Genomic DNA, 57,671 nt, shown 5'->3' with positions numbered 1-57,671 from the left:
AGCTAATTGGGCAATTTCCTCAGGTTGACCAGCACGAGGATTAATCGATAAACCAAGTGATTGGCGTGCTGCACCTGTTTGACTCATATTTGTCATGGAAGAGGCGATATTCGTCATAACTGCCCCTGGTGCAATCCCATTACAGCGAATATTTTTATCCGCATACATAAAGGCTGTATTTTTAGTTAATCCAACAACGGCATGTTTAGACGCAGTGTAAGCAGCTCCTGCTCGTGCACCATATAAGCCACCAGCGGAAATATTATTGACAAAGACACCATGTCCTTGGGCGAGGAAAATGTCTGTTGCCATACGCATGGAGCGCATCACGGCTGTTGTATTAACCGCAAATACTTTATCCCAACGTTCATCAGAAATTTCCCCGACTGGCTCCATACCATCCATGATACCGGCGTTATTGACTAAAATATCTAATTGACCAAAGTACCTTTTTGTTTCATCAAATAAACGTTGTAAGTCTTCTGTTGATGCGACATTTGTTTGAATGGCAAAAGCTGTACCCCCAGCCGCTTGAATGCCTTCCACCACAGCTTGGGCACCTTCTATATTTAAATCTGAAACGACAACCTTAGCACCCTCTTTTGCATAACCCTCTGCTATAGCTTTCCCCATACCTGAAGCTGCACCTGTGACTATGGCTACTTTACCTTCTAATCTCATCTCAAAGACCTCCTCATACTATTTTTTATAGATATTGAACATCTGTTCATTAAAATCATATAATAAATATGAAAGCGATTTCAATATGCAAAATATCTGGATGTGTTGAGTAATCAACACTTTTGGAAAAACTGTTTACTTAGGAGCTGAAAAAATGTCTACAACAGATTTACGAGTTATTAAAACAAAGCAAGCCTTACACTCAGCTTTATTGACACTGCTTAGTCAAAAGCCATTGGAGCAGATTTCTATTGCGGAAATATGTAGAGAGGCCAAGGTGAATAGGGGGACATTCTATTTGCATTACGAGCAAAAAGAAGGACTCTTTGAAGAATACTTTCAAGAGATTATGGAGGATTTATACCAGTCCTACGAAGAACCTTACCGTGCCGTGACAACATTGGATACACACCAACTAGATCCAGACACAATTCGTATTTTTCACCATATTGAACGCTTTAAAATGTTTTATCGAATTGTGTTTTCCAAAAACGTTCCATTAACGTATTATTACATGCTGTTTGATGGAATTTACTCATTGCTAAAGAGAGATATCACCCTGCATCACGAACATCAAATGACAGCATCGATTTCAATTGATTATTATAGCGCCTACCAAGCAAACGCGATTATCGGACTCATTATCCAATGGTACCGTGGCGACTTTAGCGACAGCGTGACCGTCTTAAATCAGCAGCTAGCTGCCATACTGAAAAATGTTCGAAATGGTGGGTAGAGCAGAAAGAGGTGAATAAAACGCAGAAAGTGATGGATCGAGCATGAAAAGAGGTGGATAAAATGCTCAAAAGGGATAGCCCCCCACTCTGTCCATCAACGAAGGAACAGAGCCTAGGGGCTATAAAATACAACTAACTAGAACTCTTAGCAAGTGCGGGTTTTATTGCTACGGTCACTGTAGCGATTGTCAGAGTGACAAGTATGATGATACCTAAGGAGCTACTATTTTGTAGCAAATTATCGGCACTTCCTCCGAAAATAATGGTGTAATAGCCATCGGCACCGTAAGAAGCGGGTAGCATAGCAGCTATTTGCTTGTAACCTTCAGATAGCATGGTTTTCGGAACGAGCACTCCAGAGGTTACTAGTTGGAGGGATAGGGCACAAATATTGAAGACCATGCCGATATTTCCAAAAAGAATGACGAAAACCTGGGCTAGGCAAAGGAAAGCTAGGAACATCACAGATTGGAAGAGATAGATGGATAGAAAGCTTTCATTGCTCGAAATAGTAAATAGATGCATTAAACCGATTGTAAGGAATGGTAAAGTAAGAGCTACTCCAACATTGAGCAGCTGTCGTGCAAAGAACAATTGCCATTTTGAGAGAATACTTTGTACCTTTTGTGCGGCTTGCTGATGTTGCATAATCATCACCATTGCCCCTACAAAGGAGGATATAATGACCATAAGTGGGATAAAGTTTGCTGCAAACCCCTTCACATCATTCGTTTTAAGAATAGTAGCATCGACGGCGTGATCTTTAATTGACATCATGGTTGTATGGACAGATGCGTTTATTTGCTGGGAGGTATTTTGCTCAAAAGGAAGCTGTGCAAATTGTTGGGAAAAAACCTCGATTGCCTGATTTTGTTGTAATGGGTAGAGCATTCGGTTCATTTCTTCTGTTAATTGCTTAGCGACACTATCCATCATGTTTTTGGCCATACTAGCATTGGCCTGATTAATCGAATAGATGATTTCTGCTTTTTCTCCAGTCTGAAGTTGATTCGTAAAATTTGCGGGAATTTGCATAATCATATTAATTTGGCGTTCATTTAGGGCATGCTCTGCTTGCTTCAACGAGGAATATTTTTTTACCGTAAATGGAATGTTGTCCTCCATATCCTTTACAATTTGTTGTCCCATCCCCGTATCTTCCACAACGAAGCCTATCGATAATTCATCAGCTCGCTCATTGACACCGTCATAGGCTGTCATCCAAATTGTAAAGAAAATTAATTGGAAGGCAATCGCAGCAACAATGCCAATATATGTTTCACGAACGCTCAATAAAGTTTGTAAACCTTTCATTGTTAAACTACCCCTTTATAAAGTAAGTACTTACTTGCATTGGAAGGAAAAATTTTTTCTAGGAAACGAGTCCCCTAGAAAAAATAGCAACACTTGTCTGTAATAGTTCTTCGGTTGGTATGTCAGACACCATAGTACCAAGACGTGCACGTGACATAAAATGGCCAAAGTTAAGCGCAATAAGCGATAATGCGGCAGCTTCAAAATCAACCTCTCTTATCTTCCCTCGCTGTTGCATTTCTTGAAAGTACTGGCAGAGTTCCTTTTTGATCAAAAGAGGGATATTTGCAATTTCCTCACTGATTTCAGGAAACTGAATGGACTCCTTAAAGCCAATCATCACCAAATCTTTAATCGACATTAAGAATTCAAAATGCTTTAAAGAAAAGTTTAATAAATCCTTTTCTAATTCCCACGTAACATTTTGATGGATCTCCTGTTGTAAAAGAGGATAATACGAAAATTGTTCAACTATGGCTTTCAAGAGGCCACGCTTATTGCCAAAATGGCGGAAAAGTGTAACTTCATTGACGCCTGCTAATTCAGCAATCGTTTTCGTTGTTGCGGCAGTATAGCCCTTTTCGCTAATCAATTGTAGAGCAGCTTCGATGATTCGTTCTGCGGTTCCCTTTGTTGTCAAACATAAACTTCCTTTCATGCAAGTAATCACTTACATGTTAACACAGTGCATGCTTCTCTGCAACATAATAATCCATTTCAATGAAATAATCGTCAACAAGAATATTGACAACTATATCGACGACTGATATATTTTATTTGTATCGGCTGACGATATATTGGTGGACGATATAAAGGGGGATTGTATGACACAGGAGCATCCGCCGTTAACTGAAGGCGTATATTATATTTTATTAGCTTTATATGAGCCTAGACATGGTTATGGCATTATGCAATTAGTAGAGGAAATGAGCAGTGGGCGAGTACGCTTAGGCGCTGGTACCATTTATGGGGCCATTAAAACTTTGCTAGAACGAGGCTGGATTGAGGCGCTCGACGATGACGGTCGAAAGAAAGAATATGTAATTACAGAAACTGGAGAAAAGGTAGTTGAATACGAAATTTTAAGATTAAGGGAACTTTTTGACAATGGTATCCGTATAACGAGAGGAGCTGAATAATATGCATACATATCGATTAATGATTAATCCATATGCATTTGTCCTATTATTCTCATTCCCATTATATAGGCTTATACGTGTACGCAATCGATTGAAGAAAGAGCTAAATATATTTTCAGATTAGTGGACGTCCATTATTTTCTGGGAAATCAGAAAATAGTGAAAGAACTTCCTATAAGGGGTGAGAGGATGGAAAAAAGAATTTACCGTTTTTTTGTAGATTATGAAAAGGAAGAACGGTGGGTCAATGAAATGGCAGATCGGGGGTGGAATCTTAAAAAAGCAATTGTAGGTTTTTTTGTTTTTGAAAAAGGAACACCACAACAATATATTTATCGAAATGAATTTGTGAATAGGAAATCGAAGGATTATTTTGAGTTTCTAGAGATGATGAATATAGAATGTGTGTACAAATTCGGTGGTTGGGCATATTACCGAAAACCAAAGGCAGAGGGGCCATTTGAATTATTCTCAGATACTACCTCTAAAATTAGCTATATAAAATCGATGAATCGTATTTTTATCGTACTGTTGCTAGTCAATATAGTGGCTGGTCTTTATAATCTTTCGTTAGGAACGTGGGGGCCATCTTTAAAAGTAGTCAACACCAGTGTAGGGTGTTTAAATTTTATCGTATCCATAATGGTGTGTATCTCTATTTTAAAAAATGCAAACCGTAAAAAAAGATTGAAGGAAAATTTACATATATTCGAAGGGTAAGGAGGATGACAACATGACTTTACAGTTACAGCATGTCACGAAGAAGTATAAGGATTTTACGGCTGTAGATGGATTGGATTTTACGATTGAAAAAGGTGAAATCTTTGGTCTAATTGGCCAAAATGGTGCGGGGAAAACAACCACTTTCCGTATGATCTTAGATTTACAGGAGACAACAGCAGGTACAATTACATGGAATGGTCAGCCAGTTAATGCGATTAACCGAGATGTCCTAGGATATTTACCAGAGGAAAGAGGTATTTTCCCAACGATGAAAGTCGAGGAGCAGTTATACTTTTTTGGTGAGTTACGTGGGATGAAAAAGGCGGAGCTGAAAAAGGAAATTGATTTTTGGATTCAACGTTTTGAGCTGGAGGAAAAACGTAAAGATAAGGCTGAAACGCTATCAAAGGGAAACCAGCAAAAAGTACAGCTTATTGCCAGCTTTATCCATAAACCTGAATTTTTAATTTTAGATGAACCGTTTAGTGGATTGGACCCGGTTAATAAAGACTTATTAAAGGATGCCATTCTCCTTTTAAAGGAACAGGGTACAACCATTTTGTTCTCTAGTCACCAAATGGATAATGTTGAGGAACTTTGTGATCACTTATGCCTATTAAAAAGAGGTGTTTCGTTATTCTCTGGTAGTCTACTAGATTTAAAGAAGCAATATGGCAAAACAAAACTGGCCGTAAGAACAGATTGGTCAACCACACAGCTATTGGCGTTAGAAGGCGTCAAGGAAGTACGTGTAGAGAAGGAACAAACCGTTCTTACATTAGTGGATGAAAGCTATGCCCAAAGTATTTTTGAGCAGCTTTCCAATGGGAAGTATATCGAAAAATTCAGCTTGGATTATTTATCATTAGATGAAATCTTTAAAGATAAGGTAGGTGGCAATGTTGTCGAAGTTTAATTTATTAATGAAACAATTATATAAATCAAAAATAAAATCAAAATCCTTTATTTTAATGACATGTTTATATGTACTTGTAATGTCTGTAGCTGTTTTCTGGTCTGAAATTAAAGAGCTTTTTACAGGTGATGATGAAGCACAGCAAATTGCCATTATCAATGATACGTCCGCTGATTTAAGTGGTATCTTTGTTTCCAATGGGGACATGGCTTTTATCCTAGATGAAAAGGATATACCGGCACTTGAAAAAAAGGTAAAGGACGGCAAGCTAGATGCCATTGTGACAATTAAGGATCAAGGCGGTCAGCTACAAGCAGAAATTGCTACGTTTACACCATTGAAATTAAACGATCAATCGACATTGTCATCCTTATTGCAATATGCTGGTCAGCACTATGCGGTTCAGCAATTATCACTATCACCTGAGCAGGCAGCACAAATTATGGCGGCTCAAACGACGATTTCCACTAAAAACTTAAATGAGGAATCAACGGGTGGGAAAAGTGAAGAAGAAAAGCAATCAGGCTTAGTTGTTTCCTATGCAGTTGGGATTTTAATTTATTTCTTTATTTCTACATTCCTATCTATGATTACGACTGAAATTGCCTCTGAAAAAGGCTCACGAGCAATGGAAATGCTTTTAGTAAGTGTCAAGCCAACTACTCATTTTAAAGCAAAAATTGCAGGTGTATTATTACTCGCTTTAACACAGATGGGTATTCTTGCAGCAGTATTCCTCATCTATGCTAAACTCGTAAAAGGCGGAATTGTTTGGGATATGGCGGCTGACATTGTCAAAGAGCTGTCAGTTGGTTACGTTATCTATGCCATTGTATTCTTATTGCTAACGGTTATCCTATATCTTATCATTGGCGCATTATTCGGCTCATTAGTATCGAAAGTTGAAGAAGCAGGTCAAGTATTAATGCCGGCCATGATTATTACGATTATCGGCTTCTATGTCATGCTAACAGGGATGGGTAATCCAGATACAATCATCATTAAAATATTCTCTTATATCCCGTTAACATCAGGAATGATTATGCCAATGAGGATAGGTGCTACAGATATCGGGGGTATAGTGCCATTGCTATCTCTAGGTATTTTAATCGCAACGATTATAGTCGTGTACCTATTTAGTTTATCGTTCTATAAACGCAGTGTACTGACATATAGCTCAGGCGGTGTCATTCAAAAAATAAAAACAGTATTAAAGGTAACAACTTAAGTGTTAAGCAGCTACACGATGATGTAGCTGCTTTTGGTCGTTCCATACCAATGATAGAAAACAATGTAAAGGAATTTGCGTAATCAGTCGAATTTTGTTTAGAAAGAAGCTATAATTTAAAAAAGAGCATGAAATTGGTTTTGTCTTTCTATCGTAATGAAACCTTTTTCCAAGGTAATCGTAAGTAAATTGTAGAGATAAATTGCAGGGGGTAAAACGTATGTCTGAATTCAACAATGATCTTTTAAAATCCAAGGACCCATTCGCTTCTGAAAATCCTTTATTACAGCCTAATCCACTTATGCAACAAGAGCCTGAACAAAAGCCGGTACTTGTTTCTGAGCAAGAGCTATCACAAATTGCGCAAAACCAGCTTATGCTAAAGAAAGATCCAGAGGTTCATGCACTTGCTCAACGCATTGATGTTAAAGATCAAATCGCCATGCTAGAGCTTGGTAAGGAAACAGCAAGTGGCATTTCTACTTTTTCAGATAAAATGCTGGCTACTATGAAGTCCAGCAAACTAGAAGAATCGAGTGTCCTATTAAATAATTTGAATAAAATTATGGATAAATTTGATCCTCAAGATTTTTCAGAGGAGAAAAAGGGTGGCTTCATCTCCAAGCTCTTTAATAAAGGAAAAGAGCAATTGGAAAGATTCCTATCTAAATATGACAGCATGAATAAGGAAGTAGATGTGATTTACCGTGAAATTCAAAAATATGAAGGTGAAATGAAGCGTAATACAATTGATCTTGAAAATCTATATGATCAAAATTTAAATTACTTCCAATCTTTAAGTAAATTTGTTGCTGCAATTGAAGTAAAGATAGAAGATGTTCGTTCAACATTACCAGCCCTTGAGCAAAAGGCTCAAACTGGCGATCAATTAGCAGCAATGGAATATGAAACAATGCTACGTGCAGTGGAATTATTAGAGCAACGTCGCTATGATTTAGAAATGGCGCAGCAAGTATCATTCCAATCCGCACCTCAAATACGTTTAATGCAACAAGGTAATAACCATTTAATTGCGAAAATTAACTCAGCCTTTGTGACGACAATCCCTATTTTCAAACAAGGTTTAATTCATGCAGTTACTTTAAAGCGTCAAAAGCTTATTTCCGATTCAATGAGTGAGCTAGATCGTCGTACGAATGAAATGCTCGTGCGTAATGCTGAAAACATTAGTAAAAACAGCGTGAATATTGCACGTGCTGCAGGCAGCCCAAGCATAAAAATTGAAACAATTGAAACAACATGGCAAACGATTATGACTGGTATTCAAGAAACAAAGCAAATTCAAGCTGAAACAGCCAGAAGTCGTGAAGAGGGTCGTAAACGTATTGAACGTTTGCAATTAGAATATGAAAAATTGAAAAAAATGTAATAATCGAAGCTTCTTGTAGAAAACGTTGCAAGAAGCTTTTTTATTTGTATGTGTTATATGTTCTTTGACAAAAAGTAAAATACTGATTATGATAAAATTAAATGAGAATGATTATCAAATAAAAAAGGAAGCGAACAGATGTTATACAAAGCTTTACGATTACATGAAATAATTCGTGGAGGAGTGAAATGATGACCAATAAAATAAGTTCCTCTACATTGTCGTATGAGCCTTTTGAAGATGGAACGCTTGCTCTTAGCGCAGCTGAAACTTTAATGCTTATTCCACAAAGCCGTTATTTAGAGTTATTGCAAAAAGAAAAAGTGTACAGTGCTAGACATACCGATTTAGATAAAAAGCAAAATGGAATAGAACAAGAATGCAAAATATTAAAAAAACAAAATGCAGCACTTACAGAGGACTTGCAAAAATCAAAGCAGCAAAACATAGTCCTTCAAAAAAAAGTAACGGAATATAATTGCGTGGTAGAGGAAATGCAGGTGCTACGACAACAAAATACGGAGCTACTAATTGAATTAAGTAAATATACGTCTTTGTCGAGGGAGTCACTAACAGGACCACTTAAGTCAATGATAAAAAATATGCGAGAGCAGGGGGTTGGCATAAAGGAAATTCATATACGCATCAAACGCCAAATCAATCCAGATATTAGTTATAGTACAGTGCGCAAATATATCTCCGAGCTAGAATCAGAGCAGAAGGATGGACGGTGATAGAAGTAGTTAAGAAATTTGGCATTTACAGTTGCCACTCAAAGCCCTATAATGAGTCTATTCTTTAACTAGTTTAACATTATGTGAGGTCGCTATTGATTTCACTAAGAGTAGGAGCGTTAGTGGCAATGTCAAATGAGAAAAAAGGGGTTTTGGCGGCATTTTTTGCCTATGCCTTTTGGGGTGCCTTTCCTCTCTATTGGAAACTACTTGAACATGTACCAAGTATGGAGATTTTATTATCCCGAGTGATTTGGTCGTTTGTCTTTACTGTACTGGCTGTCATCGTATTTCGAATGCGTAAAGACCTTATAGCGGACTTAAAATATTTATGGTCACATCAAAAGCATTTCTGGCAGCTTGCGGGTGCTTCCTTCGTCATTTCAATGAACTGGTACTTGTATATTTGGGCAGTTACCCATAACCATTTAATTGAAACAAGCTTAGGCTATTATATAAATCCGCTCTTGTCTGTTATTTTTGGAGTGATTTTCTTTAAAGAATCGCTAAGTCGCGCACAATGGGTAGCGACAGGAATTGCCTTTCTGGCCGTTATTATTTTAACGATTAATTATGGCTCTGTGCCATGGGTAGCACTGTTAATTGCGCTATCTTTTGCTATATACGGCGTATTGAAGAAGAAAATTACACTGGATGCTACAAGAGGATTAGCTATTGAAACATTATTGATCCTACCATTTGCCTTAGGCTATTATGTTTATCTATTTTCAACCCATCAAGCTTCGTTTTTACATGTTGACGTAAAAACAGATATTTTGATGATTTTCAGTGGTTTAGTAACAGCTGTACCACTCATCCTATTTGCAAAAGGTGCACAAAATATTCCATTATATTTATTGGGCTTTATCCAATACGTTTCACCAACCATTGTTTTGATTTTGGGTATTGTACTGTACAAAGAGCCATTTAGTCAGACAGAGCTTTTAGCATTTAGCATCATTTGGGCAGCATTATTACTATTCTCAGGTTCCAAGATTATAGAAACGAGAAAAGCCCATCATAAATCAGTAGACTTGTAGAATTTTCTACAAGTCTTTTTTCTTATTTGCACAATATTGAGCCGCACCTTTACAATTTAGTCAGCATATAGTAAGATGATGTCAATAATTAGATAACAATGATATAAAATGAGAGGTGCTTTTTGTGAGTGCGGTAGGTTCTAACTAGGTAAAAAATAAATGAAATAAATGATATGGCGACAGGGGATATATGTCATGAACAGACCCCTTATTTGGTCATGGATTTATTTCAAAACCTATGTAGATACCTACAATACTTTATCAAGCGGTGCATATATGGATGAAACTTCAGAAAATGAGGTTTTATTTGTAGTGCTATGAACACTCGCCTTTTGAAGATAGAGCTGTGGGGATTCCTCACAGCTTTTTTTATTTTGTTTAACACTTCATTGCTATCTAATATTGGGTAGGTATCTTCATGAATGATAAAAATCAGAATGAGGAGCATAAATAAATGAATTTTACTACTCTTGAGAAGTTACAATACCAAGAATTAAAAGATATCGTTAAATCCTATTGTGTAAGTGGGTTGGGGAAACAGTTATTAGATAAATTAATGCCCAGCTCAAACTTAGCAATTGTAAAAACTCGCTTGAATGAAACAACTGAGGCCCGTGTAATCGTAGATGCGGAGGGTCATGTACCATTTTTAGGTGTATCCAATATTGAGCATATCATGACCAAACTGGCAAAAGGGATGATCTTGGACCCCAGTGAGCTCATCAGCATGTCGGACTTTTTACGAGGCTGTCGTAACATTAAAAAATTCATGTTAGATAAAGAATTTTTTGCGCCAGTTCTTTCATCTTACGCGAATTCAATGGCCGAATTTAAAAATGTGGAGGAAGAAATAAACTTTGCTATAAAAGCTAATCGTGTCGATTCAGCTGCTAGTCGAGAATTAAAGCGGATTCGTCATCATATCGAAACGACAGAGGAAAAAATAAAAGAACGCTTAACAAAATTCCTCAACAACAGTGCCAACAAAACGTATATACAGGAGTTCTTTATTAGTCAAAAGGATGATCGCTATACGATTCCAATTAAGGCTTCCTATAAAAATCATGTACAGGGGACGATAGTGGAAATCTCCTCAAAAGGGGCAACCGTTTTTATGGAGCCAAGTATTGTGGCTAAATTAAATGGAGAATTAGCTACTTTAAAGGCTGAAGAAGCGGTGGAGGAGTATCAGATATTAGCATCTTTATCAGGGCTTTTAATGGATCATCTTCACGCCCTCCATATAAATATGGAGTTGATTAGCCAATATGATATGGTCTTTGCTAAAGCAAAATTTAGTAAACAAATTGGTGGCATGGAGCCACGCTTAAATGATTATGGCTACATTCAAGTAATCAATGGTAGACATCCTTTATTACCAGGAAACGCTGTACCACTTCAATTTACGATAGGGAAAGATTACAGGAGCTTAATTATTACTGGACCAAATGCTGGTGGCAAGACGGTCGTGTTGAAAACAATTGGCTTATTAACATTGGCGACAATGTCAGGCTTTCATATTGTGGCAGATGAGGGTACTGAATTGGCTATATTCGATCATATCTTTGTTGATATAGGTGACAATCAAAGTATGGAAAATGCGTTAAGTACGTTTTCATCCCATATGAAAAATCTCTCCGACATTATGAGAGCATCCAATAATCATACACTATTAATATTGGATGAGATCGGCAGTGGTACTGAGCCGAATGAGGGTGCAGCACTGGCTATTGCGATTTTAGAAGAGTTCTATCAAATGGGCTGTATCACAGTAGCGACAACACATTACGGAGAAATTAAACGATTTTCAGAGATGCACCCAGACTTTATGAATGCGGCTATGCGATTTAATAGTGAAACATTAGAGCCTTTGTATCAGTTGATGATTGGCACGTCTGGAGAGAGTAATGCACTTTGGATTTCTAAAAAAATGAATGTCCGTGCAGAGGTTTTACAACGAGCGCAAGATTATATGAATCATAAGGATTATCAGCTGACTCGTGTGCAGGATAGTAAAATTCGAAAGCCGAAAGTAGAGAAAGCTGGCAGGGCAGCCATCATTGAATTTGCCAAGGGGGACCGAGTGAAATTATTGGATCATGATGATGTCGGGCTTGTTTATCAAGAAATGAATCAGTTCTATAATGTCACTGTGTACTATAAGGGTGAGATGCTAGAAGTTCATGTGAAACGACTTGCATTAGAGCTACCGGCAACCGAACTATACCCTGAAGGATATGATCTTGAGACTTTATTTGTCGACTATCAAGAACGTAAGCTTCAGCATGATATAGAGCGTGGTTCCAAAAAAGCATTGCGCAAAATTCATAAGCAAATAAAAGAAGATCATCAGCAGTAAGAACAAGGGATTGCACGAAGTAGTGCAATCCCTTTACTAGTAGGAATTAGAATCAATTTGTGCCCTAATTGTCATATAGACTTCTTCAATTTTGCGTTTATAAGGTAAATCAACTAAATCCAGTGAATCAGTGTAAGCCATTTTCGCAATGTCATAGGCGGTTGTAAGTTCCCCGAAATGTGCATAGCAAAGGGCCTTATAGGAAAAGCATTCATTTAAGCCTAAAATATCATATGGATGGCTGACAAAATTAGGTGCTTTTTGAAAATGCTCAAATACAGCTCTAGCCTCCTCATAACGACCGAGTAAATATAGGGACTTTCCTTTTTCCGCATAATAATAGTTTGAATCCAAAATATCTAAATCCTCATGCTTCAGCTTATTAAAGCTCTCAATTTCGATTAATGCCTGCTCATAATTAAACATGTAATTATTATTATAATGTGCTCGTAAAATAAAGATGAAAGCATCTACTAGTGCGCGCTCAGCAAAAGCCCGATATTGCTCCAGCTTCATAAACATATGCTCTGCTTGTTCAAAGTCATGGTCAATCATCGCGCAATACGCTCCTATACGATACATATCATCAATTTTATAAAACAGCTGATTTTTATGAGCATTCGTAATCGTCTCGTTTATTAATTTTTTCCCTTCTTCATGTTCTCCGATGGCAAGCTGTAAAATGCTTGTATAATACGCCATTAATAAAGCGTCACGAGAATCAAGCTGATAATCCTCTTGTTTGATAATTTCTTGTGCCTGTAAAATACAGGCATAGGCCAGGTCATATTGACGTTTTCCCGCTAATATGGACATTTGCAGGATGAATGTTTTGAACCAATGGCTAAGTAAATTAATTTCTTTAAAGATAGTGCGCGCTTGTAGGAGGGATGTTTCCCATGAAGTTAATCCTGCTTCATACTGTGTGACAGCGTATATATACAATAAACGGCCTGCTTCATAACTATGAGGAAGTCCCTCGACTGATGGCTTGATTAAATCAACAATTTCTTGATAGCGAACTATGTCTCCCCATTTTACCTCTGCAAATAAAATTTCCACCTGCTCTAAAAGTGAACGAATGGATGAGGGTGCTACTTCTTCGAGTAATTCACTAGCCTTGACACCTAACCGTTCAGCAATATAGTCCAGGCTTTCCATAGAAGGCTTGGCCTTTTCATTTTCTATTTGACTTAGCATTCCTTTTGTTAGACGATCACCGGCAAGCGCCTCTAATGTTAATTTTTTTTCTTTCCTTAATTTGCGAATTCGTGCGCCTAGAGAGTTCACTGCCTCGCCTCCTTTTGTTTAATTATATTAAACTTTTTCTTGCGTGAAAAGAGGAAGCTATGGTATATTTTGTTTAATAAAATTAAACTTTTTAATTCAACTAAAAAATGGAGGGGTTTATAAGATGAATGAAACGGAGAAATTAAGAAAGGCGACCTATCATTTATGGACTTTTACAGCGAGTAAAATGATTGCCATGTTAGGGGCAAATGTCATGGCGTTTGGTTTTAGCCTGTATATATTAGCCATGACAGGGTCAGCCATGAGCTTTGCGACCAATATGATTTGTTCTGTGTTACCTCGTGCTCTTGTAGCACCCTTGGCAGGTTATGTAGCGGATAATTTTTCAAAAAAACGAACGATTTTATTAGCACAGGCAGGAACCATTTTGACCGTAGGGGGATTACTGATTTATACAGAAACGGTAGGGATGTCGGTTTATGCTATTTACATAGCTACAGTCTTTAATACAATATGTTCCGCATTTTCTGGGGTCACGTTTTCATCTGCAATTGCTACACTTGTAAATCCAGAACGTTTACAGCGCGCGATGTCATTTAATCAATTATCAATCTCGGTGGCTGCCATTGGGGGACCAGTCATTGGCGGCATGATGTATGGATTTTTCAATATTGATATATTTTTAATGGTAAATATTGTAGCGTATATCATGGCGTTTTGCTTAGAGGCAACAATGGATTTTAAACTCTATAGTACTAGAGGGGAAGATGTGAAGAAGGAGAAGGTGTGGGAAGGGCTTAAAGGTGGCTTCCATTATATTAAACAACGAAAAGTTATAAAAACAATCATGTGGGTGGCATTATGGATTAATCTATTTTTTTCTGCGATTGCCGTTGGAGGAACATATATTATTATTGAATTGCTGAAAGTAAAATCAACGCATTTTGGTTTTATAGAGGCATCAGGAGCAGCAGGTATGCTGATAGCCTCTCTTTATTTTGCAACAAGACCAGAAGTCAAAGCGCCATTACGTTTCTCAAAAATAAGCTTATTACTGTTAGCAGGTAGTCTCGCCTTAGCAATCATTCCGTTAGTCACGAATTTTTCCTATATCGCGATTGTAATTTTCTACCTAATCATTTACTTTATTTTTGCCATTTTTGAAATGGGGATAAATATGCCAATAGGGGTGTATATGCAAAAAATCATCTCAGAAGAATTCCGCGGACGCGTTTTCGGTCTAATGGAAACAATGGCAATGTCTATGATGCCAATTGGTATGGTTGTTTATGGCGTATTATATGATGCAATACCGGCCACAATCATTTTACCTGTTACGAGTGTCATTATCATTACCATTTCACTTGTGATGCTACGCACTTCCATTTTAAAAGAAGCACATCCAGAGTATTATGAAAAAGAAGGCATAACAAAAAGTGTCCCTCATTCAACAACATAAATGCATGTCTGACTATAGACAAAAGGTATCGTGACGTAAATGCTCGATACCTTTTGTCATTTTTTACTATAGGAGAATTATTAAGTACCTGCCATAGTAGAGATCAAAGGCTTTACTTTATTAATGGGCTTAACGATCCTCAATGACGATATAGGTAGCTTGAATCGGGCCATGTACACCAACGATTAAAATCATTTCGATATCTGCTGAGTTACTAGGACCTGTAATGAAATTAATACAGGAAGGAATTTTCTCTCCGTTGTTGATTTTTTCACGAATCCACCGTGCTGCTTGTGTCATACGAGGCACCATTGTACTTTTTGGGATTAAAATGATCGATTTTTCTGGTAAGAAGCTAATACTTCTTCCTTGATCTCTACTGCTAAAAAGTACAGCCGTCCCAGATTCAGCAAGTGTCATCTCGCTAATAGTAATGCCTATATTGGCTTTTTCAGCATGTAGGATATTTTCCTGTGGTTGCTGTGAATTCCATTCATAGTACTGAATATTAGACTGTGGCCATTTTTCTGTCATTAATTCAGATAGTCCGAATTCTTGAAATCGCTCGTCCCTAGAACTAATGATGGATTGTCCGCCATATTGGTCCACAACAGATTGCAAATCTTGAGAAAGCTTGGCACAATTGGAAATCACGATATTCGTATGAATATTGGCGCATTGTTTCATGAAAATCTCTAGTAATTCGTCTCTCGTGGCATCTTTTAATGTACGGTTTTGTGGTTGATACTGCCACGTGGGGCGTGGAAGCGTTGTAATAGGTGAACGCCCTAACTGCTGTGCAATGTTTGCTAAAAAATTCTCTCGATGCTGAATGGTACCAGTCATGATTCCTCATCTCCTTTTGTGCGGTGCTTCATCCAATTTCGGAAACTGTTTTTATTCGGTGCAGGGAAATCCCGTGCTTCAGTCCATGCTTTTAAAGGACCTGGACCTTTAGTAATCGTATGGTCATTCGTGAAGGGAGCCATTGCAGGAGCGGCCATTTTTGTAGCCATCTTATACAAGGTAGGGGAGGATGCTCCTAAGCCAAATGCCTTCATTAGTAGCTTTTCGGAAACGGGTGCTTTGCCTTCATTTTCAACAATGACCTGACGATGTCTATGAATAAGCTGATGTAAAGGTATTTTTACAGGGCAAGCATCCGTACAGGCACCACATAGCGTTGAGGCATAGGGGAGCTCTTTAAAATTATCATAGCCTCCTAATAACGGAGAGAGTACTACACCAACCGGACCCGAGTAGATAGAGCCATACGTATGCCCACCGACATGACGATAAACAGGGCAAGCATTGACACAGGCGGCACAGCGAATGCATTGTAAGATAGGCTGAAATTCGCCACCAAGAATGGCTGAGCGACCATTATCCACTATGACTAAATGGAATTCCTCAGGCCCATCTGTCTCACCCTCTTCTTTAATTCCTGTAAGCGTAGTAATATAGCTTGTCAGCTTTTGCCCTACAGCACTACGTGTTAATAAGCTTACGAGAACCTCCATTTCTTCAAAGGTAGGAACAATTCTTTCCATTCCCATTACAGTGACTTGAGTTTTTGGCAGAGCCGTAACTAAATCAGCATTGCCTTCATTGGTGACTAGCGTAATCGATCCACTTTCAGCAATGGCAAAATTACAGCCTGTTATACCGATATCGGCAGTTAAATATTCATCGCGTAGTTTTTCACGCACATAAAGAGCAAGCTCCTCGGGCTTTTCCGATTGAGTGTAGCCCTGTTTTGCTTTAAACACATCTCGAATTTGCTCCTTATTTTTATGCAGAGCAGGAGCCACAATATGGGATGGGGGCTCGTGATCGGCAACTTGCAAAATGTATTCACCTAAGTCCGTTTCGATCACTTCACAGCCTAGTTCCTCTAATGCAGCATTAAGGTTTATTTCCTCGGTTACCATCGATTTAGACTTCACAATTTTAGCAGCATTTTTCTGTTTCGCAATATCTTGAATATAGGCTGTTGCTTCTTGTGCAGTTTGAGCAAAGAAAACATGTCCACCTCTTTTGGCAACATTGTCACTTAATTGGTATAGATAATAATCAAGATTTTCTAAAACATGTTTCCGTATTTCCTCTCCATGTGAACGCCATTCCTCCCAATCTCCAAGTTCCTGAGTTTGTTGTAGACGACGTGTTTGAAAGCGGTCCTGAGCTCTGGAAACAGCGCTACGCATAAATTGATTTTCAAGCTCTTTTGTGACACGGTCCTGAAAGCGATTATTACTAGTTTTCATGGCCATGAATGTTCCTCCTTTTATCGGCAATTTAAAACCTCTGCAATGTGCATTACTTTAATTGGCTTTCCTTGGCGATGAATACGACCACCCATATTGATTAAACAGCCAGCATCTGCTCCGATTAAATAATCCGCCCCTGTCTCCTCTACATGGTGGACCTTTTCTTGAACCATTTCGCCAGATATATTGCCCATTTTGACAGAGAATGTGCCACCAAATCCACAGCACCTATCTTTTCCTGGGAGCTCCACATACTGTAAACCATCGACATTTTGTAATAACTTTATAGGAGCCTCATTCACTCCAAGGAGGCGAGTCATATGGCAGGAAGTATGGTAAGTAGCTTTGCCCTCTAAATGGGCTCCAACATCCTCTATCTTTAATACATGGACAATAAATTCAGTAAACTCATACGTTTTGGCTGCCAATGCCTTTGCTTTTGATGCCCATAGAGGGTCTCCCTTAAAAATCTCTGGATATTCCTTAAACATATAAACACAAGAACCAGAGGGGGAGACGACGTAATCAGCATGCTCGAAGGCAGAAATCATTCTTTTCATCGCATTTTTGGATTCTTTCACATAGCCACTATTATAGGCGGGCTGTCCACAGCAAATTTGTTGCTCAGGAAAATCAATTTCACAGCCAAGTCTTTCTAACACTTCCACAACAGATTTCCCTATATCTCCCTGAAACATATCCACTAGGCAAGTAGCAAAGAGAGTTACTTTCATATGCATCGCTCCTTTTTATAAACAACAGGTCATCGGATGACTTTTGGTTATATGTATCATACTACAAACTTTTCAAAGAAAGAAGATGTTTTGATGGAATTTTCAGAAAAAATAAAACAACCTAGTCGAGAGCTAGGCTGTTTTAAAGCAGGTTGGATTCTGTTGTTTCAAAATATTGTAATAGAACCTTTTCAACATTGCTTAAATGAGAGGTCATCGCCTGTTTGGCCAATTCTTCATTTTGCTGTTGAATAGCAAGGAAGATTTTCATATGTTCCTCATATAGTTGCTCGCTTGTTGTTTTTTTAGAGTACAACCAAATGCGGCGTGTTTCTTTCATTGTATCAATCATCAGCCCAGAAATTTGATCTAGAATGGTAGCAAGTAGGGGGTTTTGGGAGGCAGTTGCAATTGCCACATGAAATTGATAATCCACTTTTTCACCAAGTTCACCATCCCCATGGGCTTGCTTCATATTATCTAAGATTTGAACCATTACTTGAATATCCTGTTCTGTACGGTTGTTTGCGGCACTCGCAGCTGCGCCCACCTCAATGATCTTGCGCACTTCTAATAAACGGGCAATATCAAGTTTATTCGATAACATGGCTGTAGATAATGGAAAATCGAGTCTGTTTGGAGGCACACTCTTTACAAAAGTCCCTGAGCCTTGTTTGATTTCAATCAATCCCATTGCCTTTAAGGCAGAAAGCGCCTCTCGCACAGCGGAACGGCTTACTTGCAATTGTTCAGCAAGCTGTTCAACCGAGTCCAGTCGATCACCCGGCTTTAAAACACCACCTCTTATTTTTTCATGCAAAATTTCGGACACTTCTTCATAGATTTTTTTAGGTTTTATTTTTTTTAATTCCAAGGAGCTACACCTCTTTTTTCAATCAAATGCGCGTTTGTTATGAATATTATACATGAAGATCAGATAATTACTCCTGAATAGTGTATAAAAAACGGTGCATTGGCTAAAAAAATGAGATAGGTAAGCTTATTTAAAAATGTAGAATAATGGCGAATTTTGTTGACAGAAAATCAACAGCGGCGCATAATGCAGAAGTAGCTTATTAAGCTTTTTATATGTTTGGGAGGACTTTTCAGAAATCTCATCATTTTGCCATGAAACGTTCACAATCAGGAAGGGCGCAATTTATCAGTTTTTTTGGTACGATGGTTGCAGTAACTGTAAGGAGCGATCGAAAAATATGGGAACAGATATTAACGTATTTTTAGCTTTTGGTGCAGGGTTTCTAAGTTTTATTTCACCATGTACCCTCCCATTGTATCCAGCATTTTTATCGTACATAACTGGTATGACATTAGATGAGCTAAAATCAGAAAAAGGGATGCTACAAAAGCGTGCCATTTTCCACACACTATTCTTTTTACTAGGATTTTCAATTATTTTTATTATTATCGGACTAAGTGCCTCCTATGCGGCAGAGTTTTTCCTGAATTATCAAACTTTACTACGTCAGGTTGGTGCCATTTTAATCGTAGTATTTGGTTTAATGATTGTTGGATTGCTACAAATTGATTTCCTTATGAAGGATCGGAAGTTTCAATTTAAAAATCGACCATCTGGCTATTTGGGATCTGTTTTAATTGGTATTGCCTTTGCGGCAGGATGGACACCATGTACAGGACCAATTTTAGCTTCTATTATAATGTTGGCTAGTACAAACCCAGGCGCGGGCTTTAGCTATATGTTCGCCTATTATTTAGGGTTCGCAATCCCATTCTTTGTGTTATCGTTCTTTATTTCACGAATGACTTGGATTCGCACACATAGCCAAAAAATCGTGAAAATCGGTGGTTATATCATGATTGCCGTGGGTATCTTGTTATTCTTTGATGGATTAACGTATATTACTCGTATATTACAGCCTATTTTCGGTGGATTTACAGGCTTTTAATTTGTTAAACTAAAGAGGCATACCGTACTTTAACGTGGAGGGAGATGAACATGTGCCTACAGTTTTAGTAGTGGATGATACGCTATTTATGCGTGTTGCAATCAGTAATATGTTTTCAGAATGGGGTTATGACGTAGTAGGTAAGGCAGCAAATGGTAAAGAAGCTGTGGCTATGTATCGAGAGTTACAACCAGATTTAGTAACAATGGATGTAACGATGCCCGTTATGACTGGTATTGCGGCGGTAAAAAAAATTATCCCAGAATTTCCAAATGCAAAAATAATTATGGTAACAGCATTAGGCCAACAAAAGTTAATTGTAGAAGCGATTGAAAGTGGGGCGAAAGATTTTATTACCAAGCCCTTTGAGCCAGAAAGATTAAGAGCCGTCGCTGACCAATTACTTGGTCAAAATTGCTAATTTGACATTAGAGGAGGATCTTTTATGTTGAGCAATATCCCTTCTCACTATTATGTTATTGGGTCGACCATTATGGCCATTCTAATGGGTAGCTTTGTCATGGTTATACGTATGAGAGCTTCCAAAATGCCAACAAATGAGAAGAAAATTATTATTCCGCCCATCGCGATGTCTTCTGGTGCACTCATGTTTTTATTTGAACAATTCCGAGTACCACCGATGCAAATATTAGAAGCAGCCGCTGTAGGAATGGTGTTCTCGACAATTTTAATTGCCACTTCCAAATTTGAAGTGAAAGGTCGAGATATTTATTTAAAACGTTCAAAAGCATTCGTTTTTATATTATTTGGTTTATTAATATTCCGAGTAGTGGCTAAAATGGTTCTAAGCAGCTCCATCGATGTTGGTGAATTAGCAGGCATGTTCTGGATCCTAGCCTTCGCCATGTTAGTACCTTGGCGAATTGCCATGTTAATCCAGTTTAAAAAAATCAAAAAAACGATTCCCCAGCTACACTAGTGCTCAAACTAGTGTAGTTTTTTTATGCTTTAGATTCGGGAGGTGGGGCGAATTTGTTATGCATCGTGGAGGGTGAAACGCTCGAATTGACGGATAGGATTGCAAAAGTGGCGGATAGAACGCCCAAAGTGACGGATAGGATTGCAAAAGTGGCGGATAGAACGCTCGAATTGACGGAGGTTGCAAAAGGGTGGATAGAACGCCCAAAGTGACGGATAGAACTGCAGAAGTGGTGGATAGAACGCTCGAATTGACGGATAGGTTGCAAAAGTGACGGATAGAACGCCAAATGAGGATGGTCCGCTCAAAGCAGTACCCCCAAAAAACGCAGCACAAGCTTGTGTGCTGCGTAGTTTTCTTTATTCAAATAAATGTTCGTAGGGGGCGATGTCAATTTGCATTTGCTCTAATTTTTTGCGTAAAAATTTGTGATCGCGTTTAGGTGTTGCTTGGATGTAGCCACGAATAATGAGGTCATTGTTAATGGCAGGTGCTTTTTCCTCTAAAGCAAGCTCGCCAATTTTCCCTGCAATCTTCTCCTTTGCTACTTGTCTAAAGAGCTCAGGGACAGGACTTACAAGCTCATAGAGTAACTCTTTTTCAGCTTGTCCCCATAAATGGATTGTTTTATCTAAATAAAATTCCTGCCAATCTAAATCAGACTTTCCATCCTGCTTTGGGAGTGCTTTTAAAAACTTGCGGAACATGAAAAAGCCGCCAATCGCCATCAATGAAATGAGGACAACCACCCAAAATAAAATAAACCATAAAAACCAACCTTGTAACAAATCGTTCACCTCTTTGCCTTCTCTGACTCTATTATAAAAGCTTCTGAAAAAAAATTCATCCTATAATGTCCCTTTTTTAGCAATTCGTCTTTATATAGTGTATGAAGGGAGGTGACGATGGATGGCGAACGTGAATTTTTTACAAGCTACACTGCGTCTGAAATATGTGGAAGGCTACAATGAGCAAAACGAGCCAACATACACTACTAAATCGTATCGTAATATCGCTAAGACACATAGCGTAGAAGATTTAGTAGCTGTCGCCCAAGCGATGGCCAGTCTCTCATCACAAGCATTAGCCGGTATTGAAAAGCAAGAGACAAGCGAATTATCTTAAGGGGGGATGACAAAATGACACAAGTTTTAGAGTTACAATTTGTTACAGCGGATGGTAAAACATCCATGCTTACGATTGATGCTCCAAAGCCAACAGTAACAGCAGCTGACATTCAACAGGTCATGAAAACTATTATGGCTAAAAATGTATTTTCTGGACAAGCTGGAGCATTGACAGCTATCAAAGGTGCACGCATTGTAGAACGAAAGGTAATAGAATTCGATGTAGCAACAGAATAATGAAAAAATGGTCTTTGCTAAGAGAACTGCAAAGGCCATTTTTACCTAGTGAGAGGGGGCATAGCAATGGAACAGTGGTTAAACATGATATCGGATATTGGTTTTCCGATTTTAGTGTCCTTTTATTTATTACACCGTGTCGAGGTAAAGCTAGATGCGATTCATGAGGCACTTGTTTCCTTAAAATGAAATTAATTTCACAAATATGTACGAAAGCTGTCACCTAGAGGTTCTTGTCAACGCTTACAGCCTAAGTTAGGATGAGGATAGTGTAGGTTAGGGAGAGTGTTAACATGAAACATAAACGAATGGGGCTAGTATTGCTTTTAGCCTGTGTGACTGTGCTAGGTGCCTGCGGGAATTCTAAATTTAAAGCAGATTATAGTTTAGAGATACCTGATTTTGAACATGTCAATCAGCGTGGAGAGACAGTTTCACTTGAGAGTTTAAAAGGCAAGCCATGGATCGGTATGTATATTTTCACGAATTGTGTATCGATTTGCCCACCAATGTCCTTGAATATGGCACAAGTCCAAGAAAAGCTTCAGAAAAAAGGGGTAGAGGATTATAATATCGTCGCCTTTTCTGTAGATCCAGATGTTGATACGCCAGAAGTATTAGCCAACTATATTAGTAAATATAATGTGCCAGATGATTCTAAGTGGAATCTTCTTACAGGGTATTCACAAAAGTATATTGAACAGTTTGCGGTTAAAAATACGAAAATTTTAGTGAAAAATGATCCTAATAGTGATCAAGTTATCCATGGTAATCAATTTTTCCTAGTTGATAAAGAGGGAACAATCGTTAAAATGTATAATGGCTTCGCTGAAAATATTGAAGATGTACCAATTGATACAATAGCTTCTGATATTGAAACATATATTGATGAAAATTTATAAATAGAAAACCGTCTCAAATTTTTGAGATGGTTTTTTTCTTTTATGACGACGAATCGGAAATTAGCTGGTGAATGATAAGATATTCCATTTATAATAATAAAAAAGAGGGGATGGGGATCGACTATGACGATTGCGGAAACGTATTTACAGGTTGTCCAAAAGAGATTTAAAAGTGTGAAAGAGTTAGGCGATAAGGCACTGGATCAATTGGAGGGGGCAGAACTGCACTGGGCGTATAATGAAGAATCCAATAGTATCGCGGTCATTGTTAAACATGTTAGTGGTAATATGATTTCGCGCTGGACTGATTTTTTAACGACAGATGGTGAGAAAACTACACGAAATCGGGATGATGAGTTTATCAATAGTCTTTATACAAAAGAAGCAATTCTCGCGGTCTGGGAAGAGGGCTGGCAAGTATTTTTAGATGCTTTGGCAAGTATTACAGAATCCGATTTGCAGGGACATGTCACAATCAGAGGGGAAAAGCTAGCGGTAATCGATGCGATAGAAAGACAAATGGCTCATTATTCACAGCATATTGGTCAAATTATATATATCGCGAAGCAAGTAAAGGGATCTGACTGGCAAACGTTAAGTATAGCGAGAGGACAGTCGCAAACGTTTAACAAGGCTATGCTTGAAAACATCCACGAAAAATAAGAGAGATCGTAGCAATCTTTTAGTTGCTACGATCTTTTTTTATGATACATAAAGCTTGTACATTGCCGTCTCCGAATCAATGGCTTGAGCTAGTTCATATGCTTCCTGCTGATTTTTATGATGAGAGATGATCTCATAGAAAAAGCGAATAAGAAACATAAGATTTGCGTTACCATCGATATAATCATCTGGTGCTAAATAGGAGTGACAGCCACTTTCTAAAAATGCTGTTGCGAGCTGTTTCCACCCTAATGTACAGCCTGCGGCAATAACCTTTACACCCTGTAGGCGGCTATAAGTTTGTATATCCAATGGACCAAAGTACAAACTCTTTGGTTCATCGTCTTCATACACATCCTCCCCTAACTCAGGCAGACAAAAGCGTCCTTCATCTCCGTGAAAATTCAAAATGAGATAATCCATTTTGCCATGAAGATCAATGCCCGATAAGACATCAATCAAATCATTTGGTCTACCAATCAAATGAAGCGTTACCCTTGCACCAAAGGATTCAAGTGCGGCTCGGATGGCCATTGATTCGAAATCACAATCAGGTCCTACTACTAAATTAACATATAATTCTGGCTTGCTCATTTCCCGTTCCACCTCCATCCTTTAGTATAGATGAAACTTATTGGATGGGTAAACCGTATATTACAATAATTACTATATATGTAAAGAGTAAAGGAGTATAAGCAATGAATCGGGTTGGACATTTACTTACACTAATTCTTGGCATTACGCTTAGCCTCATCACCCTCCTGCTGTTTTTGAACAATGAAAGGCAAAGAGACGAACTAGTAACCCTTCCGCATAGTCATTTTCAAACGATTGAGCAGGCATGGTATATGTCTGGAAATGATGGCAAGGAGCAATATTTATATCCATTAAAGCAAGTGTTCTACCTTAATCGTTATGAGGTGAAAGATACAGAACACCTGCAACAAGCTTTACAGACCAAAAAAGTCCCGATCAGTCGACCAACCGAACCTACCCCAACGAGTGATTTATATATTCGTTTCGATAATGGAAAGGAAATGGCTGTTAAGGTGATGGTGGACGACGAACAATTATTCTTCATGGATCAGAAAACGATGCAGTATTATAAACTACAAACTAAAGAAGTGGTAGATTATTTTCTTTTATTGAATGAAGAAAGCCGAACGCCATGGTTATTATTTATTATGTATACAATTTTATTTTTTAGTCTAGCATATATGCTGGCAAAGCAATTAATAGGAGGTACATCGAAAACTGATCAGCAAAACTTGATGAAAGAAAAGGAGAAGAGACTCGCTTCTGATTTTATTCTTCCTGTCCTCCTGCCATTAACGATCACATTTACGATGCAAATATATGGGGCTCAGCATAGCTTATTATTACTAAGTGTCCTGATGCTTACTTCAGGTATTCGTGAATATGTGGAAAAAAGGGGGCTTTTCGTGAAAATGGTATTACTTCTCCCACTTTTTTGGTTATATCTACATGGCTTTCAATGGATTAATTCCTATTTAAACTAGCGTAATAGTGGATATTATTGTCAATAGTTTTCAGGTGGAGTTTTCATTATTGTTAAATTTTAGCGATATTTTGTGAGAAAAGGTACATATTTTATAGGATAATAGATTTAGGTAGGATATACTCAATGGTGATTACAGTAGAATTGAGGGAATCATATGAGATTAACTGTGGAACGTAAACTACAAATTGCTTTTGGTATCGTGCTAGCCTTCTTATTAATGATTACAGCCATTGCGATGTATTTCTTAACTAATAATAATAGGACACTAGCTGAAATCGAAGACAATACGGAATTAATCCATCTATATCAAGATATCTCGTTCCAAACTGTGCGTGCAAACGCAGCTATTCGAGGATATATATTATATGGTAAGGAAGAAATGTTAAACAATCATCATGAAATTCGGAATACCTTACATACATCCATTAATCGCCTTCAAGAAATAGGCGCTCGCAATCAAGATTTTGAACAATTTTTACAACAGCTTGATGATTGGGAAAAGGCGATAGATGGACAGATTATTCCGCTTTATAAACGTGGCGAAATAGAACAGGCTCAGCAAGTAGCCTTGCCGATTTTAGGAGAGGGCTCTTTGAAACTTGTAGTCTTTGGAAAGACGATGGCCACTGCACAGCAGGAAGACATGCTAGCACATATAGAGGCGACCAAGCAAAAAGGGGAAAGAAGTGGTATTGAAATATTGATATTGGCGGCAATTTCTCTCCTCATTAGCATCATTATTGCCACTGTATTTGGTAGAAGGATTGCTAAAAACATCCAACAAACGGTCAGTGAAATGGATACATTCTCAGAGGGGAATTTAAACACCCATCTTCAATTCAAAACAAAGGATGAATTTGCTCACCTAGCCGAGTCATTCAATACAATGTCAGAAAAGCTTCGTCAGATGATGAAGCAAGTAGGAAATTCCTCTGAACAAGTGGCAGCGACCTCTGAGCAGCTAACGGCAAGTAGTATGGAGGTCACACAGGCAACGGAGGTTGTCACAGAGTCGATTCAAGATATTGCACATGGAATTGAAGAGCAGGATACTTTAACAGGTGATGTACGGAATTTATCGGCCCATATTTTGAAGAAAATGAATGATATTTCCACTAGCATTCAAAATGTTAATGATGCAACCGTCGAAACGAAAAATATGGCGAGTTTAGGTCGTTCTTCTGTCCACGATGCAACGGTACAAATGGATGAAATTTCAGCCAATACGAGTGAATTAAATACGCGTGTCCAGGATTTAGATGATAATTCAGCAGCTATTGTAGCAGCTGTAAATGTCATTAAAAGTATTGCGACGCAGACCAATTTACTTGCTATCAATGCCTCTATTGAAGCGGCACGAAGCGGTGAACATGGGAAAGGGTTTGCCGTTGTCGCTGAGGAAGTACGCAAGCTGGCAGATGAGTCTAATCTTGCAGCAGTGGAAATTGAAAAAGTAGTAGCTCAAATTACTGACAGTACAAGAATAATTGAAGAAGATATGGTCAATAGCAATGATTCGGTGCATGTAGGTCGGGATAAGGTTAATGTGGCAAGAGATAATTTTATACAAATTGATGATGCTATTAATGATGTTCAAGCACAGACGGAGTTAGTTACCGCAGCTATTCGTACCATCCATCAAGATATTGAACAGCTTGTCCAAGAAATTGACTACATAGGTGAGGTATCTATGAATTCAAGCCGTCATGTGCAAAGCGTTGCCGCTTCTTCCCAAGAGCAAAATGCGGCAATGGAGGAAGTAGCGGCGGCTTCCACACATTTAGCGAAAATGGCGATAGATTTACAGGAATCGATACAAACATTTAAATATTAAGCTCAGGATAAAAGAGGGGTCTACTGGTTAAATAAATCATTGGACAACCTCTTTTTATTACCTTTTTATCAGTTCAGCAGTTCCAATTTCTATAAAGTCTAGACCAATAGAAGCCATTTCAGCGTGTAGCTATTGATTAGTAAGTTGTGGGCTAATAGGAAGTTATTCCTGACAATTACAGGGATTTAGAGTATCTGTAAAGACTGAATAATAAAAAAATCATAATTATGTTTGAAAAATAATATTTCATCCGATAAAAGCTATGGGAGAGATGTAAAACAGATACAGAGTGGGAACGGTTGTAGCAAATATCAGGCTGACAAGTGATATTTTTCACTTCAAGAAACAAAAGGAGAATAATATATGAAGAAAATATTTAGCAGTTTTAAGGGCAAGCTTTATACGCTATTTGCGCTAGTATTACTAATTCCTGTTATATCTGTAGGTAGTTTATCTTATTTATCAGCTAAGGATTCCATTGAAGAGGAAATCTTATTTAGCGCCAATGAAAGTGTAGGAATTCTAAATAAGCTAATTGATCAAACGATTACTGATAAGATGAATGACATTCAAGTGTTTAGTAGTGAAATAGATGCACAGCAATTTAAGCAATCTCAAACGTCTATTGAATCAAAGTTTAAACAATATGGACAGCTTAATCCAGACGTTTTAAGTATTTATGTTGGAACAAATGATGGTTCGTTTTCTCAAGTACCCAGATTGAATGATGCGGATTATAATCCATTAGATCGAGATTGGTATAAACAAGCGACGGCTTTAAAAGGTGAAACTTTAATTACTAACCCGTATAAGGATGCGGGAACAGGTGATATGGTTGTCACGGTGGCTAAACAGATTAAGGACCAGTCAGGGGTTGTCGCTATTGATATTAAATTAACAAACCTTCAAAAAATTGCAGATTCCATTCGAATTGGGAAAAATGGTTATCCCTCTATTTTTGGGGAAGACAATCTGGTCATTTCCCATCCTACCCTCGAAGCGGGTGGCAAGATAAAAGAAAGTTTCCTCGATAAAATGTACGAAAGTCCCTCTGGCACCTATGAATACGTCTTTAACGGCGATGATCGTATTTTATTCTATACGACGAATGAAGTAACCAATTGGAAAATCACAGGTACCATCTTTTCCAAGGAAATTGATGAATCGGCTTCATCGATTTTAACTCACACCATTATAGTGCTACTTGCAGCTGTCGTTATTAGTTCTATAATCTTCTACTTCGTGATGAAGGCTGTCATTAAACCAATTAAAGCATTAAAAGATAGCGCCGTTACGATTAGTAAAGGTGATCTGACAGAAACTGTTACGATAACTTCGAATGATGAAATTGGGCAATTAGGAATGGCCTTTAATGATATGCAGGAAAGTTTACGGACGCTTATTCAAAAAATTGAACAAAATGCAGAGGAAGTGGCATCGTCTGCTGAAGAGCTAACAGCTAATGCGAATCAAACAAGTATAGCAACCGAAAAAGTCGCAATTTCGATTCAAGATGTTGCATCAAGTGCAGATGGTCAAACTGTTAGTGCCAATAAAAATGCAGAATCATTACATGAGCTTTCAACAGCTATTCTTCATATTGCTGAAATTTCATCTGCTGTGACGGACCTTTCACAGCATGCGACATTACAGGCAGATGAGGGCGGACAAGCTGTTCAAAATACAAAGGATCAAATGCAGTCTATTCATTTATCTGTTGCTGATTCTAATGCTAAAATTCAAACCTTACATGAACGTTCACAGCAAATTACATCCATTTTAGACGTCATTACAAGCATTGCGGATCAAACTAATTTACTGGCTTTAAATGCCGCTATTGAAGCAGCAAGAGCAGGCGAGCATGGAAAAGGATTTGCAGTTGTAGCAGATGAAGTCCGTAAGCTTGCCGAGCAATCACAGGATTCGGCTAAACAAATTTTTGAATTGATTCGCGGAATTCAACAAGAAACAGAGCAATCTGTAAGTATTATGGCTAAGGTAACGGAGGATGTTCAAAGTGGTTTACATATTTCTGATGAAGCCATTACGAAATTCCAAGTCATTATGACAAGTATGAATGAAATTACGCCAAAAATGGAAGAGGTTTCTTCTGCCTCAGAGCAAATGTCTGCTGGTGTGCAAGAGGTAGCAGCAGTGACGGAAGATTTAGCCTTCTCAGCCAAAGGGAATGCAGCCGCTTCTGAAGATGTTGCAGCCTCAACTGAGGAACAGTTAGCATCAATGGAAGAAATCAATGCCTCGGCACAAGCACTTGCGCATATGGCCGATGAATTAAAACAACTGATTAGTCAGTTCAAATATTAAAAAAACGCCCCTCCATTCATTGCAATGGAGGGGCATTCCTATTTTATCGATCTTCTTCCCAACAATCAGTATTTTTTAATGTCGGAATTGATTTGGCATAAAAGACAGGGTTTTTACCTGCTTTGCGTTGGCCTGTAAAATCATCTAATACAAGGAAGGCAATTTTACCAAGAATCATGATGATAGCAATATTGATGAAAGCCATGAGCCCCATAAATAAATCTGCTAAATTCCATACAAGTTGAACTTGTGCTACAGAGCCGAACATAACCATGACTAGTACTAGGACGCGATACATAACCATCCAACCCTTATGGGCATTTATAAATTCGATATTAGATTCACCATAGTAATAGTTACCGATAATCGAACTGAAAGCAAAGAAGATAATGGAAATGGCAATAAAATAAGGAGCCCAATCCCCAACGTGTACAGCTAGGGAATTTTGCGTCAAAATAATACCATTACTTTCACCTTTATCATATAAGCCAGCTAAAATAATGATAAAGGCTGTTGCTGTACAAATCATAATCGTATCGAAAAAGACACCTAAGCTTTGTACAAGTCCTTGCTTAGCAGGATGTGAGGTATTAGCAGTCGCCGCAGCATTTGGCACACTACCCATCCCAGCTTCATTTGAAAATAAACCACGACGTACCCCTTGCATAATAGCGACTCCAATTGCTCCACCAGCAGCTTCTTGTAGACCAAATGCATGTGTGAAAATTAATTTAAAGACATTCGGTATTTCTGATAAATTTGTCACCACAACAAAAAGCGCTACAAGTAAATAGAAGACGGCCATAACAGGTACAAGGACTTGCGTTACCTTTACAATTCTTTGTACACCACCAAAAATAATTAATGCTGTTAGTGCTACAAGTAAGCCTCCAATGAGCTTTGGACTTATATCAAATGCTTCCCCAACCGAAGTAGCAATTGTGTTAGACTGCACTGCATTAAATATAAATCCAAAACTTAGTGTTAATAGAATACTAAAAATGATACCTAGTTTTCTTTGACCTAACGCTTTTTCCATGTAATAGGCAGGTCCACCTCGGAAAGTATCGCCATCCTTTACTTTATAGACCTGTGCTAAAGTACTTTCAATGAAGGCTGTTGCCATTCCTAAAATAGCAATAATCCACATCCAAAATACTGCACCTGGTCCACCGACACCAATGGCTAAGGCAACACCTGTAATGTTCCCAGTGCCTACACGTGAAGCGGCACTAATCGTAAAGGCTTGGAATGGCGAAACCCCTGAATCTCCCTCCCTTTTTTCGACAATCAGACGAAACATTTCAGGAAAAAGACGAATTTGTACAAATTTTGTACCAAATGAAAAATATAGTCCAGCAGCTAATAATAAGATAATCAGGATATATGTCCATAAAATATTATTTCCACTATCAACAATATTTGAAATCCATTCCATAAGTTATTCCTCCTTTCACAGTACGCTTTAGTCTACACTGTTTTTTTATGAAAAATCAACCTTTCTAATATAATAAATTATAATAAAGTTTTGAGTTTTCCTATAAGAGTGGTAAATTCCGAAAATTCTCTCATTTTTATTCGGCTAATATGTATAATAAATAGAATAAAAGGAGGGAGTTTTGATGATGAAAACAATCGGCTTGATTGGCGGTATGAGCTGGGAATCCTCTGCTGAATATTATAGGTTAGTAAATGAACAGGTCAAACTACAGCTAGGGGGCCTTCATTCTGCTACATGTATTTTGTATAGTGTTGATTTCCAGCAAATTGAGCATTTTCAAGCGAGGGGACAATGGGACAAAGCTGGCATTGTGCTTGCGCAAGCCGCACTGTCACTTGAACGAGCAGGTGCAGATTTTATCGTTATATGTACCAATACGATGCATAAGGTCGTAGAGGTTATGGAGGAGGCCATCACTATCCCCATATTACATATTGCTGATGCCACGGCTCAACAAATAAAAAAGGCTGGACTACAAAAAGTAGCTCTCCTCGGCACTATGTACACAATGGAACAGGAATTTTATAGGTCGAGAGTAGAGGGCTATGGAATAGCGGTTATTGTGCCAGAACGTCATTCACGTATGGAAGTTAACCGGATCATTTATGAGGAATTATGTTTGGGGAGTATCATCCCAAATTCCAAGTCCTATTACATTCAAGTAATTAATGAGCTTGTGGAGGCAGGAGCGCAAGGAGTAATTCTTGGCTGTACCGAAATTGGCCTGCTCATTCAGCAGCAGGATATCCGTGTTCCAGTCTTTGATACAACGATGATTCATGCCCAGGCGGCGGTGTCAATGGCAATTCAGGAGGAAACGTAATATGCAGGGAAAGGTAAGGCAATTCGGCATTGAAGTGGGTGTGTTACCAGCTGGGCAGAAAAACTGTATTACTGATGTTGAAGGGGTACGAGTAGGACATGTCACATTGGATGAGTCGATAGATCATGAAGGAGCTTACGCCTGTACAGGTGTCACAGCTATTTTACCGCACGGGGGGAATTTATTTCAGCACAAAGTTACAGCAGCTAGCCATGTGTTAAATGGTTTTGGCAAAACAACTGGGCTTGTGCAGGTGAATGAGCTAGGTGTGATTGAATCACCAATTATGCTCACAAATACTTTTGGTGTACCAGCCGTTATGCAGGGAGCACTACGTTATATGCTCGACATGAATGAGGATATAGGTCAAACGACTGGCACCATCAATATTGTTGTAGGTGAATGCAATGATAGCTATTTAAATTCCATCCGAGCATGTCCCGTAACACCTGAGCATGCCGTAGAAGCCATTCGTAATGCCTCTCCGAATACAGCACAGGAAGGGGCAATTGGCGCTGGAAAAGGAATGATGTGTTTTGGCTATAAAGGGGGAATTGGCTCCTCTTCTCGAATTGTCAAAGTTGATAAAGAAGAAATTAGCTATACGGTGGGCTGCATGGTGCTCAGTAATTTTGGGCACAGCTCAGAATTTTTAGCTGAACGTTATGCTGCTTCCTCCATCCAATGTGCATCGACCCTAGCGCCAACAGATGGTTCGATTATTATAGTCCTTGCCACCGATGCTCCACTAAGTAGTCGTCAGTTGAAGAGAGTCATTAAACGCTGTGGGATAGGTTTAGGTCGAACAGGCAGTCATTACTCACATGGCAGTGGAGACATTGTGATAGGCTTTACAACTGCACACAACATCCCACATATTTCTGAACAGCTTGTAGAAACAAGAACTCAACTCCGTGAGGATCATCCCGTGATGAATCAGTTATTTGCGGCTGCGGCAGAGGTAACTGAGGAAGCCATTCTCAATTCACTAGCTCAGGCACAAACCACAATTGGTCGCAACGGACATCAAGTAGAAGCCTACTCATTTCAAAAAGCATAGCGAAAAGGTTATTGAGACATAGACAGTGTTTCAATAACCTTTTTTTGCGTAAGTACACTAGATTCAACATTTTTTTAGCATGTGAGGGCCATGAGATGAATAAAATCCTTAAATAGAGGATAAAAGATATTTTTCGACGACATTTTGCTGGATTAGGAATCTTTTTAAGAGAATACCCACTAATTTGTAATAATTGTATTTTTATCTAGTCAATGCTAGAGAGATATGATAACATTCATTTTAAAAAACTGAATAATCTAATAATTAAGGAGGTGTTCTAGTATTGTAAACCTCTTTCAACCAATTGGAACGACTTCAAATGAAAATTCACCTGAGAGGCCATCTGTTATCGAAAGCCAAGAGCCTCTTATCGAGATTACAGGTTTTCATAGAAGAATTTTTGTTGAACCTATTTACTATCAGCAAAAGATTCCTAATAGTTTACGAAGCATTTATGTACGTGAAGGTTTGTTTGAACGCTTGCAGCATGCTTTGACCCTATTACCGGAGGATTTTAGCCTGCTAATCTATGATGGCTATCGCCCATTCCAAGTTCAACAGTATTTATTTAGTTATTTTTTAAAGCAATTGGCCCACATTCTGCCACATGCTACAGAACAAGAATTACTGCAGGCAACTAAAAAGTATGTCGCCTTACCAAGCGCAGAGGCTGCTCATTTAGCACCCCATTTAACAGGAGGTGCTATTGATATAACGCTTGCTGATAGACAAGGGAAAGCTTTGAATCTCGGTACAGCCTTTGATGAAATGAATGAAAAATCAGCTACACGCTATTTTGAACATAACTCAAATGAAAATCCAGAGGCTTGTCAACATCGACGTTTATTATACAACTGTATGACACAAGTAGGCTTTAGTAATTATGCAGAGGAATGGTGGCATTACGATTTTCATAACGTGGCGTGGGCAAGACGAGTTCAAGCTAAAACGGCCTGTTACGGAGCCATTCAGGTAACGATTCAAAATCATGAAATAAAGGAGATTCGATTCAATGAAGGTTTATATTAGCGCCGATATAGAAGGCATTACGGGTACAACTACCTGGAGTGAAACAGAGTTAAATGCACCTGACTATCAATTTTTTCAAAAACAAATGACACAAGAAGTAGAGGCTGCCATTGAAGGGGCGATAGCGGGGGGAGCAACAGAAATACTATTGAAGGATGCACACGATTCAGCACGCAATCTCGATATTTCTAATTTACCTATCAACTGTAAGGTAATTCGTGGCTGGACTTACGATCCGATGTGTATGGTTGCGGGTCTCGATCAAAGCTTTGACCGTGCGATTTTTATTGGCTATCACAGTAAAGGGGGAAGTGCGCGTAATCCGCTTGCCCATACACTTTGCACGTATGCAGATGTCAAAATAAATGGTGAGTATGCGAGTGAATTTTTAATTAATACGTATGCAGCGGCACTACATGGTGTTCCGGTTTCGTTTGTCAGTGGGGATGTTGGCTTGACTGAAGAAATTCAGACCGTCAATGAAAACATTGTGACCTTCGCGACAAAAGAAGGAATAGGGAATGCAACTATTAGTGTCAGCCCGAAGCTAACGCTTATGGAAACCAAAAGACTGGTAGAGTCCTCGATGAAGGTGCCACGTGAGCATATTCAGGTACCATTGCCAGAGCGCTTTATGATAGAAATCATATATCGAGATCATACACGGGCTTATCGTAATTCCTTTTATCCAAATGCCACATTTAAACCACATAATTCTGTAGAATTCAACACTGATGATTTTTATGAAGTACTACGTATTTTGCAATTTTTAACTTGACTGTGAGGATGGGCTTTAACTAAGGAACGTGTGAGCCAATAGGACACGCTGTTGTCATGTTGAATAAGTAGTTTTGGTTGGCATCTATAGAGAGATGGTCAATAGAGACTGACCTAGCGAATGTTTGAAAAATCCTATTGAGGGTCATGTCATCAGTCCTTCCAATAGGATTTTCATTATAAAAAGAGGACTAGGGGGATGCATGTGAGAAAATATGGGTGGCTTTTCGTTTGTCTGGTCGTATTGTTTTGTGTAGCCTGTAATGATGAATCATCGAGTGAAAAAGCATCAGAATATCGCGTGGTGTATTCAGGGGAAATTAAAACATTAAATTATTTAAAAACGTCTGAAACGAATGAATTTGCGGTGGCGGCGAATATGGTGGATGGTCTCATTGAATATGATAAGTACGGGGTAGTCCAGCCAGGATTAGCGAAGGAATGGTCGGCAAATGAAGATGCCACTGTATGGACCTTTAAATTGCGTGATGACGCCAAATGGGTGACACATGAAGGGAAAGAATATGCGAATGTACTTGCACAGGATTTTGTGGACGGTTTACAATATGTTCTTGATGCCAAAAATGAATCCTCGACAGCCTGGATTGCGACAGTTGTAAAAAATGGAGAGGCATTCTATAACGGTGACATAACGGATTTCAAGCAGGTAGGCATAAAGGCGTTGGATGAACATACAGTAGAATATACTTTAGAAGCATCAACACCTTATTTTCTTTCTATGTTAAACTACGTTTGTTTCTTCCCAGTGAATGGTAAGTTCATTGCAGAAAAAGGGGTGGACTTTGGCACAACACGGGAAAATTTCCTTTATAATGGCGCTTATATTTTAGATAAATTTGAGCCACAAAATGAGCGTGTTCTAGTAAAAAATAATACGTATTGGGATAAAGACAAAGTACTGATTGACCGTATCCGCTACAAATATAATAAAGAAGCAGCAACGGTAGCACCTGAACTGTTTTTACGTGGAGAAATTGATTCCGCAAGTATTCCTACTTCCATTATTGATGAATGGTTTAAGGATGATAAGAAAAAATCTCAAGTTCGTCAAACACAAAATAACTTCTATACCTACTTCTACGCTCTCAACTTTAACCCACAATTTGACGCAGAATATGAACCAGATAACTGGAAGGTCGCCGTCAACAACAAAAATTTCCGAAAATCAATATTTCATGCCCTGGACCGTGTTTCCGCCATGCTAACGATGGAGCCTTATAATCCAGCCGATTTGCTGAGCAACACGATTACCCCAAAAAACTTTGTAGATGTTGAAGGGGTAGATTACACACAATTAACGCCGCTTGCAGCTATTTCCAATGAAGATTCCTTTCATAAAGAACTAGCACTTGAGTTCAAAGAAAAAGCCAAAGCGGCATTAGCGGGAAAAGCTACATTCCCTGTAAAAGTGTTATTGCCATATAATGCTGGTAGTCCAGACTGGGCTAATCGTTCCCAAGTAGTGGAGCAGCAAATTGAAAAATTACTCGGGACAGATTATGTCGACATTATTGTTGAGGCAGGTCCAGCGACAGGCTTTTTATCTGAGGTGCGTCGTCCTGGCAAATTTGCGCTTTTAGAAGCGAACTGGGGTCCAGATTATGCGGATCCATCCACGTATACGGATCCATTTACAGTGGATGGTACTTATAATAAACCTGAATTAGCTGAGGGGTATACAGAAGCCAATGGAAAAACGACGTATCAAAACCTTGTGGATGAAGCAAAAGTAACGATTGATGTGGCAAAACGTTATGAGCTATTTGCAAAGGCAGAGGCCTTTTTAATTGAAGAAGCTTTTGTAATTCCCTATTCCGTTGGTGGTAGTGGCTATGTTGCATCTAAATTAAATCCTTTTGAGGCACAGTATTCACCATTTGGTGTGACTGCTGAGAAATTTAAAGGCCAGCAAGTTTTGGAAAAACCAATGAGTAATGAAGACTTTAAGAAAGCGCTTGCTCAGTGGGAACAAGAGCGTGCTGACGCTTTGGCTAATGCTAAAAAGTAGTAGGGGATCGTAGATGAAAAAGGAGATACCGAAAGGAACAGTCGGCATCTCCTTTAGTCTTTTTGACATAGGAGGATGGCGCGATGTTGCACTATATAGGAAAACGACTCTTACAATCCGTGTTCACCCTTTTTATTATTATTACTATTGTTTTTTCGTTATTACGATTAATGCCAGAGGAAGGATATTTAGGTGCGGCAGCCGATAAAATGTCTCCTGCTCAGCAAGAAATCTATTTAACGAATCTAGGATTACGGGATCCATTGCTTATCCAGCTAGGAAACTTTTACACGAAATTATTACAAGGGGATCTCGGGAAATCGGTGACCTATCGAACGGATGTACCTGTTACAACGATTATTGGGGACAAAATTATATATTCACTACTTTTTGGTTTAGGAGCTGTTGCCCTTTCACTCTTAATTGGTGTGCCGCTAGGTATTATGATGGCTTATCGTAAGGGGCGTTGGCTCGATCGACTTGGGACAGGCTATATTGTTTTTGTCGTAGCTGTACCTGCAGCTGTTTATTATTTAGTGATACAAATGTATATTACAGATCTTTTTCAATTGCCGATGCTCTTTGATGAATATAGACCGATTACATGGATTCTTCCATTAACCTCCATGGCGTTGGCTCCTACAGCCTCCTATGCGATGTGGATGAGACGTTATATGGTGGATGAATTGAACAAGGACTATATTAAACTTGCGAGAGCTAAGGGAGTAAAGGAACGAACATTAATGTTCAAGCATGTTTTACGAAATGCCTTTATCCCAATGGCGCAATATTTACCTGCCACTATTTTGTTCACCATTACGGGCTCTATTTATATAGAATCTTTGTATTCCATCCCAGGGATGGGGGGCTTACTCGTTGATGCGATTCAACGACAGGATAATACGATTGTCCAAGGCTTAGTGCTGGTGTTCTCCTCCCTTGGTATCATCGGACTTATTTTAGGGGATATTGCCATGGCGCTTGTTGATCCTCGGATTAAACTAGGCAAGGGAGGCGGAGTACGCTAATGGGCATGTATACGAATGAAATTCATAATATTTCTAATAAATCACGGGAAACATTGTTTGAATTTGTGGAAGTCGATGCGCGACAAGCAGAAGAAACAGGTCATTCTAATTACTCATATTGGCGTTCCACATGGCAATCCTTTTTGAAAAATCGACTAGCTGTGTTTTTATTAGTTGGCGTGCTTATAATTGTTGGGTTTACGATCCTACAGCCGTATTTACCAGCACAAAAATCACCAACGGAAATTTACCTAGATGAGCAAACTGGGATGCAGGCACGTAATATTTCCCCTAATGCTGAGTTTTGGTTTGGTACAAACTCAATTGGGCAGGATTTATGGTCACGAATTTGGGCGGGGACAAGGACATCCTTATTTATCGGCTGTGTAGTCGCTTTAGTAGAAGCCGTGGTTGGGATTACAGTTGGAACACTATGGGGCTTTTCGCGAAAGCTAGAGGTGCCTATTACACAACTGTATAACGTTGTTGATAATATCCCAACAACCATTGTCCTGATTTTAATGTCTTATATTTTACGACCAAGTATATCAACGATTATTATCGCCATGTGTATAACGGGGTGGGTGGAAATGGCTAGATTTATTCGCAATCAAATTGTTATTTTACGCGACCGTGAATACAACTTAGCCTCTAAATGCTTAGGGACACCGGATTACCGTATCATTTTTAAAAATCTACTACCCTATTTAATTTCTGTCATTATGTTACGGTTGAGTCTAGCTATTCCCTTTGCCATAGGGGCAGAGGTATTTTTAACGTATATTGGCTTAGGGCTGCCAATTAGTGAACCGTCCTTAGGTAATTTAATCAATGAAGGGCGTGTGCTCATGATGTCGCCAGACTTACGATATCAGCTAATTTTTCCGAGTATTGTATTAAGTGTCATTACTATTGCGTTTTATATTATTGGTAATTCCTTTGCAGATGCAGCAGATCCGAAAAACCATGTATAAGGAGATGAAATTAGTGACATCTAAAAAATCACGCCTATTAGTTATCCAAAATTTAGTCATTCAATTCACATTACGTGGTCGTGTATTAACAGCAATTCGAGATATTTCTCTGGATATTTATAAAGGGGAAAGCTTAGCTATTGTTGGTGAATCTGGTTCTGGCAAATCCGTGCTCATGAAGTCCATTATGGGCTTGCTCGACAAAAACGGCAGCATTAAAAAGGGCAGAATCATTTATCGAGCACAGGATCTAGGCCAATTTACGACAGAGCAAGAATGGCTTCGGATACGAGGAAAGGAAATAGCGATGGTGACGCAGGACCCGATGACATCTTTAAATCCGTTAAAAACGATCGGGAAGCAAATTGAGGAATGTGTATTGTTACATCAAGGCTTGAAGGGGAAGGAGGCTTATGAAGAAACATTAAAATTACTCACAGATGTTGGAATCCATGATGTGAAAAAACGCTATAAGCAATATCCACATGAATTTTCTGGTGGGATGCGTCAACGTATTGTCATTGCGATTGCGATCGCCTGTAAGCCAAATATTTTACTATGTGATGAACCAACAACCGCTTTAGATGTAACCATTCAAGCACAAATTTTGCAGCTATTAAAAAATCTCCAACAGAAGTATGGCTTAACGATTGTCTATATTACGCACGATTTAGGCGTCGTCGCCAAGGTGGCAGACCGTATCGCGGTGATGTATGCGGGTGATGTGATTGAGGTGGGGGAAACTCATGAAATTTTCTTTAATAGTAAGCACCCTTATACATGGGCCCTTATTTCCTCCTTACCGCAGCTCGGCTCCAAGGGAGAAGCGTTGTATTCGATAAAAGGGACGCCGCCCAATCTTTTTCAGGAAATAAAGGGTGATGCCTTTGCGCCGCGCAACGAATATGCGCTGAAAATTGATTTTATCGAGCGCCCACCTTTTTTTCAGGTTAGTGACACGCATTATGCACGAACATGGTTATTAGATCCACTTGCCCCAAAGGTAGAACCTCCTGCTGCCTTACAAGCCTTTTTTGCAGAGGGGAGGCAGTATGCTAGTGAGTGATAAAGAAGTGTTACTAGAAGTGAAAAATTTAACCGTCAATTTTGGCAAGGGGAAAGATACATTTACGGTCATTGATGATGTTAGTTTTCATGTTTTTAAAGGCGAAACATTTGGTTTAGTAGGTGAATCAGGTTCAGGGAAAACAACGATTGGGCGGTCTATTATGCGCATCAACGAGGTTACAGAGGGACAAATTTTATATCATGGCAAAACTATTCATGGGAAAATTCCGAAAGATTGGGATTTGGAAATTACCCAGAAAATCCAAATGATTTTTCAGGACCCGATGGCGTCGCTCAATGAACGTGCAAAAGTTGATTATATCGTGTCGGAAGGATTATATCCTTTCAAAAAATATAAAGATGAGGCAGAACGTCAGGAAAAGGTTCGCAAGGCACTATTAAACGTAGGTCTACTTCCAGAATTTTCGAATCGATTTCCTCACGAATTTTCTGGTGGTCAACGCCAACGTATTGGCATTGCTCGTGCATTAGTGATGGAACCAGAATTTATTATCGCTGATGAGCCAATATCTGCCTTAGACGTATCTATTCGGGCACAGGTATTGAATTTATTAGCAAATCTTCAACGGCAAAATCATTTAACCTTTTTATTTATTGCTCATGATCTATCCGTTGTCCGTTTTATCACGGATCGTACGGCCGTCATTTATAAAGGAAAAATTGTCGAGCTAGCCGAAACTGAGCGGCTTTTCATCCATCCACTTCATCCGTATACGAGAGCTTTACTATCAGCTGTACCGGAGCCAAACCCTTATAGGGAACGAGAGAAAGTGGTAGAGATTTATGATCCAACACAACATCGTTATGATGACAGTCCTCCTTCATTTGTGGAAATTGAGGATGGCCATTTTATTTTAGCTAATGAAGAAGAATTAACAGTTTATCGTACTTTATTGAAACGGGAGGTAAATGAATGATTCGTCCAAAGGCTTTGAAAAAAGGTGACACAATTGGTCTACTAAGTGCTTCAGGTGCTACTCCACCGGAAAGATTACAGCCGGCTATAGCGAGTATTGAAAAGCTTGGGTTGAAGGTGGTCGTTGGAGAGACGTGTCACGCGCGACATGGTTATTTAGCGGGCACTGATCATCAGCGGGCGGCGGATGTTCATCGAATGTTTCAGGATCCAACGATTGACGGCATATTTTGTGTTCGTGGTGGCTATGGGGCAACGAAAATTTTACCACTTTTAGATTTTGAGGTAATGAGGGCGAATCCTAAAGTCTTTGCAGGCTATAGTGATGTGACGGCTTTACATATAGCCTTCAACCAGCTAAGTGGCTTTGTTACGTACCATACACCCATGCCTTCGACTGAGTTTATTAGGCAGGAAATGGACGATTATACTTGGCAATCCTTTTGTCAGCACATAATGGCAGAAGAGATGGAGGAGTATGACTTAAAAAATCCTGTAGATCAACCAATGTCTAAACTCGTAGCTGGAAGTGCTACAGGAACACTTATTGGGGGCAATTTAACATTAGTGACAGCATCACTTGGGACACCCTATGAAATTGATACAAAAGGGAAAATTCTATTTTTAGAAGATATTGATGAAAGTGAACAACGAGTTGACCGAATGTTAACGCAATTAAAGCTAGCGGGGAAATTAGATGACGTAGCAGGTATCTTATTAGGAGCATGGACCAATTGCGGACCTGAAAATCCACAAAAGCCAGAACAAAGTTTATCGCTACAAACGATTTTTGAGGAAATTCTAGTGCCTTTTAACAAACCCATTATTTCAGGAATAGCGTGTGGACACTGTTTACCAACGCTGTCACTGCCTTTAGGAAGAACTATTACGATGGATGCAGACAATCATCAGATTCGTGTTGTTAGGTAGGTGTCATATGGAGAAAATAATCCAAGACCTCCTCCATGAAACTCCCTACAAAGTGCACCTCTTTGTAAAAAATCCAAAGAATGAGCAATTCCTATTTAGCCATCAAATAGGGGAGGCATTTTCGAGTGCTAGTATTATTAAAGTGCCGATTCTTCTAGCTGCTTTAGCGTATTTTGAGAAATACAGCATATCCCTTCATTCGTCCTTACCCATATCTCCTGCTGATTGGGTAGATTTTAGTGTAATAAGCGAGCAACGTCTGACGCAAAGCACCGTTTATGAGCTACTAGTATGGATGATTATAACAAGTGACAATACAGCAACAAACGTCCTAATTGATGTAGTAGGAATGGAATTTTTAAATGATTATTTCCGTCAAATAGGCTTACAGGAAACGTTGCTACAGCGAAAAATGATGGATGTCGAGCGCCTTGCAATGGGTTTAGACAACTTTACGTCTGCATGGGACATGGCTCACCTTTTTACACGTATTTATCAACAGGATTTACTAGCACCACCTTACAATAGGCTTGTCATCGATATTTTAAATAGACAACGCGCACATGAAGGCTTAAAGCGCTACCTCGTAGATGATGTAAAGCTAGCCCATAAAACAGGAGGGCTTGACACAGTCGATCATGATGTAGGTATTGTCTACAGTAACTCAATTGATTATCTGATTGGTGTTTTCATAACAAACGTAACGGAAAATGAGTTGGCTCGCCAACTTATTGGTCGTTTTTCAAAAGTGGTTTATGACCATATGATGGAGCAGAGGGAGGAACAGCAATGAAGTCTATCATTAAAGCTATGATTGCCAATTTGCATGTCAAGCCTGATGAAACTTCTGAATTAATAGATGAAGTTTTTTATGGCATGACAGTAGATATTCTGACAGACTGTCATGAGGATTGGGTATATGTCCAAACTGCCTATCGTTATAAAGGATATTGTCAGAAGGCTGATTTGCTGCTGGATGAAGATAAGGTATCGTTATGGCATAGAGAAGCACAGCATATCATTATTCAAAGTTTTGCAGATGTTTTACAGCAGCCTCGTATCCAAAGCACAAAGCTGATGACTCTTGTGAAAGGTTCTAGTATAGGCGTTGTTACGCAAGAGGACGTACCAGAAGAATGGTCTGCTGTACAATTAGTGTCGGGAAAAATAGGCTATGTTCGCACTAAGTGGCTACAGGCAAAGCGATCTCAAACCCAAATAACCGAGCATTCTTTTCGAGAAAACGTGATCGAAACAGCGTTAGGCTATCTAGCTACACCTTATCGCTGGGGTGGCAAATCACCATTAGGAATCGATTGCTCCGGCTTATGTTCAATGGCTTATATGTTAAATGGGGTTACTATTTTTAGGGATGCTAAAATGGTGGAGGGCTTTCCTATTGTGAAAATAGAGAAAGAAAGTAGACAAAAAGGTGATTTGCTCTATTTTCCAGGTCATATAGCTTTATACATGGGCGATAATTTGTATGTTCATTCTTCCCTTGGTGGGAACGAAGTGACCATCAATAGCCTAGATAAACAGCATGCACTCTATCGTCACGATTTAGCGACAACCCTAACAGAAGTAGGTACTTTATTTCCGGAGAAGCCCAAGCTATAGGCTTCTCTTTTTAACTGCCATTAAGCAGCTAGCCAATGGCCAGTATGCTATATTAGAAAAAAATTGAAGGGTAGAAGGGGAGTAGTTGGATTAAGGTTTACACGTCGTCAATCATCGCTAGATATAATTGGACAGATATGAGTTTAAAAGGAAGATGGATGTCCATGTAGAAGGACGGGTTCCAAGAGCGAAAGTAAGAAATCTGTATGTTAAGGAGGAGGGTTCAAGAAATAAAGACAGATGTCCATGGGTTAACGAATGAAGTCCATAACTTAAAGAGAGGGGTTTATACACTTCAGAAGGATACTCAATAGCTAAAGCATCATAGGGGCGTTACATAATAGAATCCGTTATTCACCGACAAATCAATATAGAATGTCTTGCTTTATTAGGTCAAAGCCTATAAAGCTTTTTTTGATGGTCATTATTTCGGAGGGTTTGCCAAAATAAATAAAGGACAAACGCCAAAATATTGATGACAAATAATGCGACTAGCTGCCATAAACCAATTAAAAAAGTGACCATGTATAGATCAAAGGCCGCTTCACCGACAGGCATATGTGGGAAGGGTGTTAATTGACTATAATGCCACACGAAATAACAGGCTAGTGCAGTACCTTGTCCCACATAAATAAAGATCCAATGGATATAAAATGATATTTTTAGTCGCCAGCAACAAAGGAACAGATTCAATACAATTATCAACATTGGGAACAGGACTATTTGAAAAAAGCTTTCAGCTATTTGAGTCATAAATAATAAGTTGTAGCTAAGTTGAATGATTGGCAAAAGTACTAGGTTGATGATGATGAGGCTGAGTAGTTGTGTACGAGTCACTATAGTCCTATCCTTTCCTTGCCGCATTTTTACATAAGGACGTTTGAGAAAAAGATTGGTTTCGCAAAAAAACTCCATGCCCATTTTCTGAGCATGGAGATTATCGTCTAATAGTGATAAATATTTAATTGCATACCAGCTTCGAGTCGATCTGACCTTAGCTGATTCCATTGCTTAATAGAGGTCACGTTGACATTATAGACCTCTGCGATATCTACTATAGAGTCACCATCCGTGACTGTGATCGTTTTTTTATCCTTTACCGGGCTGTCATATTGCTGTAGGTCATATTGAGCGATAAGTGAATTCAATTTTTCATTATATTTTGAATCAGTGGCATAGGAGCCTGTTAAAAACTTCGTCGCATCAGTATAGGATTTGGTGTTACTTTTGAAAACACCTGCATAATATTCCTTGTTCCACGAAACTCCATTTCGCATTAGCTTTACATAGTCCTGCATAGAAGCCTCATAGGAAGGGTATTTACGGAAATCAGCCATAATGGTAGACAGATTACCTGATCCATCATCCTCAGACGTTTCGAGTTTCACGGAATTATTTTGATAGCTGCCTTTCATGCCAAACAGATTATAATTGGGGGCAGAGCCAAGACCACTTTGTCCGCTCTCGCTTTCGAGAATGGCTTGTGCAATCATCACAGAGGCATATAAGTCATTATTGGCACCGAGATTTCGTGCAGTTTCAGCGATTTTGCCGATAAATTCTTCTACACTTGGGCGATCATCAATGACGACAGGCTCTTCTCTTTCTGTCGTATGAAACAATTGGGTCACCATAAAAAATGAAATACAAATAACCACGACAGCAATCAGAAGTCCTTTAAAAAAATTAACTACGTATTTCATGATAGGCTTGATGTTGGTAGTGACCACATCTCCCTCCCTTCTATTAAAAGTTTAGCTATCTCTTATTATGACAAAGAGTGAAAGAGAAATAAAGAAGTGTGTAAATAAATAGCTTATATCATTAATAGAACGTTGAGAACGTTAAATAGTTCCATGTCATTCCGCTGAATTGTCTATCTTAAAAGTTTGAGACATATATTGTTTAAATCTCTCAAAATATTGTTCGGAAGCCTCCCAGCGTCTAGTATTTAAAAAAGCTATCTCGTGGCGACCAAAATGGTTAGGTGGTTGGTAGTGTCGAGAAACATAGGATGGATTTTCTAATGAATAAAAATAATACGCTTCATCAGGCGTCTTAATTTCAATACGAGCATGAATAAAATCACCATCTTCATCCGTATAGGCCTGACGAAAACTATAATATTTAGAACCGTCCCAGAAACCATCGTCATCCTCGTCAAGCCCTTGAATTTCTGGATGTTGTAAAATTCGTTCTACATATTGTACCTCGATTTTAGGCACATAAAGGGTAGCGACATTTACACAAGTTAATAACATAATCCAGTGATCCTGAATATCCACTAAATTGTCCTGAGGTAAATCCGTAATGTCCCACCATTCATCTCCTTCATCGAATGATTTTCTCAATAGGGAGACGGTTTGATCTTCATTGAGCCAAATAAAATAATGATACTGGGAGGTTTTCATATAAATGCTATCATTCGTCTTGTCTCCGTCATCATCGATATGCGCTCGCTGAACAGTGAAATGCACACCATGTTCCTCAAGGTCAAAATAAGGCTTGTCTCCAGTCATCAAAATACACTTTGTTAGCTTTAGTATATTTTCCACATCGATGTGATGGTCCGTAAAATATACATGAGTTGCCTTCTTGATGTGGGGGATTTCCTGTAAATTAGTCAGTGCGGAGCGTCCTTCTTTAAGGATACTCACCAATGTGACGAATGAAAATTCAATCTCTTCTTCATCGTCATCCATATCATAAAAAACCTCGTCAATTAACACATCTTGTATACGGATAGGGAGTTCCTGAAAAACGCCATCTCCGTGCCAAATGTTGACGATACATTGCAGTGACTTCTGTCCATGAACGTTAAAGCGATACTCATCGTCTTGAACTAATACGTTTGCCTGAAGATGACCATTGACAATCGTTTCCCCATGATTATAGGAGCCACACAAAATATCCTCTACTGTCAGATGTCCGTGAACATAGATTTCCTGACCACCTACAGCTATATTTTTAGCTGTCAAATTGCCCATTACCATCAGTCCTATTGCACCATCCGTTTCTGCATTGTATAAATGATCTACCGTCAAATGACCATCAATAACAATAATGATCACATTGTCTTGCTGTGGGAAAGGAATGTCCCAATCCAAATCAAGAAAAGGAAGCTTCAAATCTCCCTCATAGTACGCAACAAGGTCGTTCTCACTAAAATCCGTGTAATGGCTTGCCCACCAAGAGTTTTCGGGAAACTTATCAGCCAGTTTGTTAATAGGTATAAATTGAAAGACATTCTTCATAGTTCACTACCTCCCAATTGCCGTTTTTTTTATCTTCTCATAAGACGGAATTAACAGTCAATTTAGTAGATTTATGTGTAATTAGGGATAAAATGCTATGATAAATAGTAAAGAGGTTTTACTACCATTGAGGAGTTGGGAGTGTAGTAAATCAACTAGCCTTCGTACAAATGTTTGGAAGGGCTATTATTTGTGAAATATATAGACGAAATACAAATTTACTATTTTATTCGCGAAATATAAGGAGCTGGCAAATGATAATATTTGATAATGTTTCAAAAATGTATAGTAACGACCATGTGGCTGTCAAAGCCCTCAACGTGGAGATTAAAAAAGGTGAATTCTTCGTTATTATCGGTCCAAGTGGATGTGGTAAAACTACTTTATTGAAGATGATCAACCGATTAATTCCATTGACTGAAGGAACTATTTGGATCAATGGAAAAAGAGTAAGTGATTATAATATTCACGAGTTACGCTGGAGTATCGGCTATGTGTTACAACAAATTGCTCTTTTTCCGCATATGACCATTGAAGAAAATATTGCGATTGTCCCAGAATTAAAAAAATGGAGTAAAACTAAAATTCAAAAGCGTGTGGATGAACTATTGGAATTGGTAGGCCTTGAGCCTGAAAAATATCGTCAGCGCAAGCCAAAGGAGTTATCTGGAGGGGAACAGCAAAGAGTGGGCGTAATTCGTGCATTAGCAGCTGATCCAGAAATTATTTTGATGGACGAACCTTTCAGTGCTTTAGATCCCATCAGTCGTACAAAGTTACAGGATGATCTACTAGATATGCAGCGAAAAATTCAAAAAACCATCGTCTTTGTCTCGCATGATATGCAGGAGGCGCTGAAGCTAGGGGATCGACTATGTGTCATGAAAGATGGAGAAATTGTTCAAATTGGATCTCCTCAGGAAATGGTAGAAAATCCAGTGAATGATTTTGTCCAACAATTTATAGGGGTAAATTCAGTTCACAATAGGTTTGATATTCGGACGGTTATGCAACCAATCGTAAGTGTTAGTGAGCTAGGGGATACGATTACTATCAATGAGCCGATCACAACGATTCTTGAAAAACTGACAGAGCATAACGTTCTTGGTGTGGAAGAAAATGGGGAGATTATGGGTATGGTGACTCGAACAGCTATACTGCAATATGTCGCAAATGATTTCAAGGAAAGAGGTCGAGCACATGACTAATTTCGTGGCGATGTTTGAGGAACGAAAGGAACAGCTTCTGGCAGCATTACTCGAGCATATACAAATCTCCTTTATAGCCCTATTTTTTGCCATCATTATTGCCATTCCGCTAGGTATCTATTTAACCAATAAAAAGAAAATAGCAGAAACTATAATTGGTATTAGTGCCGTGCTACAAACGATTCCATCTCTAGCGTTACTTGGGTTATTAATTCCTCTGTTCGGAATTGGCAAAGTTCCAGCCATCATTGCCTTAGTGGTCTATGCACTTTTACCGATTCTACGGAATACTTATACAGGCATCAAGGAAGTGGACCCTTCATTGAAGGAGGCCGCATTGGCAATGGGGATGAACACACCTAAACGTTTATTGAAGGTCGAATTGCCTCTTGCTCTGCCTGTCATCATGGCTGGTATTCGAACCGCTATGGTGTTAATTGTTGGCACAGCCACATTAGCTGCTTTAATTGGAGCCGGTGGTTTAGGGGATATTATTTTACTAGGCATTGATCGTAATAATACCGCACTCATTATTTTAGGGGCTGTGCCTGCAGCAATATTAGCATTAATCTTCGATATTTTACTGAAAAAGCTTGAGTCGCTGTCATTTAGAAAAACAGTAATAGCTGTCAGTCTTGTGAGTATGGTTGCATGGATGATGGTCTTCATGCCGCTTCTAAATGGTAAAGACCAAGATGAAATTGTCATCGCTGGAAAGCTAGGAGCGGAGCCTGAAATTCTCATTAATATGTATAAGTTATTAATAGAGCAGGATACAGACTTAACAGTGCAATTAAAACCAGGACTGGGTAAAACCTCATTTGTATTTAATGCGTTGAAATCTGGCAGCATTGATATATACCCAGAATTTACAGGCACAGCCATCTCAGAATTTTTAAAACAAGAAGCCATCAATAATAATGAGGCAGATGTCTATCGGCAGGCGAAAGATGGAATGCTAAAGCAATTTGATATGGTGATGCTGAGCCCAATGAACTATAACAATACGTATGCGTTAGCAGTATCGGAGGACTTGGCAGAAAGATATCAGCTACAAACTATTTCGGACCTTAAATCGATAGAACAAGCTGTTAAAGCAGGGTTTACATTGGAATTTAATGATCGTGAGGATGGATATGTCGGGATTCAAAAACGCTATGATATTGCGTTTCCCTCCCTTGCAACAATGGAGCCTAAGCTTCGCTACCAAGCGATTGAATCGGGAGATATCAACCTACTCGATGCTTATTCAACGGATAGTGAAATTCGTCAATACAAGCTCCGTGTATTAGAGGATGACCAAGCGCTGTTTCCGCCTTATCAAGGAGCCCCATTATTACGAAAAGAGACGCTGAACCAATATCCAGAGATTGAACAATCCTTAGATAAACTCGCTGATCAAATTACAGACGATGATATGCGGGAAATGAATTATCAAGTGAATGTAGAAGGAAAACTAGCGGCAGAAGTAGCCAATCAGTATCTAGTCAATGCCGGCTTACTGAAATAAACCATCATGACCCTCTAGTAGAAATGTGCTAGAGGGTTTTATTAATATCAATAATAATTTAATGATAAACATTAATTTATTATTGATAGAGATAAAAGGAACAGTATAATAAAATAGAAGAAAGGGGATGCTAAAAATGGAGAAAACAATTCAAAGCAAAGAATTTCAATTGTTGACAAAGGGGCTTCGGATCATCTTTTCGGTCATCATGGCTCTCATGATTTTAGGCATGGCGTGCATGGCAGTTATTTTTGTAGTAGCAATGATTGTGTCAGAGGATGCTGTGAATCATTGGTTAGTCAAGACAAGTGTGACAGCTTCCATTCATTTTGAGGGATTGGAAATGCTGTTGTCCAAGCAGACAGTTCAAGATATGTACTACAGGAAAATGGATATCGTGAAATTATTAGTAACTGCTACCATATACATAACTATTCTGTTTTTAATCGTTGTTCAAGTAAGAAATATTTTAAGTAATATAGCAAAAGGGATTATATTTTCGCTAGATAATAGTATAAAAATAGAAAGAATTGCGTATTGTGTGATAATCTTGAGCTTGACTGTAAGTGCATTCCGTACATATATCGTCTATCTAATGATGCAACCGTTTAAGCTTGAATCCTTATTGGAAAAGACAGATTTTATTACAGGGATCAGCTATCATTACACAGGTATTAATTGGACATTATTACTATGTGGTTTGGTGATTTGGACCATTGCGCGTATTTTCCGTTATGGTACATTTCTCCAAGATGAATATGATGCAACAGCTTAGGAAGTGAAAATATGACTATAATTATTCGTTTAGATCGGATGCTAGCGGATCGTAAAATGCAGCTGAGTGAGCTTGCAGAAAGGGTTGATGTGTCAATTGTCAATCTTTCTAATTTAAAAACAGGTAAGGTAAGAGCTGTTCGTTTCTCTACTTTAAATGCTATCTGTAAGGCTCTGGGCTGCCAGCCGGGAGATATATTAGAATATGTCGAGGATGAAGATTAATCATTGTAGCATTTAAACATAGCAGCAAGAAAGGATTTTCATAAAAATGATGGTTTTCAGTTTTTTATTTATCGCCATTGTAGCAGAAGTTTTTGCAAGCTCTATGCTCAAGCGTACGGAAGGCTTCTCTCGTATTTGGCCATCTCTCGGAGTAGTGGTCGGCTATGGCACGGCCTTTTATTGTTTAGCCTTAACCTTAAAAACAATACCCATTGGCACAGCCTATGCAATATGGGCAGGATTAGGCACAGCACTAACAGCCATCGTGGGTGTTGTACTGTATAAGGAACTATTTAATCGTAAGAAGGTACTAGGGATTCTTTGTATTATTTTAGGTGTCGTGGTACTTAATCTTGCGGGTAGTCATTAGGAGGCTAACGAGATGAAAGGCTATTTATTTTTAACACTCTCGATTATCAGTGAGGTTTTTGCAACAACTATGCTGAAGCTTTCAGATGGATTTACAGTTCTAGGACCATCTGTGGCGGTGGCACTTGGCTATGGAATATCATTCTACAGCCTATCCCTATGCTTGAAAACTTTGCCACTAAGCCTGGCCTATGCCATTTGGTCAGGTGTCGGCACCGCCTTGACGGTTATTGTAGGTATTGTCATTTGGGACGATATGTTTAACCTCTACTCTGCGCTTGGGATTGCACTCATAATAGGCGGAGTTATTTTGCTAAATGAAGGAAATCGAAATGATAGAGGGGCGGATAGCAAAGTGGAAGTGACGGATAGCATGCCAGAATAGACGGATAGCAGTAGGAAAGTGACGGATAGCATGCCAGAATAGACGGATAGCAGTAGGAAAGTGACGGATAGCATGTGGAAATAGACGGATAGAGTCAGAAAAATGGCGGATAGCAATGCAGGAATTGCAAATGACCGTTTAGGGGAGGAGGATGGGCTAGTGAAGGCGATTATTTTTGATTTTGATGGGACGATTATTGATACAGAAACAGCTTGGTATACAGTTTTTAAGGATGCTTATGCATCTTATGGTGTGGCATTATCGTTAGAGACGTATGCAAAATGCCTTGGTACAAATCTTCAGGATTTTAATCCTTATACCTATCTAGTTACACATCATCAAATGGATTTAGATGAGGAGGCATTTCGAACATCCATTCAAGGAAGGCATGCGGAACTGATGGAGTTGGAAGTGATAAGGCCTGGTATTTTAAATCTTTTGCAGCAAGCAAAGGAAGCGGGTTTAAAAATTGGTCTTGCAAGTAGTTCAAGCCGTTCATGGATTGATCGATTTGTAGATGCATTGGGTATACGAGAGTTTTTTGATTGTTATTGTACGGCTGATACGGTGACAAATGTTAAGCCTGATCCTGAGCTGTATGTGCAGGCACTTGAACAATTAGGTGTAAGTGCTAATGAAGCGATAGCTATGGAGGATTCACCGAATGGAGCACGTGCAGCTTTGGCAGCGGGTCTTCACACGGTAGTGGTTCCCAATACCATCACCAAGCAATTACCGTTTTCTACAGGTCATCATACAATAGATGATTTGGAACAATATGATTTAGAACAGCTACTGGCAAGCCTTGTCAAATAATGATTTGCTTCGAACCTCTAACCACTCATTTCGTTTGGTAGAGGTTTTTTTAGTTTCTTTGTGAAAAAGTCGTCATATTATGTATCGCTACATATTATAACGAGAGGGCAACTTACGGAGACTAGGATACTTATTCAGACTAGGGAGGGGGCTACAATTTGAATAGTGAGAAAAGAAGAAATCATTTTTTATGCGAAGCTTTGTGCGATTTGAAGGATCTTCAGGATATTATGATGGATTTTCATTCTAAATATTTCGGTCAGCTGCTTGTAAAAATAGTTGGGAGTGATACGATTCCGTTTTTTTTAATTACCAATAGTGGCGCACATTTAAGACTAATGGATACGGTAAAGGACTTTGAAACGGAGTTTTTCCGAATAGAGGACGTCGATAAAGATCGATATCGTGGCACGGTGTCTTTGCTACGTGCCTTTGATTATGAGGGGAACGATACCAATTCCCTTGCGGATGTAGTGAGGCTAGAAAAGACAAGTACAGAAAAATCCATTGAGCTTAGTAGTATTTCTGCGATTCAACTATTAAAGCCAGATATGCTAAAAGGGAAATTTATCATTGAACCTAAATGGTAGCATCCTATTAAACGACTAGAGCTAGAGCATCTGTCTATATGAAAAGGATTAAGAGTGAATGTAATAGAGATAGAATCTAATGAAAGGAAGTTTAGCTATGACGATTATTGGTATGCTGCATCATCGACTTGATCCGACGACAGTTCTCAAGTCATATGCATATGCGGCAGTTGCAAAGGCAGAAGGGGCACAGTTTTTTTACTTTACACCTAAAAGTGTTGATTTTGAAAAACGTACCATTCGCGCTAAGGTATATGAGAATGGGCAATGGCAGGAAAAAACAATGCCCTTTCCAGATGTTATTTATAATGCGGGAAGTCCAGAGAAGTTATCTGTGTCTAAAGAGATTATTGAGCGCTTAAAAGAAGAAATTCCCTTTACGACCTATTCGATAGGGAATAAATGGAATGTTATGAAACGATTAAAAGAAGCCAAGGAATTTGAACAGTATTTGATTCCTTCTGAAATTGTCAAGAATGCAGATGTATTTCATAACTTCATCCATTATTATAAAAGAGTTGTGTTTAAGCCAATTGATGGACGTAAAGGAAAGGGTATTTATTTTATTACGAAGGCCGGACCCAAGAATTTTGAGGTGAGAAAAGATAGTACGAATACAATCTATTCGAAGCCACAATTAGATGCCTTATTAAAAGAGCAACTTGCGTCTGGTACTTTTATTATGCAGCCTTATATTCAATCCATTACAAAGGCAGGCCAGGTATATGATTTCCGTCTGCATGTACAAAAAAATGGTGAAGGTAAATGGGTGGTGACGACTGTCTACCCTCGGATTGCTCCAAATGGCTCTATCATCCCAAATATAAATAATGGTGGATTCACCAATTATTTAGACCCATTTTTAGAGCAAGAGTTCAAGGAAGAAGCTTACAATATTCGACGAATGCTTGAGCATTTCTCTTTAGCACTGGCGCATCATCTAGATGACATACAAATGGAAAAGTTCGGGGAAGTCATTGATGAAATAGGCATTGACGTCGGTTTAGATCAACAACAAAAAATTTGGATGTATGAGGTAAATTGGCGCCCGGGCTGTCCTCCTGCTTTTTATTTAGAATTAGACGTCGTCATTAATTCTATCCGCTATGCGATGTATCTCGCAAAAAACCATAAACCTGTAAAAAAGAAAATGGTTCAACAGAAAAACAATCAAACGGACGTCAAAAAAGATATTGTTCAACCAAAAAGCAATCAAGTGGAGGCTAAAAAGGACTTACCTATTATTGCCATTACAGGAAGTGCAGGAAAAACAACAACCAAGGCATTTGTCGGTTCGATTTTATCAAAAAAATGGAATGTGTTTGAATCGAAGGATTATTGGAATACGACAGAGCATACAAAAAAGCATAAGGAAGAAATCAATGACTCTCATCAGGCTGTCGTATTAGAATACGGCATGGCGTACCCAGGTATTATTTCGAATCACTGTAGCATTATACAGCCGAATATTAGTATTGTGACGAATATTGGTTTGGCCCATGTAGGTAACTTTGATGGGGATGTAAGAGGGGTTGCGAAGGCAAAGTCGGAACTGATTCATGGGATGGACCAACAAGGGCTACTTATATTGAATAAGGATGATGATAATTCAAGATATTTAGAGACACAGCAATTTAAAGGGAAAATGTTAACGGTGGGCATAAAAAGTGATGCAGATTACCGAGCATATGACCTTCAGTATAAGGATATCGGCATGTCCTTTAAAATGAAGCTACATGGTCAAGAAATAGAATTGTATATTCCTATTTTAGGGGAGCATCATGTTTATAATGCGCTTAATGCTGTAGCTGTAGCTGATTATTTAGGGTTTAGTCCATTGGATATCCAGGCAGGGCTCAACTTTAAAAAGCCACCAAGACGATTAACGATTTATAACTTGCGTGATGATATAACGGTCATAGATGATACGGTTCACTCCCATCCACAAGGAGTCCGAGCTGCCATTGATGTATTGACCAATATTGCCAAAAAAAGAAAAGTAGCGATTATTGGACAAATGCGGGAGCTTGGGGTGTTGAGGGAAGAAGAATATCGGAAGGTTGGCGAGTATATTTATAAGGTAGGTATTGATGAATTCATCACTTATGGATTTAGGACTGATGAAATGAGTAATGCCGCAATTGAGATGGGGATGGACCCATCCAAGGTCCACCACTTTATTAATAAAGATGCCTTGCATGCACTGCTAGATAAACTCATACAACCTCATGATACGATTCTCGTAAAGGGAGCTAGTAAAACGAATATGTTTGAGACGGTGAAATATTTGGACCAAACATTGAAAGAAGAATAATCATTACATCACGATAACGGAATGCATATAAAAACCCGAGTAACTGTCCACTGGCAAGCGGCAATTATTCGGGGTTTTTTTTCATACTCTTAAAATAAATTTGATTTCTTTGGCGGCATTTGTTGCATGATTCCGAGCTTCCGATAAGGTTGACCCTTGTGCTATGACATAGGCATAGCGGTGACCCATTGATAAAGGAGGGGTTAAGAATGTACCTTTCCTTGGTTTAACATAAACCTCGACCACTCCCGTTGAATTTGTCGCTCTTGTTCTACCAATTACTTTTTCTAAAATTCCTTTGCTTTCTACAATGACATATTTTGTGTAAACAAATTTTTTATGTCTAGGCTGAAAGTTAGGCTCTTCGCCAAGCAGAAGCTTCAATGTTTCTTCTACTAAACTAAATCCGAGTGCCGCTTGAAGCATGTTGTTCATGGCACCTCCAGAAATCCTTGGGTTAATCTCAATGAGTTTCCAGCCGTTTTTTGTCAATCGGAGTTCCAAATGGAGAGCGCCATTTTCTATATCAAATGCTTTGACAATGGACTGAAGAACTTCCTCAATGCCTGCCTGAATATCCAAAGGGGCTTTCACTAATACGCCATAGCCTGTTATGATAAACCGTTTCCCTTGGGTAATTTCCTGTTCAATAATGCCAATTATATGTGATTGCCGTTGATATACGACCGCCTCTACTAAATATTGAGGGCCTTCCAAATATTCTTCAATCATAATCGTTTCATAGGGATTTTTACTACGCAATGCTTTGAGGTGGTTTTGAAGCTGGTCGACATCCGTTGCTAATAGTACATCTTTGGAACCTGTTGACTTTGGTGATTTCACGATTAATGGAAATGTTAAATTTTTTGCAATAGGCTCATTAGGTTTCATGAGCGAAAATTTTGGTGAGTATGGTTGGTCTTTCAAATGATTTCTAGTCTTTTCTTTATCCTCCATGATTTCAATTGCGGAAGAGGATGTGTAGTTATGACAAAATTCATCACATAGCATGGAAGCAATATGAACAAATGGATCAACAAAACTAACGATACTTTTTATCTCTAATCCGGTTTTCCCTAGTTTATCAATTTCCTCTTTCATTCTTTCGATATTCAAAGTATCAATGAGAATCATTCTATGAATATCGGGGTAAGATCGGCGCTGCTGAAGTTGTTTTTCATTATTGGTGAAAAGTATTGTGAAATAGCCTAATCTTTCTGCTGCTCTTGTTGCTTCACGACTAGACCCGGATTTGTTTGTACCGATAAATACAATCGCTTTCAGGTATATCACTCCTTCTATTGGTACTTAGATACTTAATCACCTTTATATATATGCAAAGAAATAGTTTTCTTCTAGTTGTGTATCTTGTCTACATCCAAGCAACTTTTAAGAGGTTACATATACTAGAAAAGAAAGGAGGGAGAAAAAATATGAAGCCTCTTTCGGTGAAAAATTTAGCAGTGATTACGGCGGGCTATATAGTGCAAGGGTCTGAGGACATACTGATACAGCATGGTGCTTATCGATTAAAACAAGTGAAAAAGCCCAATACGGCCCTTTTTACAAGTAAACGTATTGTTAATTGGAAAAGTCTTGAGCCACTTTCTCCTCTTGTAATAGTGACCGACAGAGCATATCGGCCCACAGAGATTCCAACCCAGATTATTATCATACAGGTTGCGAATGTAGATGAGGCCTATTGGAAGTTTGTTCACTTTTATCGCAATCAATTTCATATCCCCATTGTTGCTATTACTGGTACTTCAGGCAAAACAACGACGAAAGAGATGATTAAACATATTCTTTCTGCTGATCGACAAGTGACAGCAACGACATTAAGTAGTAATTCAAGAACGGCATCATTGCAATATTTACTGAATATTGAAGATGACACAGAGGCGGCTGTATTTGAAACAGCTGTTGGCTCACCTGGAGATGTCACGAATGCAGGGAAGTATTTCAAGCCGACCATTGGGATTATTACGAATATCGGTGCCCATCATTTGAATTATTGTAAGACGCTTGAAGGCTATATTCAGGCAAAGGGAGAAATGCTAGATATCATTCAACCTAAAGGAACCCTCATCATAAACGCCGAAGATATGAATACTAAAAAACTAAATATTTCTAAGTTTAATGGGCGCTTAGTGAAGGTGGGTATCCATGATTCTTGTCATTTTCGTGCAAGCCATATCCAATATTATCAAAAGGGTATGAACTTTAAGCTGCACCATAATAGAAAAACTTATGATATTTTTGTACCGGGATTTGGTCAACATCAAGTGTACAACGCCCTTGCTGCCATTGCAGCGGCCTATGAAATAGGGGTACCTATTCCAGTTGCAGCCAATCAACTCCAATCTTTCCGTCAATTGAAAAAACAACTACAGCTCTTTGAAGGCATTAATCATTCTATGCTTTTAGATGATACCTGGAGTATTACGACAACTTCCTTAGAGGCGGCTTTAAAAGTGTTGAATGAGCTAGGAGATGGAAAGAAAAAAATTGCTGTTATTGGCACGATTACCGATTTGGGCTCATGGGGCTATATTATACATGAGCAAGCGGGTGAATTAATCCAACGTATTGGTGTGGATGTGCTAATTACTATTGGCGAGCATGCACGGATTATGGCTGATCATGCGGTGAAATTAGGCTTTAACGCTCCAGTTTATACCTATAAAAATAGCACGCTTGTTTATCCATTGTTGCAGAAGATTATAGATGAAAATACGATTGTCCTCATAAAGGGTGATATGTATAGTGAACAGGTTTCGAAATTAGCAACTGAGCTTAAATATAAACCTCCGCCTCCCACAGTTTAGCTCACTTCTTCATGGTTAGGATATTAACTGTGTCACATAGAATACCACTCTAATAAGGTATAGTAATTGATCAGAAAAGTAGCACTCGTGATCAAGAGAATGAATAGGTATGTACAAGATTGATAAAGAAAGGAGGCGTAGTACACTTGCAATCCATTAGTGTGCAAAAAAT

Annotated in this window: 61 protein-coding genes (2 of these 61 running past the window's edge); 46 read left to right on the top strand and 15 right to left on the bottom strand. The window is 38.8% G+C overall.

Translation table 11 applies throughout. From position 1 onward, the window contains the following. Nucleotides 1-681 carry the 5' portion of an SDR family oxidoreductase gene (locus ACOZBY_RS13680; RefSeq protein WP_031419571.1) on the bottom strand. It extends 78 nt beyond the left edge of the window, so only the first 681 of its 759 coding nucleotides appear in the window; its start codon is at nt 679-681; its stop codon lies off the left edge, out of view. 154 nt (nt 682-835) lie between these two features. On the opposite strand from ACOZBY_RS13680, the gene ACOZBY_RS13675 reads away from it, so the two are divergent. Continuing rightward, nucleotides 836-1,417: a TetR/AcrR family transcriptional regulator gene (locus tag ACOZBY_RS13675; protein ID WP_012293893.1), complete on the top strand. Its 582-nt coding sequence runs from the start codon at nt 836-838 to the stop codon at nt 1,415-1,417. Between the two features lie 133 nt (nt 1,418-1,550). On the opposite strand, the gene ACOZBY_RS13670 is transcribed toward ACOZBY_RS13675, so the two are convergent. Then, nucleotides 1,551-2,732 (bottom strand): YhgE/Pip domain-containing protein, encoded by a 1,182-nt coding sequence (locus ACOZBY_RS13670; RefSeq protein WP_099805969.1) that lies wholly within the window; start codon nt 2,730-2,732, stop codon nt 1,551-1,553. Nucleotides 2,733-2,790: 58 nt separating this feature from the next. After that, complete coding sequence (locus ACOZBY_RS13665) at nt 2,791-3,390, bottom strand: TetR/AcrR family transcriptional regulator (protein ID WP_012293895.1); 600 nt, start codon at nt 3,388-3,390, stop codon at nt 2,791-2,793. Between the two features lie 166 nt (nt 3,391-3,556). On the opposite strand from ACOZBY_RS13665, the gene ACOZBY_RS13660 reads away from it, so the two are divergent. The 9 genes from ACOZBY_RS13660 to ACOZBY_RS13620 all read left to right on the top strand — a co-directional run bounded on the left by ACOZBY_RS13660 (nt 3,557) and on the right by ACOZBY_RS13620 (nt 12,261). After that, on the top strand, nt 3,557-3,871 hold the full coding sequence (locus tag ACOZBY_RS13660; protein ID WP_031419577.1) for a PadR family transcriptional regulator: 315 nt from the start codon (nt 3,557-3,559) through the stop codon (nt 3,869-3,871). Nucleotide 3,872: 1 nt separating this feature from the next. Further along, a complete protein-coding gene (locus ACOZBY_RS13655) occupies nt 3,873-3,995 on the top strand; it encodes a hypothetical protein (protein ID WP_012293897.1) in 123 nt (40 codons plus the stop codon). A 65-nt stretch (nt 3,996-4,060) separates the two neighbouring features. Further along, nucleotides 4,061-4,591 carry a DUF2812 domain-containing protein gene (locus tag ACOZBY_RS13650; protein ID WP_099805968.1) on the top strand — a complete coding sequence of 177 codons (531 nt, stop codon included), beginning with the start codon at nt 4,061-4,063 and terminating at the stop codon, nt 4,589-4,591. Nucleotides 4,592-4,604: 13 nt separating this feature from the next. Then, nucleotides 4,605-5,510: an ABC transporter ATP-binding protein gene (locus tag ACOZBY_RS13645; protein ID WP_036161280.1), complete on the top strand. Its 906-nt coding sequence runs from the start codon at nt 4,605-4,607 to the stop codon at nt 5,508-5,510. After that, complete coding sequence (locus ACOZBY_RS13640; protein WP_422762480.1) at nt 5,494-6,738, top strand: ABC transporter permease; 1,245 nt, start codon at nt 5,494-5,496, stop codon at nt 6,736-6,738. The genes ACOZBY_RS13645 and ACOZBY_RS13640 overlap by 17 nt, the downstream gene beginning before the upstream one ends. A 220-nt stretch (nt 6,739-6,958) precedes the next feature. Further along, complete coding sequence (locus ACOZBY_RS13635; protein WP_036161284.1) at nt 6,959-8,128, top strand: toxic anion resistance protein; 1,170 nt, start codon at nt 6,959-6,961, stop codon at nt 8,126-8,128. A 188-nt stretch (nt 8,129-8,316) separates the two neighbouring features. Then, nucleotides 8,317-8,862, top strand: coding sequence for a hypothetical protein (locus ACOZBY_RS13630; protein WP_012293903.1), 546 nt, complete (start codon nt 8,317-8,319; stop codon nt 8,860-8,862). Nucleotides 8,863-8,990: 128 nt separating this feature from the next. Then, complete coding sequence (rarD, locus tag ACOZBY_RS13625; RefSeq protein ID WP_036161285.1) at nt 8,991-9,902, top strand: EamA family transporter RarD; 912 nt, start codon at nt 8,991-8,993, stop codon at nt 9,900-9,902. Nucleotides 9,903-10,356: 454 nt separating this feature from the next. Beyond that, on the top strand, nt 10,357-12,261 hold the full coding sequence (locus ACOZBY_RS13620; RefSeq protein ID WP_036167905.1) for an endonuclease MutS2: 1,905 nt from the start codon (nt 10,357-10,359) through the stop codon (nt 12,259-12,261). 36 nt (nt 12,262-12,297) lie between these two features. On the opposite strand, the gene ACOZBY_RS13615 is transcribed toward ACOZBY_RS13620, so the two are convergent. Next, nucleotides 12,298-13,551, bottom strand: a complete 1,254-nt coding sequence (locus tag ACOZBY_RS13615; protein ID WP_012293907.1) for a helix-turn-helix domain-containing protein — start codon at nt 13,549-13,551, stop codon at nt 12,298-12,300. A gap of 124 nt (nt 13,552-13,675) precedes the next feature. Here ACOZBY_RS13615 and ACOZBY_RS13610 point away from each other — a divergent pair, with 124 nt between their 5' ends. Beyond that, a complete protein-coding gene (locus tag ACOZBY_RS13610; RefSeq protein WP_422762479.1) occupies nt 13,676-14,971 on the top strand; it encodes an MFS transporter in 1,296 nt (431 codons plus the stop codon). A gap of 129 nt (nt 14,972-15,100) precedes the next feature. On the opposite strand, the gene ACOZBY_RS13605 is transcribed toward ACOZBY_RS13610, so the two are convergent. From ACOZBY_RS13605 to ACOZBY_RS13590, 4 genes are all read right to left on the bottom strand, one after another. Beyond that, nucleotides 15,101-15,817, bottom strand: a complete 717-nt coding sequence (locus ACOZBY_RS13605) for a LutC/YkgG family protein (protein WP_031419589.1) — start codon at nt 15,815-15,817, stop codon at nt 15,101-15,103. Next, the gene (locus ACOZBY_RS13600; RefSeq protein WP_422762478.1) at nt 15,814-17,244 is read right to left on the bottom strand and encodes a LutB/LldF family L-lactate oxidation iron-sulfur protein; all 1,431 of its coding nucleotides are present in this window, start codon (nt 17,242-17,244) and stop codon (nt 15,814-15,816) included. Before ACOZBY_RS13600 ends, ACOZBY_RS13605 begins: the two co-directional genes overlap by 4 nt. A 14-nt stretch (nt 17,245-17,258) precedes the next feature. Continuing rightward, complete coding sequence (locus tag ACOZBY_RS13595; RefSeq protein ID WP_031419591.1) at nt 17,259-17,975, bottom strand: (Fe-S)-binding protein; 717 nt, start codon at nt 17,973-17,975, stop codon at nt 17,259-17,261. Nucleotides 17,976-18,117: 142 nt separating this feature from the next. Then, the gene (locus tag ACOZBY_RS13590) at nt 18,118-18,849 is read right to left on the bottom strand and encodes a FadR/GntR family transcriptional regulator (RefSeq protein ID WP_269816523.1); all 732 of its coding nucleotides are present in this window, start codon (nt 18,847-18,849) and stop codon (nt 18,118-18,120) included. A gap of 340 nt (nt 18,850-19,189) precedes the next feature. Between ACOZBY_RS13590 and ACOZBY_RS13585 the strand changes: the two genes are divergently transcribed. The 4 genes from ACOZBY_RS13585 to ACOZBY_RS13570 are packed head-to-tail and all read left to right on the top strand — an operon-like array spanning nt 19,190 to nt 21,052. Further along, on the top strand, nt 19,190-19,900 hold the full coding sequence (locus tag ACOZBY_RS13585) for a cytochrome c biogenesis CcdA family protein (RefSeq protein ID WP_031419593.1): 711 nt from the start codon (nt 19,190-19,192) through the stop codon (nt 19,898-19,900). A 34-nt stretch (nt 19,901-19,934) separates the two neighbouring features. Then, nucleotides 19,935-20,321: a response regulator gene (locus ACOZBY_RS13580; protein ID WP_031419594.1), complete on the top strand. Its 387-nt coding sequence runs from the start codon at nt 19,935-19,937 to the stop codon at nt 20,319-20,321. A 24-nt stretch (nt 20,322-20,345) separates the two neighbouring features. After that, the gene (locus tag ACOZBY_RS13575) at nt 20,346-20,840 is read left to right on the top strand and encodes a CcdC family protein (protein WP_031419595.1); all 495 of its coding nucleotides are present in this window, start codon (nt 20,346-20,348) and stop codon (nt 20,838-20,840) included. A 53-nt stretch (nt 20,841-20,893) separates the two neighbouring features. Next, complete coding sequence (locus ACOZBY_RS13570) at nt 20,894-21,052, top strand: hypothetical protein (RefSeq protein ID WP_422762477.1); 159 nt, start codon at nt 20,894-20,896, stop codon at nt 21,050-21,052. A 147-nt stretch (nt 21,053-21,199) separates the two neighbouring features. Here the strand turns inward: ACOZBY_RS13570 and ACOZBY_RS13565 are convergent, their stop codons facing one another. Then, entirely contained in the window at nt 21,200-21,628 is a 429-nt protein-coding gene (locus tag ACOZBY_RS13565) for a DUF2621 domain-containing protein (RefSeq protein WP_008175629.1), read from the bottom strand. Nucleotides 21,629-21,749: 121 nt separating this feature from the next. Between ACOZBY_RS13565 and ACOZBY_RS13560 the strand changes: the two genes are divergently transcribed. The 5 genes from ACOZBY_RS13560 (at nt 21,750) to ACOZBY_RS13540 (ending at nt 23,769) form a co-directional block, all read left to right on the top strand. Next, nucleotides 21,750-21,965 (top strand): DUF1659 domain-containing protein, encoded by a 216-nt coding sequence (locus tag ACOZBY_RS13560; RefSeq protein WP_031419598.1) that lies wholly within the window; start codon nt 21,750-21,752, stop codon nt 21,963-21,965. 14 nt (nt 21,966-21,979) lie between these two features. Then, nucleotides 21,980-22,204 carry a DUF2922 domain-containing protein gene (locus ACOZBY_RS13555; RefSeq protein ID WP_012293919.1) on the top strand — a complete coding sequence of 75 codons (225 nt, stop codon included), beginning with the start codon at nt 21,980-21,982 and terminating at the stop codon, nt 22,202-22,204. 66 nt (nt 22,205-22,270) lie between these two features. Beyond that, the gene (locus ACOZBY_RS13550; protein WP_012293920.1) at nt 22,271-22,393 is read left to right on the top strand and encodes a YvrJ family protein; all 123 of its coding nucleotides are present in this window, start codon (nt 22,271-22,273) and stop codon (nt 22,391-22,393) included. Between the two features lie 104 nt (nt 22,394-22,497). Further along, the gene (locus ACOZBY_RS13545; RefSeq protein WP_012293921.1) at nt 22,498-23,106 is read left to right on the top strand and encodes an SCO family protein; all 609 of its coding nucleotides are present in this window, start codon (nt 22,498-22,500) and stop codon (nt 23,104-23,106) included. A gap of 123 nt (nt 23,107-23,229) precedes the next feature. After that, complete coding sequence (locus ACOZBY_RS13540) at nt 23,230-23,769, top strand: DUF1572 family protein (protein ID WP_012293922.1); 540 nt, start codon at nt 23,230-23,232, stop codon at nt 23,767-23,769. Between the two features lie 39 nt (nt 23,770-23,808). Here the strand turns inward: ACOZBY_RS13540 and ACOZBY_RS13535 are convergent, their stop codons facing one another. Then, nucleotides 23,809-24,363, bottom strand: coding sequence for a hypothetical protein (locus ACOZBY_RS13535; RefSeq protein ID WP_031419605.1), 555 nt, complete (start codon nt 24,361-24,363; stop codon nt 23,809-23,811). A gap of 104 nt (nt 24,364-24,467) precedes the next feature. Between ACOZBY_RS13535 and ACOZBY_RS13530 the strand changes: the two genes are divergently transcribed. The 3 genes from ACOZBY_RS13530 to ACOZBY_RS13520 all read left to right on the top strand — a co-directional run bounded on the left by ACOZBY_RS13530 (nt 24,468) and on the right by ACOZBY_RS13520 (nt 29,450). Further along, nucleotides 24,468-25,289, top strand: a complete 822-nt coding sequence (locus ACOZBY_RS13530) for a hypothetical protein (protein ID WP_422762476.1) — start codon at nt 24,468-24,470, stop codon at nt 25,287-25,289. Between the two features lie 156 nt (nt 25,290-25,445). Further along, nucleotides 25,446-27,125 (top strand): methyl-accepting chemotaxis protein, encoded by a 1,680-nt coding sequence (locus ACOZBY_RS13525; RefSeq protein WP_422762475.1) that lies wholly within the window; start codon nt 25,446-25,448, stop codon nt 27,123-27,125. A gap of 363 nt (nt 27,126-27,488) precedes the next feature. Continuing rightward, nucleotides 27,489-29,450, top strand: coding sequence for a methyl-accepting chemotaxis protein (locus ACOZBY_RS13520; RefSeq protein ID WP_012293927.1), 1,962 nt, complete (start codon nt 27,489-27,491; stop codon nt 29,448-29,450). 43 nt (nt 29,451-29,493) lie between these two features. Here ACOZBY_RS13520 and ACOZBY_RS13515 read toward each other — a convergent pair whose 3' ends face one another. After that, the gene (locus tag ACOZBY_RS13515) at nt 29,494-30,888 is read right to left on the bottom strand and encodes an alanine/glycine:cation symporter family protein (RefSeq protein ID WP_012293928.1); all 1,395 of its coding nucleotides are present in this window, start codon (nt 30,886-30,888) and stop codon (nt 29,494-29,496) included. Between the two features lie 187 nt (nt 30,889-31,075). Between ACOZBY_RS13515 and ACOZBY_RS13510 the strand changes: the two genes are divergently transcribed. The 12 genes from ACOZBY_RS13510 to ACOZBY_RS13455 all read left to right on the top strand — a co-directional run bounded on the left by ACOZBY_RS13510 (nt 31,076) and on the right by ACOZBY_RS13455 (nt 43,226). Then, the gene (locus tag ACOZBY_RS13510; protein ID WP_036162679.1) at nt 31,076-31,774 is read left to right on the top strand and encodes an aspartate/glutamate racemase family protein; all 699 of its coding nucleotides are present in this window, start codon (nt 31,076-31,078) and stop codon (nt 31,772-31,774) included. Nucleotide 31,775: 1 nt separating this feature from the next. Then, a complete protein-coding gene (locus tag ACOZBY_RS13505) occupies nt 31,776-32,834 on the top strand; it encodes a P1 family peptidase (protein ID WP_012293930.1) in 1,059 nt (352 codons plus the stop codon). 468 nt (nt 32,835-33,302) lie between these two features. After that, nucleotides 33,303-33,863, top strand: coding sequence for a M15 family metallopeptidase (locus tag ACOZBY_RS13500; protein ID WP_207889824.1), 561 nt, complete (start codon nt 33,303-33,305; stop codon nt 33,861-33,863). Continuing rightward, complete coding sequence (locus tag ACOZBY_RS13495; RefSeq protein WP_012293932.1) at nt 33,847-34,641, top strand: M55 family metallopeptidase; 795 nt, start codon at nt 33,847-33,849, stop codon at nt 34,639-34,641. The genes ACOZBY_RS13500 and ACOZBY_RS13495 overlap by 17 nt, the downstream gene beginning before the upstream one ends. Before the next feature lie 204 nt (nt 34,642-34,845). Continuing rightward, a complete protein-coding gene (locus ACOZBY_RS13490; RefSeq protein WP_031419616.1) occupies nt 34,846-36,669 on the top strand; it encodes a peptide ABC transporter substrate-binding protein in 1,824 nt (607 codons plus the stop codon). 83 nt (nt 36,670-36,752) lie between these two features. Beyond that, a complete protein-coding gene (locus ACOZBY_RS13485; protein WP_036161306.1) occupies nt 36,753-37,697 on the top strand; it encodes an ABC transporter permease in 945 nt (314 codons plus the stop codon). Further along, complete coding sequence (locus tag ACOZBY_RS13480) at nt 37,697-38,671, top strand: ABC transporter permease (protein WP_012293935.1); 975 nt, start codon at nt 37,697-37,699, stop codon at nt 38,669-38,671. Before ACOZBY_RS13485 ends, ACOZBY_RS13480 begins: the two co-directional genes overlap by 1 nt. Beyond that, the gene (locus tag ACOZBY_RS13475) at nt 38,664-39,737 is read left to right on the top strand and encodes an ABC transporter ATP-binding protein (RefSeq protein ID WP_012293936.1); all 1,074 of its coding nucleotides are present in this window, start codon (nt 38,664-38,666) and stop codon (nt 39,735-39,737) included. Before ACOZBY_RS13480 ends, ACOZBY_RS13475 begins: the two co-directional genes overlap by 8 nt. After that, the gene (locus ACOZBY_RS13470) at nt 39,724-40,677 is read left to right on the top strand and encodes an ATP-binding cassette domain-containing protein (protein WP_198694810.1); all 954 of its coding nucleotides are present in this window, start codon (nt 39,724-39,726) and stop codon (nt 40,675-40,677) included. The genes ACOZBY_RS13475 and ACOZBY_RS13470 overlap by 14 nt, the downstream gene beginning before the upstream one ends. Further along, nucleotides 40,674-41,606, top strand: coding sequence for a S66 peptidase family protein (locus ACOZBY_RS13465; protein ID WP_031419619.1), 933 nt, complete (start codon nt 40,674-40,676; stop codon nt 41,604-41,606). The genes ACOZBY_RS13470 and ACOZBY_RS13465 overlap by 4 nt, the downstream gene beginning before the upstream one ends. Nucleotides 41,607-41,613: 7 nt before the next feature. Further along, complete coding sequence (locus ACOZBY_RS13460; RefSeq protein ID WP_031419620.1) at nt 41,614-42,399, top strand: serine hydrolase; 786 nt, start codon at nt 41,614-41,616, stop codon at nt 42,397-42,399. Then, entirely contained in the window at nt 42,396-43,226 is an 831-nt protein-coding gene (locus ACOZBY_RS13455; protein WP_012293940.1) for a C40 family peptidase, read from the top strand. Before ACOZBY_RS13460 ends, ACOZBY_RS13455 begins: the two co-directional genes overlap by 4 nt. 393 nt (nt 43,227-43,619) lie before the next feature. Here the strand turns inward: ACOZBY_RS13455 and ACOZBY_RS13450 are convergent, their stop codons facing one another. The 3 genes from ACOZBY_RS13450 to ACOZBY_RS13440 all read right to left on the bottom strand — a co-directional run bounded on the left by ACOZBY_RS13450 (nt 43,620) and on the right by ACOZBY_RS13440 (nt 46,480). Then, the gene (locus ACOZBY_RS13450; RefSeq protein WP_230591380.1) at nt 43,620-44,063 is read right to left on the bottom strand and encodes a hypothetical protein; all 444 of its coding nucleotides are present in this window, start codon (nt 44,061-44,063) and stop codon (nt 43,620-43,622) included. A 107-nt stretch (nt 44,064-44,170) separates the two neighbouring features. Next, the gene (locus ACOZBY_RS13445) at nt 44,171-44,956 is read right to left on the bottom strand and encodes a glucosaminidase domain-containing protein (RefSeq protein WP_422762474.1); all 786 of its coding nucleotides are present in this window, start codon (nt 44,954-44,956) and stop codon (nt 44,171-44,173) included. A 129-nt stretch (nt 44,957-45,085) separates the two neighbouring features. Beyond that, on the bottom strand, nt 45,086-46,480 hold the full coding sequence (locus tag ACOZBY_RS13440; protein ID WP_036167950.1) for a hypothetical protein: 1,395 nt from the start codon (nt 46,478-46,480) through the stop codon (nt 45,086-45,088). Between the two features lie 254 nt (nt 46,481-46,734). Here ACOZBY_RS13440 and ACOZBY_RS13435 point away from each other — a divergent pair, with 254 nt between their 5' ends. From ACOZBY_RS13435 to ACOZBY_RS13395, 9 genes are all read left to right on the top strand, one after another. Then, entirely contained in the window at nt 46,735-47,688 is a 954-nt protein-coding gene (locus tag ACOZBY_RS13435) for an ABC transporter ATP-binding protein (RefSeq protein WP_198694806.1), read from the top strand. Then, nucleotides 47,681-49,198, top strand: coding sequence for an ABC transporter permease/substrate-binding protein (locus ACOZBY_RS13430; protein ID WP_422762473.1), 1,518 nt, complete (start codon nt 47,681-47,683; stop codon nt 49,196-49,198). Before ACOZBY_RS13435 ends, ACOZBY_RS13430 begins: the two co-directional genes overlap by 8 nt. 136 nt (nt 49,199-49,334) lie before the next feature. Then, on the top strand, nt 49,335-49,973 hold the full coding sequence (locus tag ACOZBY_RS13425) for a DUF2975 domain-containing protein (protein ID WP_422762472.1): 639 nt from the start codon (nt 49,335-49,337) through the stop codon (nt 49,971-49,973). Nucleotides 49,974-49,984: 11 nt separating this feature from the next. Further along, complete coding sequence (locus ACOZBY_RS13420) at nt 49,985-50,197, top strand: helix-turn-helix domain-containing protein (RefSeq protein ID WP_031419630.1); 213 nt, start codon at nt 49,985-49,987, stop codon at nt 50,195-50,197. 46 nt (nt 50,198-50,243) lie between these two features. Beyond that, nucleotides 50,244-50,567: a DMT family transporter gene (locus ACOZBY_RS13415; RefSeq protein ID WP_012293949.1), complete on the top strand. Its 324-nt coding sequence runs from the start codon at nt 50,244-50,246 to the stop codon at nt 50,565-50,567. Between the two features lie 12 nt (nt 50,568-50,579). Continuing rightward, entirely contained in the window at nt 50,580-50,951 is a 372-nt protein-coding gene (locus ACOZBY_RS13410; protein ID WP_012293950.1) for a DMT family transporter, read from the top strand. Between the two features lie 102 nt (nt 50,952-51,053). Further along, the gene (locus ACOZBY_RS13405; protein WP_012293951.1) at nt 51,054-51,767 is read left to right on the top strand and encodes an HAD family hydrolase; all 714 of its coding nucleotides are present in this window, start codon (nt 51,054-51,056) and stop codon (nt 51,765-51,767) included. A 158-nt stretch (nt 51,768-51,925) separates the two neighbouring features. Then, complete coding sequence (locus tag ACOZBY_RS13400; protein ID WP_031419634.1) at nt 51,926-52,357, top strand: hypothetical protein; 432 nt, start codon at nt 51,926-51,928, stop codon at nt 52,355-52,357. Between the two features lie 97 nt (nt 52,358-52,454). Then, nucleotides 52,455-54,671 (top strand): YheC/YheD family protein, encoded by a 2,217-nt coding sequence (locus ACOZBY_RS13395; RefSeq protein WP_197150734.1) that lies wholly within the window; start codon nt 52,455-52,457, stop codon nt 54,669-54,671. Between the two features lie 81 nt (nt 54,672-54,752). On the opposite strand, the gene ACOZBY_RS13390 is transcribed toward ACOZBY_RS13395, so the two are convergent. Next, nucleotides 54,753-55,964, bottom strand: coding sequence for an ATP-grasp domain-containing protein (locus tag ACOZBY_RS13390; protein ID WP_031419637.1), 1,212 nt, complete (start codon nt 55,962-55,964; stop codon nt 54,753-54,755). A gap of 140 nt (nt 55,965-56,104) precedes the next feature. Between ACOZBY_RS13390 and ACOZBY_RS13385 the strand changes: the two genes are divergently transcribed. Continuing rightward, the gene (locus ACOZBY_RS13385; RefSeq protein WP_422762471.1) at nt 56,105-57,499 is read left to right on the top strand and encodes a Mur ligase family protein; all 1,395 of its coding nucleotides are present in this window, start codon (nt 56,105-56,107) and stop codon (nt 57,497-57,499) included. 146 nt (nt 57,500-57,645) lie between these two features. Beyond that, a protein-coding gene (locus ACOZBY_RS13380; RefSeq protein ID WP_422762470.1) for a UDP-N-acetylmuramoyl-tripeptide--D-alanyl-D-alanine ligase crosses the window boundary here: on the top strand, nt 57,646-57,671 show its start. The gene runs 1,363 nt beyond the window's last position; 26 of the gene's 1,389 nt are visible here — the first part of the coding sequence; it begins with the start codon at nt 57,646-57,648; the stop codon falls past the right edge of the window.

The sequence above is a fragment of the Lysinibacillus sp. NPDC056220 genome (assembly GCF_049315265.1).
GTDB lineage: Bacteria > Bacillota > Bacilli > Bacillales_A > Planococcaceae > Lysinibacillus > Lysinibacillus pinottii.
This window is presented reverse-complemented; position numbering and strand designations above follow the sequence as displayed.

What these genes read in the sequence shown, in the direction of transcription:
- ACOZBY_RS13675 (WP_012293893.1), top strand. Translation starts at nt 836, where the DNA reads ATGTCTACAACAGATTTACGAGTTATTAAAACAAAGCAAGCCTTACAC.
- ACOZBY_RS13670 (WP_099805969.1), bottom strand. Translation starts at nt 2,732, where the DNA reads ATGAAAGGTTTACAAACTTTATTGAGCGTTCGTGAAACATATATTGGC.
- ACOZBY_RS13665 (WP_012293895.1), bottom strand. Translation starts at nt 3,390, where the DNA reads ATGAAAGGAAGTTTATGTTTGACAACAAAGGGAACCGCAGAACGAATC.
- ACOZBY_RS13660 (WP_031419577.1), top strand. Translation starts at nt 3,557, where the DNA reads ATGACACAGGAGCATCCGCCGTTAACTGAAGGCGTATATTATATTTTA.
- ACOZBY_RS13655 (WP_012293897.1), top strand. Translation starts at nt 3,873, where the DNA reads ATGCATACATATCGATTAATGATTAATCCATATGCATTTGTCCTATTA.
- ACOZBY_RS13650 (WP_099805968.1), top strand. Translation starts at nt 4,061, where the DNA reads ATGGAAAAAAGAATTTACCGTTTTTTTGTAGATTATGAAAAGGAAGAA.
- ACOZBY_RS13645 (WP_036161280.1), top strand. Translation starts at nt 4,605, where the DNA reads ATGACTTTACAGTTACAGCATGTCACGAAGAAGTATAAGGATTTTACG.
- ACOZBY_RS13640 (WP_422762480.1), top strand. Translation starts at nt 5,494, where the DNA reads ATGTTGTCGAAGTTTAATTTATTAATGAAACAATTATATAAATCAAAA.
- ACOZBY_RS13635 (WP_036161284.1), top strand. Translation starts at nt 6,959, where the DNA reads ATGTCTGAATTCAACAATGATCTTTTAAAATCCAAGGACCCATTCGCT.
- ACOZBY_RS13630 (WP_012293903.1), top strand. Translation starts at nt 8,317, where the DNA reads ATGATGACCAATAAAATAAGTTCCTCTACATTGTCGTATGAGCCTTTT.
- rarD (WP_036161285.1), top strand. Translation starts at nt 8,991, where the DNA reads ATGTCAAATGAGAAAAAAGGGGTTTTGGCGGCATTTTTTGCCTATGCC.
- ACOZBY_RS13620 (WP_036167905.1), top strand. Translation starts at nt 10,357, where the DNA reads ATGAATTTTACTACTCTTGAGAAGTTACAATACCAAGAATTAAAAGAT.
- ACOZBY_RS13610 (WP_422762479.1), top strand. Translation starts at nt 13,676, where the DNA reads ATGAATGAAACGGAGAAATTAAGAAAGGCGACCTATCATTTATGGACT.
- ACOZBY_RS13605 (WP_031419589.1), bottom strand. Translation starts at nt 15,817, where the DNA reads ATGACTGGTACCATTCAGCATCGAGAGAATTTTTTAGCAAACATTGCA.
- ACOZBY_RS13600 (WP_422762478.1), bottom strand. Translation starts at nt 17,244, where the DNA reads ATGGCCATGAAAACTAGTAATAATCGCTTTCAGGACCGTGTCACAAAA.
- ACOZBY_RS13595 (WP_031419591.1), bottom strand. Translation starts at nt 17,975, where the DNA reads ATGAAAGTAACTCTCTTTGCTACTTGCCTAGTGGATATGTTTCAGGGA.
- ACOZBY_RS13585 (WP_031419593.1), top strand. Translation starts at nt 19,190, where the DNA reads ATGGGAACAGATATTAACGTATTTTTAGCTTTTGGTGCAGGGTTTCTA.
- ACOZBY_RS13575 (WP_031419595.1), top strand. Translation starts at nt 20,346, where the DNA reads ATGTTGAGCAATATCCCTTCTCACTATTATGTTATTGGGTCGACCATT.
- ACOZBY_RS13560 (WP_031419598.1), top strand. Translation starts at nt 21,750, where the DNA reads ATGGCGAACGTGAATTTTTTACAAGCTACACTGCGTCTGAAATATGTG.
- ACOZBY_RS13555 (WP_012293919.1), top strand. Translation starts at nt 21,980, where the DNA reads ATGACACAAGTTTTAGAGTTACAATTTGTTACAGCGGATGGTAAAACA.
- ACOZBY_RS13550 (WP_012293920.1), top strand. Translation starts at nt 22,271, where the DNA reads ATGGAACAGTGGTTAAACATGATATCGGATATTGGTTTTCCGATTTTA.
- ACOZBY_RS13545 (WP_012293921.1), top strand. Translation starts at nt 22,498, where the DNA reads ATGAAACATAAACGAATGGGGCTAGTATTGCTTTTAGCCTGTGTGACT.
- ACOZBY_RS13540 (WP_012293922.1), top strand. Translation starts at nt 23,230, where the DNA reads ATGACGATTGCGGAAACGTATTTACAGGTTGTCCAAAAGAGATTTAAA.
- ACOZBY_RS13535 (WP_031419605.1), bottom strand. Translation starts at nt 24,363, where the DNA reads ATGAGCAAGCCAGAATTATATGTTAATTTAGTAGTAGGACCTGATTGT.
- ACOZBY_RS13530 (WP_422762476.1), top strand. Translation starts at nt 24,468, where the DNA reads ATGAATCGGGTTGGACATTTACTTACACTAATTCTTGGCATTACGCTT.
- ACOZBY_RS13525 (WP_422762475.1), top strand. Translation starts at nt 25,446, where the DNA reads ATGAGATTAACTGTGGAACGTAAACTACAAATTGCTTTTGGTATCGTG.
- ACOZBY_RS13520 (WP_012293927.1), top strand. Translation starts at nt 27,489, where the DNA reads ATGAAGAAAATATTTAGCAGTTTTAAGGGCAAGCTTTATACGCTATTT.
- ACOZBY_RS13515 (WP_012293928.1), bottom strand. Translation starts at nt 30,888, where the DNA reads ATGGAATGGATTTCAAATATTGTTGATAGTGGAAATAATATTTTATGG.
- ACOZBY_RS13510 (WP_036162679.1), top strand. Translation starts at nt 31,076, where the DNA reads ATGAAAACAATCGGCTTGATTGGCGGTATGAGCTGGGAATCCTCTGCT.
- ACOZBY_RS13505 (WP_012293930.1), top strand. Translation starts at nt 31,776, where the DNA reads ATGCAGGGAAAGGTAAGGCAATTCGGCATTGAAGTGGGTGTGTTACCA.
- ACOZBY_RS13495 (WP_012293932.1), top strand. Translation starts at nt 33,847, where the DNA reads ATGAAGGTTTATATTAGCGCCGATATAGAAGGCATTACGGGTACAACT.
- ACOZBY_RS13485 (WP_036161306.1), top strand. Translation starts at nt 36,753, where the DNA reads ATGTTGCACTATATAGGAAAACGACTCTTACAATCCGTGTTCACCCTT.
- ACOZBY_RS13480 (WP_012293935.1), top strand. Translation starts at nt 37,697, where the DNA reads ATGGGCATGTATACGAATGAAATTCATAATATTTCTAATAAATCACGG.
- ACOZBY_RS13475 (WP_012293936.1), top strand. Translation starts at nt 38,664, where the DNA reads ATGTATAAGGAGATGAAATTAGTGACATCTAAAAAATCACGCCTATTA.
- ACOZBY_RS13470 (WP_198694810.1), top strand. Translation starts at nt 39,724, where the DNA reads ATGCTAGTGAGTGATAAAGAAGTGTTACTAGAAGTGAAAAATTTAACC.
- ACOZBY_RS13465 (WP_031419619.1), top strand. Translation starts at nt 40,674, where the DNA reads ATGATTCGTCCAAAGGCTTTGAAAAAAGGTGACACAATTGGTCTACTA.
- ACOZBY_RS13460 (WP_031419620.1), top strand. Translation starts at nt 41,614, where the DNA reads ATGGAGAAAATAATCCAAGACCTCCTCCATGAAACTCCCTACAAAGTG.
- ACOZBY_RS13455 (WP_012293940.1), top strand. Translation starts at nt 42,396, where the DNA reads ATGAAGTCTATCATTAAAGCTATGATTGCCAATTTGCATGTCAAGCCT.
- ACOZBY_RS13440 (WP_036167950.1), bottom strand. Translation starts at nt 46,480, where the DNA reads ATGAAGAATGTCTTTCAATTTATACCTATTAACAAACTGGCTGATAAG.
- ACOZBY_RS13435 (WP_198694806.1), top strand. Translation starts at nt 46,735, where the DNA reads ATGATAATATTTGATAATGTTTCAAAAATGTATAGTAACGACCATGTG.
- ACOZBY_RS13430 (WP_422762473.1), top strand. Translation starts at nt 47,681, where the DNA reads ATGACTAATTTCGTGGCGATGTTTGAGGAACGAAAGGAACAGCTTCTG.
- ACOZBY_RS13425 (WP_422762472.1), top strand. Translation starts at nt 49,335, where the DNA reads ATGGAGAAAACAATTCAAAGCAAAGAATTTCAATTGTTGACAAAGGGG.
- ACOZBY_RS13420 (WP_031419630.1), top strand. Translation starts at nt 49,985, where the DNA reads ATGACTATAATTATTCGTTTAGATCGGATGCTAGCGGATCGTAAAATG.
- ACOZBY_RS13415 (WP_012293949.1), top strand. Translation starts at nt 50,244, where the DNA reads ATGATGGTTTTCAGTTTTTTATTTATCGCCATTGTAGCAGAAGTTTTT.
- ACOZBY_RS13410 (WP_012293950.1), top strand. Translation starts at nt 50,580, where the DNA reads ATGAAAGGCTATTTATTTTTAACACTCTCGATTATCAGTGAGGTTTTT.
- ACOZBY_RS13405 (WP_012293951.1), top strand. Translation starts at nt 51,054, where the DNA reads ATGGCGGATAGCAATGCAGGAATTGCAAATGACCGTTTAGGGGAGGAG.
- ACOZBY_RS13395 (WP_197150734.1), top strand. Translation starts at nt 52,455, where the DNA reads ATGACGATTATTGGTATGCTGCATCATCGACTTGATCCGACGACAGTT.
- ACOZBY_RS13385 (WP_422762471.1), top strand. Translation starts at nt 56,105, where the DNA reads ATGAAGCCTCTTTCGGTGAAAAATTTAGCAGTGATTACGGCGGGCTAT.